At 67.1% G+C, this 56,164-nt stretch carries 53 protein-coding genes (2 of these 53 only partly in view); 32 read left to right on the top strand and 21 right to left on the bottom strand.

All coding sequences use genetic code 11. The features are described 5' to 3' along the window. Nucleotides 1-664, bottom strand: the 5' portion of a protein-coding gene (locus V7082_RS02545; RefSeq protein ID WP_334146047.1) for a hypothetical protein. 161 nt of this gene lie to the left of the window's left edge; only the first 664 of its 825 coding nucleotides appear in the window; the start codon lies at nucleotides 662-664; its stop codon lies off the left edge, out of view. Nucleotides 665-943: 279 nt separating this feature from the next. Here V7082_RS02545 and V7082_RS02550 point away from each other — a divergent pair, with 279 nt between their 5' ends. Beyond that, nucleotides 944-2,227 carry a hypothetical protein gene (locus V7082_RS02550; RefSeq protein WP_334146048.1) on the top strand — a complete coding sequence of 428 codons (1,284 nt, stop codon included), beginning with the start codon at nucleotides 944-946 and terminating at the stop codon, nucleotides 2,225-2,227. Between the two features lie 70 nt (nucleotides 2,228-2,297). Here the strand turns inward: V7082_RS02550 and V7082_RS02555 are convergent, their stop codons facing one another. Beyond that, nucleotides 2,298-2,588, bottom strand: a complete 291-nt coding sequence (locus V7082_RS02555) for a putative quinol monooxygenase (RefSeq protein ID WP_334146049.1) — start codon at nucleotides 2,586-2,588, stop codon at nucleotides 2,298-2,300. A 122-nt stretch (nucleotides 2,589-2,710) separates the two neighbouring features. Between V7082_RS02555 and V7082_RS02560 the strand changes: the two genes are divergently transcribed. Next, nucleotides 2,711-3,355, top strand: a complete 645-nt coding sequence (locus tag V7082_RS02560) for a TetR/AcrR family transcriptional regulator (RefSeq protein WP_334146050.1) — start codon at nucleotides 2,711-2,713, stop codon at nucleotides 3,353-3,355. Nucleotides 3,356-3,411: 56 nt separating this feature from the next. Here V7082_RS02560 and V7082_RS02565 read toward each other — a convergent pair whose 3' ends face one another. The 6 genes from V7082_RS02565 to V7082_RS02590 all read right to left on the bottom strand — a co-directional run bounded on the left by V7082_RS02565 (nucleotide 3,412) and on the right by V7082_RS02590 (nucleotide 9,065). Next, nucleotides 3,412-3,852: a nuclear transport factor 2 family protein gene (locus V7082_RS02565; RefSeq protein ID WP_334146051.1), complete on the bottom strand. Its 441-nt coding sequence runs from the start codon at nucleotides 3,850-3,852 to the stop codon at nucleotides 3,412-3,414. A 144-nt stretch (nucleotides 3,853-3,996) separates the two neighbouring features. Then, nucleotides 3,997-5,835 carry a translational GTPase TypA gene (typA, locus tag V7082_RS02570; protein WP_334146052.1) on the bottom strand — a complete coding sequence of 613 codons (1,839 nt, stop codon included), beginning with the start codon at nucleotides 5,833-5,835 and terminating at the stop codon, nucleotides 3,997-3,999. A 180-nt stretch (nucleotides 5,836-6,015) separates the two neighbouring features. Beyond that, a complete protein-coding gene (locus tag V7082_RS02575) occupies nucleotides 6,016-6,807 on the bottom strand; it encodes a hypothetical protein (RefSeq protein WP_334146053.1) in 792 nt (263 codons plus the stop codon). A gap of 220 nt (nucleotides 6,808-7,027) precedes the next feature. Then, nucleotides 7,028-7,345: a hypothetical protein gene (locus tag V7082_RS02580; protein WP_334146054.1), complete on the bottom strand. Its 318-nt coding sequence runs from the start codon at nucleotides 7,343-7,345 to the stop codon at nucleotides 7,028-7,030. 111 nt (nucleotides 7,346-7,456) lie between these two features. Beyond that, nucleotides 7,457-7,726: a hypothetical protein gene (locus tag V7082_RS02585; RefSeq protein WP_334146055.1), complete on the bottom strand. Its 270-nt coding sequence runs from the start codon at nucleotides 7,724-7,726 to the stop codon at nucleotides 7,457-7,459. Nucleotides 7,727-7,826: 100 nt separating this feature from the next. Further along, nucleotides 7,827-9,065 (bottom strand): argininosuccinate synthase, encoded by a 1,239-nt coding sequence (locus V7082_RS02590; RefSeq protein ID WP_334146056.1) that lies wholly within the window; start codon nucleotides 9,063-9,065, stop codon nucleotides 7,827-7,829. A 373-nt stretch (nucleotides 9,066-9,438) separates the two neighbouring features. Between V7082_RS02590 and V7082_RS02595 the strand changes: the two genes are divergently transcribed. Beyond that, a complete protein-coding gene (locus tag V7082_RS02595; RefSeq protein ID WP_334146057.1) occupies nucleotides 9,439-10,332 on the top strand; it encodes a hypothetical protein in 894 nt (297 codons plus the stop codon). A gap of 32 nt (nucleotides 10,333-10,364) precedes the next feature. Here the strand turns inward: V7082_RS02595 and V7082_RS02600 are convergent, their stop codons facing one another. The 4 genes from V7082_RS02600 to rlmN all read right to left on the bottom strand — a co-directional run bounded on the left by V7082_RS02600 (nucleotide 10,365) and on the right by rlmN (nucleotide 13,231). Then, nucleotides 10,365-10,958: a hypothetical protein gene (locus tag V7082_RS02600; RefSeq protein WP_334146058.1), complete on the bottom strand. Its 594-nt coding sequence runs from the start codon at nucleotides 10,956-10,958 to the stop codon at nucleotides 10,365-10,367. A 120-nt stretch (nucleotides 10,959-11,078) separates the two neighbouring features. Then, nucleotides 11,079-11,501, bottom strand: coding sequence for a hypothetical protein (locus tag V7082_RS02605; RefSeq protein WP_334146059.1), 423 nt, complete (start codon nucleotides 11,499-11,501; stop codon nucleotides 11,079-11,081). 35 nt (nucleotides 11,502-11,536) lie between these two features. Further along, on the bottom strand, nucleotides 11,537-11,959 hold the full coding sequence (locus tag V7082_RS02610; RefSeq protein WP_334146060.1) for a hypothetical protein: 423 nt from the start codon (nucleotides 11,957-11,959) through the stop codon (nucleotides 11,537-11,539). Nucleotides 11,960-12,013: 54 nt separating this feature from the next. Further along, nucleotides 12,014-13,231 carry a 23S rRNA (adenine(2503)-C(2))-methyltransferase RlmN gene (rlmN, locus tag V7082_RS02615; protein ID WP_442909745.1) on the bottom strand — a complete coding sequence of 406 codons (1,218 nt, stop codon included), beginning with the start codon at nucleotides 13,229-13,231 and terminating at the stop codon, nucleotides 12,014-12,016. Nucleotides 13,232-13,643: 412 nt separating this feature from the next. On the opposite strand from rlmN, the gene hisS reads away from it, so the two are divergent. From hisS to V7082_RS02635, 4 genes are all read left to right on the top strand, one after another. Further along, nucleotides 13,644-15,161 carry a histidine--tRNA ligase gene (gene hisS / locus V7082_RS02620; protein ID WP_334146062.1) on the top strand — a complete coding sequence of 506 codons (1,518 nt, stop codon included), beginning with the start codon at nucleotides 13,644-13,646 and terminating at the stop codon, nucleotides 15,159-15,161. 153 nt (nucleotides 15,162-15,314) lie between these two features. Next, nucleotides 15,315-16,499, top strand: a complete 1,185-nt coding sequence (locus tag V7082_RS02625; RefSeq protein WP_334146063.1) for an ATP phosphoribosyltransferase regulatory subunit — start codon at nucleotides 15,315-15,317, stop codon at nucleotides 16,497-16,499. A 183-nt stretch (nucleotides 16,500-16,682) separates the two neighbouring features. Then, entirely contained in the window at nucleotides 16,683-17,381 is a 699-nt protein-coding gene (gene hisG, locus V7082_RS02630; protein ID WP_442909746.1) for an ATP phosphoribosyltransferase, read from the top strand. 271 nt (nucleotides 17,382-17,652) lie between these two features. Next, nucleotides 17,653-17,838: a hypothetical protein gene (locus V7082_RS02635; protein WP_334146064.1), complete on the top strand. Its 186-nt coding sequence runs from the start codon at nucleotides 17,653-17,655 to the stop codon at nucleotides 17,836-17,838. Between the two features lie 139 nt (nucleotides 17,839-17,977). On the opposite strand, the gene V7082_RS02640 is transcribed toward V7082_RS02635, so the two are convergent. From V7082_RS02640 to V7082_RS02655, 4 genes are all read right to left on the bottom strand, one after another. Further along, nucleotides 17,978-18,271: a DUF1150 domain-containing protein gene (locus V7082_RS02640; RefSeq protein WP_334146065.1), complete on the bottom strand. Its 294-nt coding sequence runs from the start codon at nucleotides 18,269-18,271 to the stop codon at nucleotides 17,978-17,980. A 178-nt stretch (nucleotides 18,272-18,449) separates the two neighbouring features. Beyond that, on the bottom strand, nucleotides 18,450-18,878 hold the full coding sequence (locus V7082_RS02645; RefSeq protein ID WP_334146066.1) for an Hsp20 family protein: 429 nt from the start codon (nucleotides 18,876-18,878) through the stop codon (nucleotides 18,450-18,452). Between the two features lie 133 nt (nucleotides 18,879-19,011). Continuing rightward, nucleotides 19,012-19,815, bottom strand: a complete 804-nt coding sequence (locus V7082_RS02650; protein ID WP_334146067.1) for a hypothetical protein — start codon at nucleotides 19,813-19,815, stop codon at nucleotides 19,012-19,014. Between the two features lie 305 nt (nucleotides 19,816-20,120). Next, nucleotides 20,121-20,516 (bottom strand): VOC family protein, encoded by a 396-nt coding sequence (locus V7082_RS02655; RefSeq protein WP_334146068.1) that lies wholly within the window; start codon nucleotides 20,514-20,516, stop codon nucleotides 20,121-20,123. 170 nt (nucleotides 20,517-20,686) lie between these two features. On the opposite strand from V7082_RS02655, the gene V7082_RS02660 reads away from it, so the two are divergent. Beyond that, a complete protein-coding gene (locus tag V7082_RS02660; RefSeq protein WP_334146069.1) occupies nucleotides 20,687-22,219 on the top strand; it encodes an acyl-CoA carboxylase subunit beta in 1,533 nt (510 codons plus the stop codon). Between the two features lie 96 nt (nucleotides 22,220-22,315). Here V7082_RS02660 and V7082_RS02665 read toward each other — a convergent pair whose 3' ends face one another. The 3 genes from V7082_RS02665 to V7082_RS02675 form a co-directional block, all read right to left on the bottom strand. Then, nucleotides 22,316-24,313, bottom strand: coding sequence for an acyltransferase family protein (locus tag V7082_RS02665; RefSeq protein WP_334146070.1), 1,998 nt, complete (start codon nucleotides 24,311-24,313; stop codon nucleotides 22,316-22,318). A 332-nt stretch (nucleotides 24,314-24,645) separates the two neighbouring features. Next, nucleotides 24,646-24,969, bottom strand: coding sequence for a hypothetical protein (locus V7082_RS02670; RefSeq protein WP_334146071.1), 324 nt, complete (start codon nucleotides 24,967-24,969; stop codon nucleotides 24,646-24,648). Nucleotides 24,970-25,172: 203 nt separating this feature from the next. Beyond that, on the bottom strand, nucleotides 25,173-26,180 hold the full coding sequence (locus V7082_RS02675) for an AraC family transcriptional regulator (protein ID WP_334146072.1): 1,008 nt from the start codon (nucleotides 26,178-26,180) through the stop codon (nucleotides 25,173-25,175). 377 nt (nucleotides 26,181-26,557) lie between these two features. Between V7082_RS02675 and V7082_RS02680 the strand changes: the two genes are divergently transcribed. The 13 genes from V7082_RS02680 to V7082_RS02740 all read left to right on the top strand — a co-directional run bounded on the left by V7082_RS02680 (nucleotide 26,558) and on the right by V7082_RS02740 (nucleotide 43,583). Beyond that, the gene (locus tag V7082_RS02680) at nucleotides 26,558-28,957 is read left to right on the top strand and encodes a TonB-dependent receptor (RefSeq protein ID WP_334146073.1); all 2,400 of its coding nucleotides are present in this window, start codon (nucleotides 26,558-26,560) and stop codon (nucleotides 28,955-28,957) included. Nucleotides 28,958-29,165: 208 nt separating this feature from the next. Further along, a complete protein-coding gene (locus V7082_RS02685; RefSeq protein ID WP_334146074.1) occupies nucleotides 29,166-29,954 on the top strand; it encodes a tetratricopeptide repeat protein in 789 nt (262 codons plus the stop codon). Then, nucleotides 29,951-30,604, top strand: a complete 654-nt coding sequence (locus V7082_RS02690) for a PepSY-associated TM helix domain-containing protein (protein ID WP_334146075.1) — start codon at nucleotides 29,951-29,953, stop codon at nucleotides 30,602-30,604. Before V7082_RS02685 ends, V7082_RS02690 begins: the two co-directional genes overlap by 4 nt. Nucleotides 30,605-30,615: 11 nt before the next feature. After that, nucleotides 30,616-31,128: a DUF2271 domain-containing protein gene (locus V7082_RS02695; protein ID WP_334146076.1), complete on the top strand. Its 513-nt coding sequence runs from the start codon at nucleotides 30,616-30,618 to the stop codon at nucleotides 31,126-31,128. Nucleotides 31,129-31,144: 16 nt separating this feature from the next. Then, complete coding sequence (locus V7082_RS02700; RefSeq protein ID WP_334146077.1) at nucleotides 31,145-31,960, top strand: DUF4198 domain-containing protein; 816 nt, start codon at nucleotides 31,145-31,147, stop codon at nucleotides 31,958-31,960. Then, nucleotides 31,957-33,006 carry an FAD:protein FMN transferase gene (locus V7082_RS02705; RefSeq protein WP_334146078.1) on the top strand — a complete coding sequence of 350 codons (1,050 nt, stop codon included), beginning with the start codon at nucleotides 31,957-31,959 and terminating at the stop codon, nucleotides 33,004-33,006. Before V7082_RS02700 ends, V7082_RS02705 begins: the two co-directional genes overlap by 4 nt. Beyond that, a complete protein-coding gene (locus V7082_RS02710) occupies nucleotides 32,999-33,523 on the top strand; it encodes a hypothetical protein (RefSeq protein ID WP_334146079.1) in 525 nt (174 codons plus the stop codon). Before V7082_RS02705 ends, V7082_RS02710 begins: the two co-directional genes overlap by 8 nt. Before the next feature lie 164 nt (nucleotides 33,524-33,687). After that, a complete protein-coding gene (locus V7082_RS02715; RefSeq protein WP_334146080.1) occupies nucleotides 33,688-35,409 on the top strand; it encodes an efflux RND transporter periplasmic adaptor subunit in 1,722 nt (573 codons plus the stop codon). A 60-nt stretch (nucleotides 35,410-35,469) separates the two neighbouring features. Next, nucleotides 35,470-38,622 carry an efflux RND transporter permease subunit gene (locus V7082_RS02720; protein ID WP_334146081.1) on the top strand — a complete coding sequence of 1,051 codons (3,153 nt, stop codon included), beginning with the start codon at nucleotides 35,470-35,472 and terminating at the stop codon, nucleotides 38,620-38,622. Nucleotides 38,623-38,658: 36 nt separating this feature from the next. Next, the gene (locus tag V7082_RS02725) at nucleotides 38,659-39,054 is read left to right on the top strand and encodes a hypothetical protein (RefSeq protein ID WP_334146082.1); all 396 of its coding nucleotides are present in this window, start codon (nucleotides 38,659-38,661) and stop codon (nucleotides 39,052-39,054) included. Nucleotides 39,055-39,418: 364 nt separating this feature from the next. Beyond that, a complete protein-coding gene (locus V7082_RS02730; protein ID WP_334146083.1) occupies nucleotides 39,419-41,290 on the top strand; it encodes an AsmA family protein in 1,872 nt (623 codons plus the stop codon). Nucleotides 41,291-41,459: 169 nt separating this feature from the next. Beyond that, nucleotides 41,460-42,296: a HesA/MoeB/ThiF family protein gene (locus V7082_RS02735; RefSeq protein ID WP_334146084.1), complete on the top strand. Its 837-nt coding sequence runs from the start codon at nucleotides 41,460-41,462 to the stop codon at nucleotides 42,294-42,296. A gap of 96 nt (nucleotides 42,297-42,392) precedes the next feature. Beyond that, entirely contained in the window at nucleotides 42,393-43,583 is a 1,191-nt protein-coding gene (locus tag V7082_RS02740) for a metalloprotease (RefSeq protein WP_334146085.1), read from the top strand. A 114-nt stretch (nucleotides 43,584-43,697) separates the two neighbouring features. Here the strand turns inward: V7082_RS02740 and V7082_RS02745 are convergent, their stop codons facing one another. Beyond that, entirely contained in the window at nucleotides 43,698-44,696 is a 999-nt protein-coding gene (locus V7082_RS02745) for a 2-hydroxyacid dehydrogenase (protein ID WP_334146086.1), read from the bottom strand. Nucleotides 44,697-44,835: 139 nt separating this feature from the next. Between V7082_RS02745 and V7082_RS02750 the strand changes: the two genes are divergently transcribed. After that, nucleotides 44,836-45,420 (top strand): SH3 domain-containing protein, encoded by a 585-nt coding sequence (locus V7082_RS02750; protein WP_334146087.1) that lies wholly within the window; start codon nucleotides 44,836-44,838, stop codon nucleotides 45,418-45,420. Between the two features lie 76 nt (nucleotides 45,421-45,496). Here V7082_RS02750 and irrA read toward each other — a convergent pair whose 3' ends face one another. After that, complete coding sequence (gene irrA / locus V7082_RS02755; RefSeq protein ID WP_334146088.1) at nucleotides 45,497-45,979, bottom strand: iron response transcriptional regulator IrrA; 483 nt, start codon at nucleotides 45,977-45,979, stop codon at nucleotides 45,497-45,499. A 431-nt stretch (nucleotides 45,980-46,410) separates the two neighbouring features. Here irrA and fabA point away from each other — a divergent pair, with 431 nt between their 5' ends. From fabA to recF, 10 genes are all read left to right on the top strand, one after another. Next, entirely contained in the window at nucleotides 46,411-46,947 is a 537-nt protein-coding gene (gene fabA, locus V7082_RS02760) for a 3-hydroxyacyl-[acyl-carrier-protein] dehydratase FabA (RefSeq protein ID WP_334146089.1), read from the top strand. A gap of 62 nt (nucleotides 46,948-47,009) precedes the next feature. Then, nucleotides 47,010-48,242 carry a beta-ketoacyl-ACP synthase I gene (gene fabB / locus V7082_RS02765; RefSeq protein ID WP_334146090.1) on the top strand — a complete coding sequence of 411 codons (1,233 nt, stop codon included), beginning with the start codon at nucleotides 47,010-47,012 and terminating at the stop codon, nucleotides 48,240-48,242. 121 nt (nucleotides 48,243-48,363) lie between these two features. Beyond that, entirely contained in the window at nucleotides 48,364-49,233 is an 870-nt protein-coding gene (locus V7082_RS02770) for an SDR family oxidoreductase (protein WP_334146091.1), read from the top strand. Nucleotides 49,234-49,301: 68 nt separating this feature from the next. Further along, entirely contained in the window at nucleotides 49,302-50,183 is an 882-nt protein-coding gene (locus V7082_RS02775) for a glutamate racemase (RefSeq protein ID WP_334146092.1), read from the top strand. Nucleotides 50,184-50,282: 99 nt separating this feature from the next. Then, nucleotides 50,283-50,837 carry a thioredoxin family protein gene (locus V7082_RS02780; protein WP_334146093.1) on the top strand — a complete coding sequence of 185 codons (555 nt, stop codon included), beginning with the start codon at nucleotides 50,283-50,285 and terminating at the stop codon, nucleotides 50,835-50,837. A gap of 272 nt (nucleotides 50,838-51,109) precedes the next feature. After that, a complete protein-coding gene (gene rpsT / locus V7082_RS02785) occupies nucleotides 51,110-51,373 on the top strand; it encodes a 30S ribosomal protein S20 (protein WP_334146094.1) in 264 nt (87 codons plus the stop codon). A gap of 664 nt (nucleotides 51,374-52,037) precedes the next feature. After that, entirely contained in the window at nucleotides 52,038-52,475 is a 438-nt protein-coding gene (locus V7082_RS02790; RefSeq protein WP_334146095.1) for a rhodanese-like domain-containing protein, read from the top strand. 202 nt (nucleotides 52,476-52,677) lie between these two features. Then, complete coding sequence (gene dnaA, locus V7082_RS02795) at nucleotides 52,678-54,165, top strand: chromosomal replication initiator protein DnaA (RefSeq protein ID WP_334146102.1); 1,488 nt, start codon at nucleotides 52,678-52,680, stop codon at nucleotides 54,163-54,165. A gap of 360 nt (nucleotides 54,166-54,525) precedes the next feature. Further along, nucleotides 54,526-55,644: a DNA polymerase III subunit beta gene (gene dnaN / locus V7082_RS02800; RefSeq protein ID WP_334146096.1), complete on the top strand. Its 1,119-nt coding sequence runs from the start codon at nucleotides 54,526-54,528 to the stop codon at nucleotides 55,642-55,644. Nucleotides 55,645-55,878: 234 nt separating this feature from the next. Beyond that, nucleotides 55,879-56,164: the beginning of a DNA replication/repair protein RecF gene (gene recF / locus V7082_RS02805; protein WP_442909747.1), read on the top strand. Its footprint extends 929 nt past the window's final position; the window shows 286 of its 1,215 coding nt (coding positions 1-286); its start codon is at nucleotides 55,879-55,881; its stop codon lies beyond the right edge, outside the window.

The following is a 56,164-nucleotide window of genomic DNA, read 5'->3' on the forward strand; positions in this document are numbered from 1 at the left end:
GCTCGGCGATCTGCGCCTCGTCGACGAGATCGACCTCGTTCACGCGGCTGCCCTTGATGCCGAAGAACTTGCGGCGGAACGAGCGCCGCACGTTGCCGCGGTCGATCAGCGGCAGGCGCGCGCGGTCGGCGATCTTCTTGGCGATCTCGGGATAGGGGAATGCCGGGTCGACGTTGGCTTCGCTGACGTAGCCGATGGGGATGGACTTTCCGTCCTTGGTGATCAGCCGCGCGCCCTTGAGCAGCACGGGCACGAGCGAGCCGCCGTAGATCTCGCGCCGCGTCTCGACCGTCTGCACCTCGTCGTAGGGAATGTCATAGCTCTTGTAGAACAGCATCGGCGTCGGGCCGCGGCCCGAGGGAAGCGTCATCTTGACCGAGGTCTCGCCGAGCTCCACGCGTGCGCGGAGGGAGAACAGGAGCTCGACCACGACCAGGAACATGAGGATGGCGAACGCGACCGCCATGATGCCGAGGCCGGCGGCATCGAAGAAGAGGCCGTTCTTGACCCGCATGTAGATCATCGCGGGCAAGCTCGCGAAGAACGGCAGCAGGATCAGGAACACGAACGAGAAGAATGTCTTGCGCCCGCCGCTTGCGGCATACACGGTCCGCTCGCGCTTGCTGTCGGGGCTTGCGCCGCTCGCCGTCGCCGACTGCGCCATGCTCGGAACTCCCCCACACCCGTCGTGCCGTCCGATCTTTACCCGACCTCCGCAGCCGAGTCACGTGGGGGCGCGCCTTGCCGGGCGGCGCTTTTTTATCGCGCGCCGGTGGGAAAGCGGCACCCGTCCCCAAGGGGCGATTGGGAAGCGCGCCGGGGCCATGCTAGGGTGCCTCCCTAGGGGAAGTCAGGACTGGAAATGAGCGGCCTCGAGGCCGCGGGAAACGTGCATGCCGATGCCCGGGCAAGGGCCGCGGCATCAGGGGTGGAGCGTTGATCGATGGCAAAGTTTTGGAAGGCGGCGGCTCGTTTCTGCATGCTGTCCTGCGCGGCGCTGGCGCTCGCCGCCGCACCAGCGGGCGCGGCGGGCAAGGACTTCACGTTCAGCGAGAAGGCCAATGACCGGCTGGCGAAGAAGCTCAACATCCCGATCTTCTTCACGCTGCCGAAAAGCACCTGGGCGCCGCTCGCAGGACCATTCGACACCACCGACGTTCTGGTCGACTTCAAGCATCCGGATGCGTTGAAGTCCGGGAGCGATGCCGGGTTGCGCCTCGTCGTGACCCCGCGCGCCGGCATGTCGGCCCGGCTCGCCAAGAGCGGCATCTTCCAGACCGGCGACATCCTGCTCACCTTCCGCTCGGAATGGGGCGGCGCCGGCGCATACCCCAACATCCAGATGGGCATCAGCCATACCGGCGTCGCCTACATCAAGGACGGCAAGCTCCGCAACATCGACAATCCGCTCAACGAGGAATATCTCGGCAAAGGCATGAGCGCCGACCTCACGAGCGAGCACTACCGCACGCTGAGCTTCATCCATGTCATCCGCCCGCGCGGCCTGACGGACGCGGAGCGCGCCAACATCGTGGCCTGGGCAACGCGCCTGAACAGCAGCGCGCCGAAGGTCTATCCGAGCCAGATCAAGTTCAACGACGACTACAACGCGCCCAAGTACAAGCCGAACCACACCCTGAACTTCGTGCAGCATCTGGGTCGGATCGCGCTTGGCCAGAACCCGCCCGGCGTGCTCGACCTCTACTGCTCGGAATTCGCCTGGTCGCTTCTGTCTCTGCGCGGCTGCGATCCCGCGACGACCGCCGGCGACTTCAAGGGCAGCCGGGTACCGTCCTGCATCAAGCCGCCGATGCGGCCACTGGTGGCGACCGGCAACAACGTGCCGAAGGAAGGGCGCTCAACGAGGATCGGCCTCGCCGACGGGCCGCTGACGGTCATCGACGATCTCAAGGTGCCGATGGCGGAGCGCAGGGTCCTCCTTGAGGGGCTGTTCGTCGAGAACCCGGCCGGCCTGAAGAAGATGTCGGAAGGCCACCGCAAGGTGGCCGAGGCCATGCAGCCCAGGTTCGAGAAGCTCAAGGATTATTATCTCGGCATGGCGGGCGGCACCGTTCTCGAGCGCACGCGGGCCGGGATGATCCGCGCGGCCTTCAATATGACGGTTCCGGAGAACTATTCGCCGACGTCATACCTGCTGAACACGTTGTTGCCGCCGGACAACGTCAACCGGACGATGGACTACGTGGCCACCATCGTCATCGAATAGAGAAGCGGCGCGGCGAAGCCTGCCGCCGCCCGCGCTCCGTTGCCGCGTTTCTCCGCAGGCGCGCGCCGTATCACGCCGGGTCGGCCGTCCAGATGTGGACCTCTGCCGGCTTGGCGAGATGGCCCAGGAATTTTTGCAGCACGCCCGTCGACTCGCGCCAGGCCATGTAGGCTTTCTGGTCCGCGGCCGAATCCCATTCCTGGATCAGCAGGAAATCGCCTGCGTCACTCGTATAGGTCTTCGAGAACCGGCAGCCGCGGGCCTTGCGCGTGTCGGGAAGGATCTCGGCGAGAAAGCTCTGGAACGCTTTCGGGTCGGACGGCGTCAGGCGCAGGGTGACGACGATCGGTGACTGTGACATGGAGGATCTCCTTTCGGAAGGCCGGGAAAAGCTATATGTTGACCGAATGGTAATTAGTGACGCTTGTTGGAATGACCAAGTGGTCAGTAAGTCGCATCGCAGCGTCACGGAGAGAAATGCGGATGCAAGATCCGGGATCCAAGCCCTCGCCGGCGAGACGCAAGCGCCTCGACCCGCGGCAACGCGAGCGGGAGATCGTGGACGGCGCCGTCCTCTATTTTTCGGAGGTCGGCTTCGGCGGCGGCATGCGGGACCTCGCCGGACGGCTCGGCATCTCGCATGCGCTCTTGTTTCGCTATTTTCCCACCAAGGACTCGCTGATCGATGCCGTTTACGATCGCATCTTTCTCGCCCGGTGGAACTCGGACTGGGACGCGCTCCTCGACGACCGGACGCTGGACGTGTCCGAGCGCCTGTCGCGCTTCTACGCGCAATATCTGGCAACCGTCGACAATTCGGCGTGGGTGCGCACGTTCGTGTACGCGGGCCTGGCGGGCGTCAATATCAACCGGCGCTACCTGAAGCTGATCGAGCGCAAGGTGATCGCGCCGGTGGCACGCGAGCTTGAGAGCCTGGCCGGCACGCCGAACGCCTCCCCGTCTCAAAAGGCCCTCGACCTATCATGGGGGCTGCATGGCGAGATCTTCTATCTCGCCATCCGCCGCTGGATCTACGGCGCCCGCGTCACGGCCGACACCGAAGGCTTTGCGAGGGCGATGGTGGCGGCGTTCCTCGAAGGCGCGCCGGCGACCCTGCGGAAAGGCTGATGGAACCTGCGGAAAGGCTGATGGAACCCCGCCGACGGCGCGGCCCGCGGTTCCGGCTATTGCGGATCCCCGGCCGTCTCCTCGCTCGCGACCAGACGCCAGAACGCTGCCATCTTCGCGGCGTCGTGGTATTCCTCGATGCGCCAGATCTCGTTGCCGCGATAAGTCACGACCTGACGGTACGAGCCGGCCAGCACATGACCCGTCCGCCGGTGGCGCACGTAGGTGTCGATCTGCGCGCGCGCGATCCTGCCGTCGAACTGGAAGAGATCGATGACGGACCGGCTCTCGGCGACGGAGGAGACGTTGCGCAGGAAGTCCCGAAACGCCGGCTTGCCCACCAGCATGAACGGCGATCCGTCGATGGCGCCTGCATTGCACCAGTAGAGGCAGTCGTCCGCGTAATAGCTGAGCAGGCGGTCGATGTCGCCGTTGCACCATGCGCCGTGCGAGGCGTCGAGCAGGCTGCGGGCTCTGTATGCGTCGAGCTCTCTCAAGGGCGCTTCCCCGTCCGCTACCCTGGCGTGACTTCCGCTCCAATCCGTGCGCGGGGGTGGATTGGATCATGGCACTTTACAGGGCGCCACGTCGGAATTCAATCTAAAGTGGCAGCCGGCCTGCGGGAAGAAGTCCCGTCACGCTCAGGCGACGGCCTCCCGCTCGGCCTCCCGCTTGCGCTCCTGTTTCTTGCGTTCGTTGGGATCGAGCCAGCGCTTGCGCAGCCGGATGGATTTCGGCGTCACCTCGACCAGCTCGTCGTCGGTGATGTAGCTCATGGCCCGCTCGAGCGTGAGCTTGATCGGCGGCGTCAGCAGCACCGCGTCGTCCTTGCCCGAGGCGCGGACGTTGGTCAGCTTCTTGCCCTTGACGACGTTGACCTCAAGGTCGTTGTCGCGCGTGTGCTCGCCGACGATCATGCCGATGTAGACCTTGGTCTGCGGCCCGATGAAGAACGGTCCGCGGTCCTGCAGGTTGAAGATGGCGTAAGCGGCGGCCTCGCCGTCGGAGTTCGAGATCAAGACGCCCGTGTGCCGCCCGGCGATCTCGCCCTTGTAGGGCGCATACGCGTGGAACAGCTTGTTCATGACCGCCGTCCCGCGCGTATCCGAAAGCAGCTCTGCCTGATACCCAAGCAGACTGCGGGTCGGCACGTGGAACACCATGCGCGTGCGTCCGCCGCCCGAGGGCCGCATCTCGAGAAGCTCGCCCTTGCGCTCCGAGAGCTTCTGCACGATGACGCCCGTATGCCCCTCGTCGACGTCGATGATCACCTCTTCGATGGGCTCGAGCCTCTGGCCCGTCGCTTCGTCGGAGATGAACACCACTTTGGGGCGCGAGACCGTGAGCTCGAAGCCCTCGCGCCGCATGTTCTCGAGCAGGATGGCGAGCTGCAGCTCTCCGCGGCCCGCGACGTCGAACGAGTCACCGCCCTCCGTCGAGGCCGTGACACGGATGGCGATGTTGCGCTCGGCTTCCTTGAGAAGACGGTCGCGGATGACGCGGCTCTGCACCTTGTCGCCTTCCTGCCCGGCGAAGGGTCCGTCGTTGATGCGGAACGTCATCGACAGCGTCGGTGGATCGACGGGCTGGGCGGCGATCGGCACTTCGACCGCGGGATCGCAAAGCGTGTCGGCGACGGTCGCCTCGCTCATGCCGGCGAGGGCCACGATCTCGCCGGCCTGCGCCTCGTCGACCGGCACGCGCTCGAGCCCGCGGAAGGCCAGCACCTTGCTGACGCGGAACGTCTCGACCAGCTTGCCGTCGCGGTTGATCGCCTTGAGCTGCTGGTTGGGCTTCAGCGTGCCGGACGAGATGCGTCCGGTGAGGATGCGGCCGAGGAAGTTGTCGGCTTCGAGCGTGGTCGCCAGCATCCGCGTCGGCCCCGGCTCGACGGTAGGCGGGGGCACATGGCGCACGATGAGGTCGAACATCGGCGCGAGGCTCTCGCGCGGCCCGGCCGGATCGAGCGCCATCCAGCCGTTGCGGCCCGAGCCGTAAAGCACCGGGAAATCGAGTTGCTCGTCGGTGGCGTCGAGGTTGGCGAAAAGATCGAAGATCTCGTTCAGCACGTCGAGATGCCGCTCGTCCGGCCGGTCGATCTTGTTGATGGCGACGATCGGGCGGATGCCACGCTTCAGCGCCTTCGAGACCACGAATTTCGTTTGCGGCAGCGGCCCCTCGGAGGCATCGACCAGCACCACCACGCCGTCGACCATGTTGAGGATGCGCTCCACCTCGCCGCCGAAATCGGCATGACCCGGCGTGTCGACGATGTTGATGCGCGTCTCTTTCCAAACCACGCTCGTGCACTTGGCGAGAATGGTGATGCCGCGCTCGCGCTCGAGGTCGTTCGAATCCATCGCCCGCTCGGCGACCTTCTGGTTGTCGCGGAAGGAGCCCGATTGCTTCAGAAGCTCGTCCACCAGGGTCGTTTTGCCGTGGTCGACGTGCGCGATGATCGCGATATTGCGAATATCCATGGATGTCCTGACGAGGGAGCGGTGCAACCTGAAATAGAAGAGTGTGCGCCGCAAAAATCTGGCGCGGAGGTAGCACAACCCGGCCGCCGCCGCCAGTGAGAGGTGTGCCGAAGAGGTTCGCCCGGAAGCCGGCGGCGCAGAAACCGCTTCGGCAGAGCCTCGCGCCGGCGGCCGTCCGCCTCAGCGCCCCCCCGGTGTCGGCCCGTTCTGGCCGTTCTGGGCCGCCTGCTCGGCCTCGGCGAGACGGTTGAGGAACGCGTCCACGTCCGGCCTGGGGGCGCCCCTCCCCTCTTGCCGCGCCCGCTGGCGGTCCTGCCGTGTCCGCGCCCGTCGGGCGGCGCCCGGCTGCTTGAGGCGCCGCCCCGCCGGGATGAGGAGCGGATGCGTCGGCTCGTCGAGGTCCAGTTCCTCGAGCATGGTTTCGCGCAGCGCGGAGAACGACTGCAGGACCGCGTCGCGAGCGAGCGTCTTGTCCTCGGCCGGAATCTCTGCCCGCTTCCGGGGGTCGAGAGACTGCAGCGCGCGGCGCATGTCGTGCAGCGGCGCGTAAGGGTAGAGACCGACGAGGCTCTCCGTCTCGCCGGCGTTCGCATAGACGATCCGCATGTTGTCGATGGTCTCCGAGATGCGGCACAGCGCGGCGAGATAATCGTCGGTCGAGACGTAGGGCTTCTCGCAATAGGTGAAGAGCGCCGATTTCGTGCGCACGATGCCGCGCCACTCCTCCTCGAGGCTTGCGACGAACTTTGAGCGCTTCTGGAACACGTTCGCGAGATAGGCTGCGACCACCGTCACGAACACCAGCGCCATGTCCTTGAGGTAATCATAGAGATCCGCTGCCGCCCGCTCGACGGGCGTGCCGGCGAGGCCGGGGATGCGGCCCGCGAACTTCGCGGCCAGCGACAGGGCGAGCACGAGGCCGAGCCAGAGGTAGGCACGGCGGAGCGTGCGGTCGAGCGAGGCGCGGGTCATCGGGTCTCTACCTGGTCACTCACGTCGTCGGTGGGAGAATAAGATCATTCGACCATAGCACGGGCCAAACACGGATGGCGCGGTGGCGCGTCCGTTTGCCGGGGTGCCGCGAACGGCCCGGAACGAACGGAGCGCGCCGCCCCGGGAGGAGCAGCGCGCTCGAAAACGGGCTCGGTCGCCCGCGGTCTCATGACTGTCCGCTTACGGACAGAACCCCAGTTTACGGGCAGAACCACACGGGTCCGACGATGATGCAGCCGCGGGTCTGCCAGTAGCTCGGGCGCGACGAATAGCGGTGCCAGCCCTTCGGCGCATGCTTGTAGCGATGCCCGGCACGATAGCCGCGCCGCGGCCCGTCATAATTGCGCCGGGGACCGTCGTATCTCCGTCTGTCGTATTTGTCCTTATACTGAACGAGCGTGAGGCCGTCCGCGTGCGCGGCCGCACGGTCAGGAGCCGCCAACGGCGCGGCCGTGGCAGGGGTGAAGCTCGCGAGCGCGAGCATCGCGGCGGAAAGCGTCAGAGCAGAGATCTTCAAGGCAGTCTCCCGTTTTGCGTGCGGCGTGATGGAAAGCAAACGTCGCGCCGCGGCGCGAGGTTCCAATCCCGGCCGTGGATGGGAGACGCACTCGGGAGCCGGCCTCGCCGTCTATCGCTTCTTGCGCTGGCTGCTGTGATACTTGCGCGGGATATCGCCGGCGTCCGCCAGCGCATCGAGACAGCGGCTCGAGATGTTGCCGCCAACCGAGCGCATGCAGGATCGGAGCTGAGGCGTATCGACTTTGTAGGATGGGCAGAACTTGTAGAAGTCGGATTTGCACGCGGACTTGACGCGGCCGCTGTAAGCATGCGCGCTTCCGGCGACGGCGAGCGCACCAACACCGATCACGAGCGCCGCAAATACCTTTGTCCTATGCATGCTCTTCACTCTCCTCCCACGCCCTTGTGCAGCCTGGCTGTTGCCCGCTGCCGGCAGTCCGAGTTTCATCCCGGACTGCCTACTGCCTACTGCCTACTGCCTACTTCTTGCGATTCCGCATCTCGAGCGTCCTCAGCCTCAGCGCGTTGAGCTTGATGAAGCCCTGAGCGTCCGTCTGATCGTAGGCGCCCTTATCGTCCTCGAATGTGACGAGGTTGGGGGCATAGAGCGACGTCGCGCTCTCGCGGCCGACGACGATGACGTTGCCCTTGTAAAGCTCGAGCGTCACCTCGCCCTCGACATGCTCCTGGCTCTTGTCGATGGCCGCCTGCAGCATCTCGCGCTCGGGAGAGAACCAGAAGCCGTAGTAGACGAGCTCCGCATAGCGCGGCATCAACTCGTCCTTGAGGTGCATGGCGCCGCGGTCGAGCGTCAGGCTCTCGATGGCGCGGTGCGCCTGAAGCAGGATGGTGCCGCCCGGCGTCTCGTAGACGCCGCGGCTCTTCATGCCGACGAAGCGGTTCTCGACGAGATCGATGCGCCCGATGCCGTTGTCGCGGCCGAGGTCGTTGAGGGCCTTGAGCAGCGTCGCGGGCGAGAGCCGCTGGCCGTTGAGCGAGACGGCGTCGCCCTTCTCGAATCCGATTTTGATGGTCGTCACTTTGTCGGGTGCCGCCATCGGCGAGATGGTGCGCTGGTAGACGATCTCGGGCGCCTTCTTGGCGGGGTCTTCGAGCACCTTGCCCTCGGACGAGGAGTGCAGCAGGTTCGCATCGACCGAGAACGGCGCCTCGCCTTCCTTGTCCTTCATCACCGGGATCTGATGGTCGCGCGCGAACTTGAGAAGCTCCTCGCGGCCCTTGAACGCCCACTCGCGCCACGGCGCGATGATCTTGATGCCGGGCTCGAGCGCGTAGTAGGCGAGCTCGAAGCGTACCTGGTCGTTGCCCTTGCCGGTCGCCCCGTGGCAGACGGCGTCCGCGCCGGTCTTCCGCGCGATCTCGATCTGCTTCTTGCCGATCAGGGGGCGCGCGATGGAAGTTCCGAGCAGGTAGATGCCCTCGTAGAGGGCGTTGGCGCGGAACATCGGAAACACGTAGTCGCGGACGAACTCCTCGCGCAGGTCCTCGATGAAGATGTTCTCGGGTTTGATGCCGAGCATCAGCGCCTTCTTGCGGGCGGGCTCGAGCTCCTCGCCCTGGCCGAGATCGGCCGTGAAGGTGACGACCTCGCAGCCGTAGGTCTCCTGCAGCCACTTGAGGATGATCGAGGTGTCGAGCCCCCCCGAGTAGGCGAGCACCACCTTCTTGATGTTCGGCTTGCCGTCTTTCGTGCTCATGACCCCGACCTCATCCCTCTCCAGTCCGCGACTGCCTCGCATGGCGGAAGTGCCTTACAATCCCGTTCGATGCGCTGCAAGGCGCACTCCGTCTCAGCGGCCCACAGGTCATGCACCGGAGGCGGCTGCCCTCGGATGGGCACTGTCCGAGCCGTGGAAACCTCGGCCGGTCAAGGTGCTAGCGACCGCGAGCGCCCGCTCGCGCGTCGGCTTTAGGGCATCCGCGGGAAAATCTCCATCGTCCCGCCGTGTTTTTTGACCCTAGAATCATCGTTAGGTTGGGCGGCAAGCCCGAAGCGCGAGCGCGCGAGCCTGCCGAAAGAGCCAAGCGTTCCGAGCGTTGACCGACAATCCGGGGTTGGGGGGAACGACCGTGAGACGAATATCGGCCTTGCTGTGCCATCTGGGGCTCGCGCTGACGGCTGCGCTCGCGGGCGCCGGGCCGTCCGCTGCGCAATCGCCCGCCCCCGCGATCACGGTCGAGACCGTGCCGGCCGCTGGCGAGGCGGACACGGGCAAGGCTCCGGCCGCGAAACCGACCGCCGCCGCACCCGCCAAGAAGAAGGGCGGCGAGGTTCTCCCATGGGCGAATAAGCCGCTGACACCCGTCGCGGCCGCGACGGGGGGCGATCAGGCCGCGGCTGAGGCTGCCGCCGCGCAATGCGGAGGCGTGTTCGAGGCCGCCTGCCGGGATCTCAAGGCGTGTGCCTGGATCGCCGATGTGGCGCTCGAGGACGGGACGACGATTCCCGCCCGCTGCGTGGCGCGTCCGCCGGCCCCGCCGAAGAGCGCCAGGAAGACGTCCAATCCGCCGAAGAAGACGGCCAAGGCCCCCGCTGCCGAAGCGCCCGAGAGTACGGCGACCGCCAAGGCCGTGAACGCATCCCTTACGCGCATCGAGGACGAGAAGCCGGCCGACGCGCCGGAGGCCGCAAAGGCACAGGCTGCCGTTGCGCGCTCCGAGCCCGAAGCACCGGCGCCGGCCCACGAAGCGGCGTCTCATGACGGCGCGGCTCTAGAGGAGGCGGCTCGCCGCCCGCAGGCCGAGGCGCCCGCGCCGGACGCGGAAGCCACACCTCCGGCGGCCGCCAGCAAGCCGCAGGAACACGCGGAAAACGCTGAGGAAACCGTCGAAGCCAAAGCACCGATCGTTGTCAGGCCACCGCCCGAGTCCGAAGCATCTTCGATGCCGTCGTTCAGCGCGGTATCGCCGATCATACCCGGCGCGGACGCGATCGTGGTCACGGTGCCGCCGCCGGGCGAGTAGCAAGGCATGGGGCTTGGACCCGAGACCCTGGCTCAGGGCCGCTTGAACGGGGGCGTGAAGGGCGCGACGAGGAGCGCATCGACCCAGGTCTTGGGTGAAAGAACCTGCGTCGCGGCAAAGCCGCCATCCGTGCGGTAGGCGGAGAACGCGCGGTCGAACGACGCCTTGGCCGCGTCGGCGGCATCCATGGCGGCCAGATTGGCTTCCGCAGCCGGCATGGCCACGGCGCGCGGCACCCCGGCCGACATCATGGTGTAAGCCATCGGCCAGCTCGCGGGAGGGCCTTGCAGCGGAAACAGGCCCCACCAGGCCCGCATCGGCGCGAGCATCGGGGACGCGGCCCAGGCGTTGACCATGCCCGCGAAGTCGATCGACAAAGAGGTGTCGGTGGAGGCGGCGGACGGCACATAGGCGGAGCGGAACGGCTGAGGCCCAGAGACGAGCTGCAGACGCGGCGTGCGGGGTGCCTCGGTCTTCATGCCCGCCCGCGCCGCGTTGCTCCAGAAATCCAGGGTCTGGTCGGCGAGTGCCGCGTAGGCGGCGGAGGCGGCGCGCGCATAGCCGAACGCGGCCGCAGCGCAGCTCTTGGCGAAGCGTTGGGAGAGGTCGCTCTGAAGGGGGTCCATCACGGCGCTCCTTGGATCATGGGTGTGCAAAGCGATTGTGCACTGCAGCAAGATAGGCGTAAAAATACGGCCGTGCAATGCACGCCGAGAAAAATTAACTAAAAGAAATGGGACGATGCCTTAATTTAGATCGCTCAACCGCTTTTTCGGCACTGCCACAAACCGGTACGCCAGACCGGCCGCGAGGCCGGAGACTGCATAGGCGGCGAGCGCGTAGCGGTTGAGAGCGGCCTCCACCCCCGCCGCGCGCACGGACTGGGCGAAGAACCCGGCGACCGCGATGGCGACCCCCGCGATGGCGAAATAGAGCGCTGACCGGATTGTCAGCCGGGCGGCGGCCCAGGCAGCGAGGAGGGCGAACGGCGCCGAGAAGATGGCCGATTGCGCGGCTGCCAGGAGCGCGAGCGCCCCCAGGCGCTCGAGGCGCCCGCCGGAAGTGCCGGCGAAAAGCTCCCCGCCTGCGACGAACGCCACCTGCACCGCCCCGGCCACGAGCGCGGCCGCCGCGAGCCCCAGGACGAATCGGACGAGCGAGAGGAGCATTTGAGCCCGCAGCCTAGGGGAGGCGCCAGGAGCGCTCAAGCGTTGCGGCCGGCGAGCAGCCAGTAGACGAAGCCGCCGGCGAAACCTGCCGTCGCAAACACGTGCCAGAGCGCAGGGAGCGCATACGTCATCGTGCCGGGATCGACGCGCGCGATGATCGGGATGGCCGACAGCGCCACGCCGCCGCCGACGAGATAGTAGAGCCACGACCGGATGCGCGCCACCTCGCCGATGATGACGACGAGCAGCGCCGGGACGATCGTCGCGCCCGAGGCGATGAGCGAGCCCTGCCAGGCCACGTCCAAGGCCGCCGAGATCGCTTCGTCCCCGTCGAGAGAGTGCACCGCGTGCGTGAGCGTCTCAAGCCCGAGCGTGACCAGCACGAGCATCGTCGCCGCGGCCGCGATGAGGAACGCGATCGGAACCCAGATCAGCCGTCCGATGGCCTTGAGCACCATGGCCCCTCCAAGAGTGTTCCCGACAACCGCCAGCTTCGGCGCGCAAGATACCGATCAATCTTTGACGGTATCCGTCAGAGTCCGCTCGCGCGCCCTGAGCCGCACGCTCTCGCTCTTGAGCTGTCCGCAGGCCGCGAGGATGTCGCGGCCGCGCGGCGTGCGCACCGGGCTCGCATAGCCCGCCCTGTTCACGATGTCGGCGAAACGCTCGATGGTCTCCCAGTCCGAGCACTCGTAGCGCGAGCCCGGCCACGGGTTGAACGGGATGAGGTTGATCTTGGCGGGAATGCCGGCGAGCAGGCGAACGAGCGCCTTGGCGTCCGCCGGGCTGTCGTTGACGCCCTTGAGCATCACGTACTCGAACGTGATGCGCTTGGCGTTCGACGCGCCGGGATACGTGCGGCACGCCTCCAGAAGCTCGGACAGCGGATATTTTTTGTTGATCGGCACCAGTTCGTCGCGCAGCTCATCGCGCGTCGCATGCAGCGAGATGGCGAGCATGGTTCCGGCGAGCTCGCCCCACCGTTTGATCTCCGGCACCACACCCGAGGTCGAGAGCGTGATGCGCCGCTTGGAGAGCGACAGCCCCTCCCCGTCCGACGCGATCTCCATCGCCTCGCGCACGTTGTCGAAGTTGTAGAGCGGCTCGCCCATGCCCATCAGCACGACGTTGGTGATCTTGCGGTCTCCCGCAGGCAGCAGCCCGTCGTCGGCCGGCCGCTTGGCGCCCGGCCAGTCCCCGATGCGGTCGCGCGCGAGCAGGATCTGCCCGACGATCTCGGAGGCTTCGAGATTGCGCACGAGGCGCTGGGTGCCGGTGTGGCAGAAGCTGCAGGTGAGCGTGCAGCCGACCTGGGACGAGATGCAGAGCGTGCCGCGGTCGGCCTCGGGGATGTAGACGGTTTCGATTTCGGGCGCCCGAGAGTCGTGCCCGCGCTTCGGCAGCCTGAGCAGCCACTTGCGCGTGCCGTCCACCGACACCTGCTCGGCGACGATCTCCGGCCGGTCGAGCGAGAAGCGCGCTTCGAGCGCCGTGCGCAGCTCCTTGGAGACGTCGGTCATCTGATCGAACGACGTAGCGCCGGTAATGTAGAGCCAGCGCCAGAGCTGGATCACGCGCATGCGGAGCTGCTTTGGGGGCACGCCGGCAGCGGCCAGCGCCTCGCGCAGCCGCTCGCGGCTCATGCCGGCGAGCGTCGGCCGGACGGCCTCAACGTCTGCGCTCCTCGCCTCGCCGCCCTGCGGCTGCCTCTGATCCAGAACTAGTGTCATCGCCTTCATTGTAAAGCTTGATGCCGACCGCACCCTTCACTTCGTCATGCCGGCGTAGGCCGGCATCCAGACACGTTCCACTGGAGGATGGCGCTTAGCCTACCCGAGACGCAACCGGATCCCGGCCTTCGCCGGGATGACGTTGAGGGGAGGCCATCGGCGGGGCCTCTCGTACGGTCCTTCTAGCGACTTTGCCTCGGCTTCGGAAGCCCGCGGGGCTGCGGCCCACTGGTAACCTTTTGCGACTTGAGCCCGATCCGCTATAAGGCGGCACGTTTTCTGTGAGCGACAGGATCAGCCCGTCCGGCACCTCCCGCCGCACCCCGTCCTCGTCACGTCGAAGGTTGGCCTTCGACGTGACGAGGACGGTCTCCAGAAGCGGCTCCGATCTTAGAGCGAGAAGTTCATCCGCATGGCCAAGCCCGACAAAAACGCGCCCTCCCGGCCGGTCGCACGCCTTCCCAAGGGCCTGCGCGACATCGGCGCCGACGAGCTGCGCCAGACCCAGGCCATGATCGAGACGATCCGCGCCGTCTACGAGCGCTACGGCTTCGAGCCGCTCGAGACCCCGGCCTTCGAGTACACCGACGCGCTCGGCAAGTTCCTGCCCGACCAGGACCGCCCGAACGAGGGCGTGTTCTCGTTCCTGGATGTCGCGCCGGAGGCGCGCGACTCAAAGGATCGCGAGCAGTGGCTCTCGCTTCGCTACGACCTGACGGCGCCGCTCGCGCGCTACGTGGCCGAGAACTTCCAGGACCTGCCGAAGCCGTTCCGGCGTTACGCGACGGGCTCCGTGTTCCGCAACGAGAAGCCCGGCCCCGGCCGCTTCCGCCAGTTCACGCAGTTCGACGCCGATACAGTGGGCGCCGAGAGCGTCGCGGCGGATGCCGAGATGTGCATGCTCGCCGCCGACACGATGGAGGCCCTCGGCTTCGCGCGCGGCCAGTACGTCATCAAGGTCAATAATCGCAAAGTGCTCGACGGCCTGCGCGAGGCCGTCAGTCTCCAGGGACGCGAGCACGACGCGCGCTGGCTCATCGTCATGCGGGCGCTGGATAAGTTCGACCGTCTCGGCCTTGACGGCGTCACGGCGCTTTTGGGAGCAGGCCGCAAGGACGAAAGCGGCGACTTCACCAAGGGCGCCGAGCTCGACACGGCCGCGATCGCCGCCGTCACCGCGATCTTTGCCGCAACCGGCGGCATCGACGAAAAGCTCGCGCAGCTCGGGGAGCGCCTGAAGGCAAGTGCGGTCGGCCAGGATGGCCTCGCAGAGCTGCGGACCATTTGGTCGCTCGTTTCGGCGGCAGGCTATGGAGACGGCCGGATCGCCATCGATCCCTCGGTCGTCCGCGGCCTCGAATACTACACCGGCCCCGTGTTTGAAGCCGAGCTCCTGATCCACGCGGCCGACGACAAGGGCAACCCCGTCCGCTTCGGCTCCGTCGGCGGCGGCGGGCGCTACGACGATCTCGTCGCGCGCTTCACCGGCCAGAAGGTCCCCGCCACCGGCTTCTCCATCGGCGTCTCGCGTCTGCAGGCCGCGCTGAACCTCATCGGCCGCGCGTCGAAACCCGCGCCCGGCCCCGTTGTCGTGACGGTGATGGATAAGGATCGCATCGCCGACTACCAGAGGATGGTGCAGGCGCTGCGCGAAGCGGGCATCCGCGCCGAGCTCTATCTCGGCAACCCGAAGAAGTTCGGCCGCCAGCTCGAATATGCCGACAAGCGTGGCGCGCCCGTCGCCGTCATTCAGGGCACGAACGAGCGCGAGGCAGGCGAGGTGATACTGAAAGACCTGATCGAGGGCGCCAGGGCCGCCCAAGCAATCACGGACAACAAGGAATGGAAGGCGACACGCCCGGCGCAGGTGTCCGTGCCGGAAGAAAAGCTGGTCGAAGCGGTTCGGGACATTCTGGCCCGGCATGGCTGACGCTCCCGGCACGCCGTGGCCGCCCTACAACTTGACGATGCCCTTCTAACCCTCTTCGAGATTGACGATTGCCACCGCCCGCGAAATGCGGGACGGCATAAGCGACGCTCACCACCGCCCGCCGGCCCGGCGGCGCGAAGACCCAGGCCCCCGATGCCCGCTGAGACGGCGAGACAATTCGAGGCCCTCGAAGCCTCCGCGCAGACGTTGCTCGGCGTATTCACGCGCGCGGGCTTCGAGGGCGTGTCGCCGGCCATCATCCAGCCGGCCGGCGTCTTCCTCGACGTGGTCGGTGAGAAGCTGCGCGCGCGCACGTACGTCTTCTCCGATCCCGACGGCGACGAGCTCTGCATGCGCCCGGATCTCACCGTGCCGACCTGCCGCCTGCACCTCGAGCGCCATCCGGACGCGAGCGTGCACGCGAAGTACAGCTATAACGGCCCCGCCTTCCGCTTCCAGCCGCAAGGCAGCGGCCGCGCCCACACGCGCGAGTTCCGCCAGACCGGCATCGAATCGTTCGGCGAGGAGGACCGCGAGCACGCCGAAGCCGAGATTGTCGCCACCCTCGTCTCCGGCCTCGAGGCGGCGGGGCTTTCGTCCTACACCATGCGCTTCGGCGATCTTGGCATCCTGCGCGCCATCCTGCGCGCCGTCGACATGCCGTCGCGCTGGCGCCAGCGCCTCATGCATCTCTTCTGGCATCCGCCGGCCTTCAAGGCCGAGCTCAATCGCCTGACGCTGGAGCCGGGCGCGGCCTCGGCGCAGATTCCGAAAGCGCTGCGCGATGCCATCGACCCCGACGATCCCGAAGCGGCCGAGGCGGCGGTGGCGGGCTATCTCGAGGAGAACGGCATCGAGACCGTCGGCTTGCGCACCGTTGCGGAGATCACTGACAACCTGCTGGGCCGCGTCGCGGATGCACGCTCCGAGCCGCTCTCCGCCAAGACGGCGCAACTGATCGCGAGCTACGTGGCCATCGTCGCGCCGGCGCGCGCCTCGGCGCGGCGCATCCGCGAGCTCGCGACGCTGATGGGCGTCAACGTCGAGGAGGCGCTCGGCGCCTGTGAGCGGCGCCTGGAGTTGATGGCACGCTCGGGCGTCGACATCGACCGCGCGGAATTCTCGGCCGACTTCGGCCGCGCGCTCGAGTACTACACGGGCTTCGTCTTCGAGGTCGTGACGCCCGAGCTGGGCCGCAGGAGCCCCGTCGCGGGCGGCGGACGCTACGACAGCCTGCTGAAGGCAGTCGGCGCGCCTCAGAACGTTCCGGCTGTCGGCGCCGCCGTGCACACGAACCGCCTCCTTCCCGCCCTCAACGGCAACGGAGGCGCGTCATGATCCTCGATTGCCGCAGTGCACGCCCTCTTCTCCTCCCCCCTTGTGGGGGAGCCCGGGAGGGGGGGAACCCCAAACGCCAGCGTTCAGGAGGCTCCCCACGTCCGACCTCTTTCCGCGTCGAGTCGAAGACTCGACTTCGGCGAGAGGGGAATGCGGGCGACCGGCCGCGACGGGAGGCCGCCGATGTCTGACAGGCTCGTTCTCGGCGTCCCGTCCAAGGGCCGGCTCATGGAGCAGACGGCGGAAGCCTTCGCGGCTGCCGGCCTGACCCTGCGCAAGATCGGCAACGAGCGCGGCTATCGCGGCGAGATCGCGGAATTGCCCGAGGTCGACGTGGCGTTCGTCTCGGCCTCCGAGATCGCCTGGCACCTGAAGACCGGCCGCGTGCATCTGGGCGTCACCGGCGAGGACCTGATCAACGAGCAGATGTCGGATGCGGCCACCCGCGTCACGTTCCTGAAGAAGCTCGGCTTCGGGAATGCCGACGTCATCGTCGCGGTGCCCGATTGCTGGATCGACGTGCGCACCATGGCCGATCTCGCCGAGATCGCCCTGCCCTTCCGGCGCGCCCACGGCCGTTGGTACCGCGTGGCGACCAAGTACGTGAACCTGACGCGCCGCTTCTTCGCCGCCAACGGGCTTGCGGACTACCGCATCGTCGAAAGCCTGGGCGCGACCGAAGGCACGCCGGCCGCAGGCACCGCGGAACTGATCGTCGACATCACCACCACCGGCACCACGCTCCGGGCCAACGGCTTGAGGATCCTGGACGACGGCCTGATCCTGCGCTCGGAGGCCAACCTGATCGCGTCGAACACCGCCGCCTGGACACCGGCCACCGAAGAGCTCCTGCGGACCATCGCGGCCCGTATGACGGCCTGAGACGCCTGGCACGAGGCGCACGCGCGCGTCCCGGCCGACATGCACGGGCCACATTCACGGGCCACGAAAGGACGCCGGAACAAACGGGAGCGCCGGCTGGCGCCCTGGCAGAGGAGGATCGAGGTCGCCCGTGCCCACGTTGCCAGCGCCCATGTCGCCAGCGTCCGTGTTACCAGTGCCTTTGCCGCGTCTTTCGACACTGGTCTGTCTCCTGGCTCTCGCAGCCGCGCCCTTGCTCGCCTCCCGGGCTGGCGCTGAGACCGGTTGCGAGATGTATGGCAGGCTCGCCCTCCAGCAGCAGCAGGAGAACGTCGCGGAGAAGTGCGGCTTCTCCGGCCCCGCCTGGAGCCCGGATCTCAAGGCGCACATCGCCTGGTGCGGAAGGGTCGGCCCCAATCAGTGGAAAGCCGAGCTCCAGAAGCGCAAGCAGCAGCTCGACGCCTGCACGGCGAAATAGCTGCCCCTTTCCTTATGACACCCTGGCATCGCGACACCGAGGCCGCCCTCGGTGTCGTTTGGGTCCGGCCGCAAAAAAAGAAAAGGGCGAGCCCTTTGCAGAGGACTCGCCCTTCGCGTTCGGTACGGAAACGCAGGGATCAGTGCACGCTCGCGATCTCGAGCTCGCCGTCCATGGCATGGCTGAGCGCCGCCTGGCGCGTATCCGTGAGCGCAATCGGCGTGCCGTCCGCCGCGTGCAGCGCGAAGAGGTTGATGCCGCGCGGCAGATCCTCGATTGCCGGGAACATGGCGAGCGCTTCGTCGGAGGACAGGGTCTTGATATAGGCGATCTGACCGCCGCCGAGCCTCGCAAGCTCGATCTCGCTCATCACCGGAGCGATCGCGGGGCGCGTTTTGCTGCGCCGCTTCGTGGTTTTCGTAGTCTCATTCATGACGCAACTCCTCCTCTCTCGAGGTATTCCAACGTCATGGAAACGGGGCAGGCTTGGGATTTCCTTCGCCACCTTTTTCCATGATCTGACGATTCGACGCGCATGGCTGTAGCGGGCAGGCACCTGAGGGACGAAATATAGCCGCCTTGCGTCCGTGTGTTGGTGCCCAATCGCCGCATCAGTCCGGTCCGGAGCCGATCTCGATCTTTCGTACGAGACGATGGGGCTCGTGCCGGACGAGATCGATGGCCAGAAGCCCGTTCGAAAGCTCTGCCGACTGCACTTCGATCCCGTCCGCCAAGACGAACGTGCGCGTGAACTGGCGTGCCGCGATGCCGCGGTAGAGGTACTCGCGCGCCTTGTCGTCCTGCTGGCGGCCGCGCACGGTGAGCTGGTTGTCCTCGACCGTGATCTCGAGCTGGTCGCGGGTGAAGCCGGCGAGCGCAATCGTGATGCGAAGCTTCTCCTTCGCGTCGTCGCTGGGGCCGATACGCTCGATATTGTAGGGAGGGTAGCCCTCGTTGCCTTTGCCCGTGCGATCGATGAGACGCTCGATCTCCTCGAATCCCAGAAGCAGCGGGTTGGACAGCACGGATAGTCTGCTCATAATGGCGAAAGTCCTTTCAAAAGCGACCTTCTTCTCGTTTGAACGCGGCGGCACCGCTTTGGATCACCGCCGTCCCGGCCCCGTCACGGGCACCGGATCTTATGCACGAGATATGGGATTGGGCGGCCGCCGTTCAAGCGCCGGCGCCGAGGCGCGGCGCGCGCTCGAGCACGGCCTTGAGTAGCGTCGCCTTGCGCTCGAGATGGCGGGTGACGGCATCGAGCTCTCCGACGTCCTTGAGCCGCCCGCTGATGGCGGCGACGAGCACGCCCTTGAGCTCGGTGAGCGAGCCGCGAAGGGCGGCTTGCGTGCGGGCGAGCGTCTCGCCGAGAAGCTCTGACGGCTCCCGGCCGGGAAGCACCGCGCCGCGCGCCGGCCGCGTCCAGCGCACGGGTTTGCCGCCTTTGAGAAAGCGTCCGTAGGCGGCGAGCACGAAGCGCCCGAGCTCGGTGAGCTCGACGGTGGCCCGCAAAGGCCCGGCTGCCGATTGGCGCGCCCCGCCGCCGTACGGCGCGACCAGCCCCGCCTTGCCGAGCGAGAGGGCGGCCCGGCGCCGCGCCGCGCTCACCGAGCGCGACATGCCGGGCTCGGTGACGCACAAGGGGCCGCCGGCCTCCGCCGCAAGCAGGATCTCCCGCTCCCGTTGCCCGAGCCGCAGATGGCGCAGCGAGGCATGCCCCGCCGCAAACGACACCCGACAGTGGGTGCAGGGCGCGAGCCCCGAAAGCCAGGCCCGGGCCTCGTCCTCGGGAGGTGCGAGAGGGCCGAAGAGGCCGGCCAGCGCCGGGCAGGGGCGGCCCGAATGCGGGCACGCCAGGGCGGCTCCCGGCGCGTCGCAGGCGACGGGCGGACGGGCATCGTACGGCGCGGCGGGGCCCGGCACTCCATGGTGCAGGGCGTCCGCAACGCCTGATGCCTTCGGCACGATCTGGTGCATGGCCTCGCCTCCGACGCCCACAAGGGGCACCATCCATTGCGGACCACGGCACGAAATGATGGAGACGCGCTGCATCGACAGGTGCCGGGCACGAAACGGTATATAGAGTCAGAGGCTTAGTGGCATTTGCTGATGCGAAGCTTGCGGTTCTGGCGCGCGCAGGAGAGGGCGTATCTCATGAGAGGTGCCTGGATCCCGGCCGTCCACACCACCTCCTCCGTCACCCCGACGAAGGTCGGGGTCCAGACACGCATGTTGGAGGCGCGAAACTGGGGACCTTGCTGGCTGTGGCTGCTGCCGGTCGCTTATTTGAACCGGCTGCCCTTCTCCAGCACCTCGATCTTGTAGCCGTCCGGATCCTCGATGAAAAAGAACCTCCCGAACGGTTTCCCGTCGTGGGTCATTTGCTTGATATCTTTAGGAGAATACCCGGCCGCCGCGATCTGGTCGCGCGCGCTTTCGAGGTCGTCCACCACGAACGCGACATGCCCGTAGCCGTTGCCGAGGTCATAGGGCTCCGTCCGCCCCTTGTTGACCGTCAGCTCCACCTCGAAGTCCGCTTCGGGGTTGCGCATGTAGATGAGCGTGAAGTCCGGGAAGTCGACACGGTCGGCCACCGCGAGCCCGAACGCCTGGCCGTAGAAGGCGACGCTCTTCGCCTCGTCCAGCACCCGCACCATCATATGGATCGCCTTCGCCATGGCGGCTGCCTCCCTGGACGTATGGAAGGGCCCGCCCCGTCTGCGGCGGCGCCCAACGCGCATCTGCTCCTTTACACGGTCCATTGGCTGCCGGCCAAGGCCCGTGCTATCCCACGGCGCTTGGATCGGGTCATCCGGCGTAAATACGTTAAGAAACGGGGTCGAACGCAATGAAGGAAGTCATCGAGGAGCTTGAGCGTCGGCGCGACAATGCACGTCTGGGCGGCGGCATCGCGCGCATCGAGGCGCAGCACAAGCGCGGTAAGCTGACCGCCCGCGAGCGCATCGAGCTTCTGATGGACGAGAACTCCTTCGAGGAGTTCGACACCTTCGTCGAGCACCGCTGCGCCGACTTCGGAATGGAGAAATCGAAGACCCCCGGCGACGGCGTGGTCACCGGCTGGGGCACCATCAACGGCCGCGTCGTTTACGTCTTTGCCAAGGACTTCACCGTCTTCGGCGGCTCGCTCTCCCAGGCGCATGCCCAGAAGATCATGAAAGTCCAGGATATGGCGCTGAAGAACCGCGCCCCCATCATCGGCCTCTTCGATGCCGGCGGCGCGCGCATCCAGGAAGGCGTCGATGCGCTCGGCGGCTACGGCGAGGTGTTCCAGCGCAACGTCATGGCCTCGGGCGTCATCCCGCAGATCTCCGTCATCATGGGCCCGTGCGCCGGCGGCGATGTCTATTCGCCCGCCATGACCGACTTCATCTTCATGGTGAAGGACACGAGCTACATGTTCGTGACGGGCCCCGACGTCGTGAAGACGGTGACGAACGAGAGCGTCACCGCCGAGGAGCTGGGCGGCGCCAAGGTGCACACCACCAAATCCTCGATCGCCGACCGCGCTTACGAGAATGATGTCGAGGCGCTCTTACAAATGCGCCGGCTGATGGACTTCCTGCCATCCAATAACAAGTCGGGCGTGCCATCGCTGCCGACCGTTGACAGCGCCGATCGCGTCGACCACTCGCTCGACACGCTGATCCCCGACAATCCCAACAAACCCTACGACATCAAGGAGCTGATCCTGAAGGTCGTGGACGAGGGCGATTTCTTCGAAATCCAGGACGCCTACGCGAGGAACATCGTCACCGGCTTTGCGCGTATGGAGGGGCGGACGATCGGGATCGTTGCCAACCAGCCGATGGTGCTGGCCGGCGTGCTCGACTCGGATGCCTCGCGCAAGGCGGCGCGTTTCGTGCGCTTCTGCGACTGCTTCGAGATTCCGATCGTGACCTTCGTCGATGTTCCGGGCTTCCTTCCGGGCACGGCGCAAGAGTACGGCGGCCTCATCAAGCATGGCGCCAAGCTGCTCTTCGCCTACGCCGAGGCGACCGTGCCGAAGGTGACGCTGATCACGCGCAAGGCCTACGGCGGGGCCTACGACGTGATGAGCTCGAAGCACATCCGCGGCGACGTGAACTACGCCTGGCCCTCGGCCGAGATCGCCGTCATGGGCGCCAAGGGCGCAGCCGAGATCCTCTACCGCGCCGACCTCGCCGACCCGGAGAAGATCAAGGCCCGCATCGACGAGTACCAGAAGCGCTTCGCCAACCCGTTCGTCGCCGCCGAGCGCGGCTACATCGACGAGGTGATCCTGCCGCACGGCACGCGCCGGCGCATCTGCCGCGCCCTCAACATGCTGCGCAACAAGACCCTCGAGAACCCCTGGAAGAAACACGACAACATCCCGCTCTGAGGGCGCGTCGCACGCAGGCCCGTCCGGAGGCCGACTGGAATGCAAGGAGGCGAGCCAGGTGGCTCGCCTCCTTTTTTATCCGATTTCATTCTCGGATCATGGCGCAACGGAGGGCAGCGTCGCGTAGCGGGCGAGATAGGCCGCGCCCAGGCCATTGAGATGCCCGCGGTCGCGATAGAGCAGGATGTCGTCCTTGAACGCGCTGCATCGGTCGCGCGTGCAGAGAAGATCCACCATGTCGAGGAAGGTCACGCCGGGATCCGAAGCGGCGATCGCGCGGAACGCGGTCTGTGACGGATCGAGCTCCCGGTCGACCTGCGCGCGCGGGATGGTGCAGTCCATGGCCTCGGTATCGAGGCGGGCGGCGTTGACGAGGCAGCTGAGCGAGAACGTCCGGAAGTGCGGAACCTGCCCGATCACCAGCACCTTGATGCCGCGCCGGCGCAGGGTGTCGATGGTGTGCCTGGCGAAGTCCGCAAACGGGCGCGGCTCGCCGGAAGCCGCCTCGGGAAAAAGCTTGTTTGCGGACGCCTTCGTATAGCTGCTCCACGCCGACGACAGGACGGCGATCTTGAGATTGGGATTGCGATCGAGGAAGTCGAGGATCGTGCGCTGGTAGGCCGTACAGGCGCGCTCCACGTTTTCCGCTCGCATCCGCTTTGCCCCGATCAGCGGGCCGCACATGCTTTGCGTGACCTGACGTCCCGGGAGCTTCGCCCGAGCCGCGAGCTTGGCGATCATCGGCACGAAATGATCGGCATTGGAATCTCCGAACACGGCGATCTCATATCCGGTCTTGCCGAGGGGCGCGCCGAACGTGCAGGCGTCCTGATGGCTGAAGGCGAGATCGTAGCCGTCGCACGAGTGGCGCAGCGGATTGGACGACGTGGCCGCGCGGTAAACGAGTGCTGTGGGTTCATCGAGCCGTTGCGGCCAGCCTTCGCCCGCGAGCCCCGCGAGCCCGAAGACGACAAACGCGCCGCTGGCCGCAAGCGTGCGGCCCATGAGCGAAAGGGGCGAAGCGGTGTAGAGCCCGATGGCCCGCGTGAGCTTCTGCTCCACGAAAAGCCACGAGAGCGCCGCGAGGCCCATCGCGAGGGCCATGAGTGCCGCCGCTTCGGCCGGTTGCGGCGCCCGTCCAAGTGTGTAGGTGGCGAACGCCAGGATCGGCCAGTGATAGAGATAGATCGAATAGCTCATGCGGCCGATGAGCACGACCGGCCCGAGCGACAGGAGCCGCGACACGGGTGTCGGCGCGGTGAGCCCCGGCGCAATGAGCAGGACCGAGCCGGCGATGGCGGGCAAGGCGGCAAAGCCCGGAAAGGGCGTCGCCGCGGAAAGCAGGAAGGCCGAGGCGATGACCAGCGCGAGCCCCGCAGCATCGAGGAGCGCCCGGCCGCGGACCGGCCTCAGATAGGGAAGCGCGAGCGCCAGTCCGCAGCCCGCGAGCAGCTCGAAGGCGCGCGACATCGGCAGATAGAAGGCCATCTCCGGGCGGGTGTGCGCGGCGTGCTCCGAGTGAGCAAGCGACAGGAGGGCGAGAAGCACGATTGCGCCGAGGATCCGCGGACGCGTCCAGCGCCACTTGAAGAGCAGAAGCAGCAACAGCGGCCAGGTGAGATAGAACTGATCCTCGACCGCGAGCGACCACATATGCAAGAGCGGCGCTTCCGCGGCCGGGGCGTCGAAATAGCCGGTGCTCCGAAAGAAGTAGACGTTTCCGATCATCGCCCAGCACGCCACAAGGCTGCGGCTGAAGGCTTCGAACGCATCGGGCATCAGAAGGATGAGCGCCGCGACCGTCACCAGCACCGAGCACACGAACGCCGCCGGGATCAGCCGGCGGGCGCGCCGTCCGAGGAATGCCGCGTAGGAAAACGTGCCGGCTTCCATTTCGCGCGCGATCTGGCTCGTGATGATGAAGCCGGAGATGACGAAGAACACGTCGACGCCGACGAAGCCACCCGGCGCGAGGTGCGGCCAGGCATGGAAAACGACGACGAGCAGCACGGCGAGCGCACGCAATCCGTCCACGTGCGGGAGGTACGGAAGATGCTTTGGATCGGGGGAAGGCGCAGCAGGGAGCAAGCTCATCTTCCACATGGGTCGGACAACGCTAAGGAGAGCATCGGAGCAATCGTATGGCATCTCCATGGCACATGAGCCCGACGTTTTGCCGGCGACGGGATGGAGCGCCCGTCCGTGACGTGCGTCTTGGTTTGATGAGGCTACCTCGGCAGGACGACGGACGGGTCGGTGCGATGCCTGGATTGCTCACGAGCACGTCCGCGCGCTTGATCGTGAGCAATGCCAGCCCTCAGGTGAATAGGCAACCGTGCCTTTGAAAGCGACGGCCCGGGCCCATATATGACATAATAAGGCCAGCAAGCGCGGCAAACGAAATCGTAGACGGATGGCGGATCCAGTCATCCGTAGGCGGTCGGATTATTTATGTGATCCGGAACGCCGCGGAGCCGTAGCAGGTTTTGAGCATCACCGGGGACCAACCAGAGAAAGGAAATCGAGCCATGCGGAAGTTTATTGCCATGGCCTTGCTCGGGGCGAGCGCGGCCTTTTTCGCCGCCAACGCGCCTGCTCAGGCCATGACCGTGGGCAGCGTGGGGGTGGCCAAAGCGGCGGCTCCTGCGGATGTCGGCAACGTGCAGGAGGTCAGGCACCGTCGCTGGCATCGCCATCGTTGGCATCATCGCCATCGGTGGCACCACCGCCATCGCTGGCATCGTCATCATTGGCACCATCCCCGTCGCTGGCACCGCCGGCATTGGCACAGGGGCCCGCGCGTCGGCATCTATTTGATGTTCTGAGGCGTGCGAACGGGTGGTTCTGAAAAGCTGCGGCCGCGGACGATCGTCCGCGGCCGCTTTCATCAATGCTCCATCGAACCATAACGGTCCTCGGCCCGGCGATGGGAGCGGACGCCCAAACCAAACCCTCACGCGCGCGGGCGCCGCGCCTGGAGCCGCGTCTGGCGGATCTCGGACGGGCCGCGCCCGTAATGGCGCCGGCAGAGCGTGGCGAAGCGCCCCGGATTGGCAAATCCCCATTTGCTCGCGATCTCGGCGATCGACACGGTCTCGGGCGCGTGCATCAGATCGGCGTACGCGGCCTCGAGGCGGATTTGCCGTAGATGCTCGAACGGCGAGGTTCCGACGAATTTCCTGAAGCCGTAGTGGAGCGCGCGGACGCTGATATCCGCCGCGGCGGCGATGTCCCGCAGCGTGAGCGGGCGCTCGGCCTCGGCGCGCATGTAGTCGATGGCTTTCTTGACGTGCCTCGGCTTCAGAGCCGGCGTGTCGGTCGAGAGCGCGTCGGAATAGGTATGCCGGAAGCTCTCGAGGAGATGCAGCGCGACGCCCTCGGAGAATTGGGCCGCCGCGAGCGGCGACGTCGAAAGAAACGCGCTGCCGTTGATCGGCGTCAGCGCAATCCGGGCCATGGCGGCAAGCGCCTTGGCCGGCGCCGTTTCGAGATCGATCCGGGGATCGAACGCCGGCGGACCGGCGATCGGCTGGTCGAGCAGATGCGAGAGGGTCCGTGCGAGCTGGTCGTTCGGGACCTTGAAGGCCATATGCCCCCATCGGCCCGGGCAATCCATGGTGTCGCTTTCGTAGAGCGGTCCGAGAAATCCGGACGCCGGCCCGCAGACGATCTCGCGGCCTCGCGTGGTCCAGCATGCGCGCTCGCCGCCGGTCGTGAGCGCGACGATCACGCCGCCGAGATCCTCGGCCTGGCGGAAGCGCGCGCCGGAGGCGACATGCACCTGGACGGCGACCGCCGGCCCGAGCCGGATTGCGCTCGCGGAGACCGCCACGCCGCCGGCCGGAGAGAACGGCGCCACCGTCACTTTCGACACGCATTCGGAGAAATAATCCGAAATCTCGTCGCGATCGCTGCTCTCGATCGTGAGCAGATTTGAAGAGGCTCGGTTCGGACTGTCCATCGCCTGATCTTCCGCGCCGCTTGGGAAGCGAAACTTCGATTCCGTGTCCGTGACGGGTCCCCGTCGGGCAAAACGTGCGTCGAGCGTCGTAAACTTGACGGAAGTACATCAACTTATGTGGAAACGCCACCGGAGAGGCGTGTGTCGGGGCCACAGCACCGGAGGCCGGGCCACGCGCGGGAGAGACGAAAACAGCAATCGCCAGACATTGCGTGCAACAAACTTGACTGTGGGCGTAATAAATTATTGACGCAATCAGTCAACTTACGACCTTCTACGTCAGTGTTTGGGGGTAGGAAAGCCAGGCATCGTCAGCAACGCCAAGCCATTCGAACCTGCACTGACGACAACGCTGATCTTTTCTTGGGGGTTTTTGTATGAGCTTGGGGGATGAAGTCTCCCGCGGATGGGGATCCGCGGGAACCGAGGGCGCGCAGCTTGGCGCGGTCTCGCTGGGATTGGCCTCGGTCGTCTTTGCGACGGGTGCCAGCGCGCAACAGGCCGCAGAGCCGGCCGCGGAGCTGCCACCGCTCGAGGTGACGGCCAAGAAGGCCGCGAAGAAGAATACCGTGGCGAAGAAGTCGCCTCAGCCGGTTTCCTCGCCGACGCCGATGGCCGCGCCGCAGGCCACGCCGGCCCCGGCGGCCGAGAATCCGACGGCCGCCTTCACGCCGTCGACCGGCAACACGTTGCAATCCGGCACCGGCATCGGCCGCCTGCCCGGCACGGTCCAGGACCAGCCGCAGGTCGTCAACGTCATTCCCCAGCAGCAATTGCGCCAGCAGAACACCACCTCGGTGGAGCAGGCGCTGCGCAACGTGCCGGGCGTGACGGTGGCCATCGGCGAGGGCGGCGGCGGTTTCAACGGCGACCAGTTCCGCATCCGCGGCTTCGAGGCCAAGGGCGACCTCTATATGGACGGCCTGCGCGACTTCGGCGTCTACGTCCGCGATAGCTTCACCACCGAGGAGGTCCAGGTCCTGAAGGGTCCGTCCTCGCTGACCTTCGGCGCCGGCACGACCGGCGGCGTCATCAACCTGCGCCAGAAGACGGCCCACCTCGGCGATGCGTCGAGCTTCGACTTCAGCATCGGCACCAACAACCTCTATCGCGGCGTCATTGACGTCAACAAGCAGGTAAACAGCACCACCGCGATGCGGGGCGTGGCCCTCTACCACGACCAGGACATGGCGGACCGCGACCACGTCGAGTCCGAGCGCTGGGGCTTCCTCGGCTCGATCGGCCTCGGCCTCGGGACCGACACCACCTGGACCCTCAACTACATGCACCAGTCCGGCGAGCGCACGCCCGACTATGGCGTGCCCATGATCCTCGGCGCCGGACAGACGCGCGGCCAGCCTGTGACCGAGCTCGGCGTCGATCGGTCGTCCTTCTACGGCCGTATCACCGATCACGACGAGACGGACGTCGACATGATCACGTCCAAGCTGCAGCATCGCGTGAACAGCGGGCTGACGCTCTACAACGACACGCGCCTGGCCTTCTATCAGCGCGACTTCGCAACCACCGTTCCGGGCTGCGACGTCACCTGCTCCAACACCTTCCTGGCCGGCGGCAACCCGAACGTATCCTTCGGTGGCGGCAACCCCACCATCAGGCAGGACAGCTGGGGCCTGCAAAACGTCTCGAGCGCGCTGCTCAATTTCAACACCGGCAGCCTGAAGCATGAGGCCGTGGCGGGCATCGACGTCTTCTATCAGGAGGATGACCGGCCCGGGTACACGCAGGTGGGCAAGGTTGCCAACAGCCCCATCCGCAACCCGGGCATTCGCTATCGCGATGGCTACGACATCGTCCGCAATCCCGCCAACGACCGCGATAGCGACGGCACCGAGATTGGTCTGTTCGCGAGCGACCGCGTCTGGTTCACGCCGGAGGTGTCCGTTCTCGGTGGCATCCGCTGGACGAGCTTCGAATACAACTTCAATTTGAACGGCGGCACGCCCCCTACGCCTCCCGGCGGCGCCGCCGTCACGCCGATCGACGGGACGTCCGAAGGCGACTACTGGAGCCCGAGGGTCAGCGTGATCTGGGAGCCCACTAGCGCCCAGACTTACTATGCCGCCTGGGCCCGGTCGGCTTCGCCCGTCGGCCAGTTCGTGACCAACGCCCTCAATCCGATCACGCTCACGGTCCCGCAGGGCGCCGTCGAGGAGAACGAGAGCTACGAATTGGGCGCCAAGTGGAACGTGCTGGATGGGCGGCTCAGCCTGACCGCCGCGATCTTCCAGGTCGATAAGAACGGCGTTATTGCGCAGGATCCTGCCAATCCGACCGTCGCCATTCAGACCGGTGAGTCCCAGCGTGTCCGCGGCGTCGAGTTCGGCATCGCGGGCCAGGTGACCAATGCCTGGGTGGTGCAGGCGGGCTATACGTATCTCGACGCGGAGATCACGGGGTCCACGACCGCGGCCAATATCGGCCATGACGTCGGCGGTGTGCCGGACAATTCCTTCAGCATCTGGACCACATATAACCTGTCGGAAAGCATCATCTCCGGCCCCGGCAAGTGGACCGTCGGCGGCGGCATCCTCTACCAGGCCGAAATGTTCTCAGCCAACAACAGCGCCAACACGTACGTCGTTCCCGAGCTGTTCAGCCTCGATGCGATGATCGCCTACGAGCTCGACGGGTGGCGGTTCGCGGTCAACGGTTACAACCTGACCGACGAGCTGAACTACGACCAGTCGTTCAACAACCGCGCGACGCCGTCGGCCGGCACGACCGCTATCTTCTCGGTCGGCAAAAAGTTCTGAGGCGCTTTGCTGCGTCTCTTCGATCACCCGGAAGGGCGCGCGTGCGCGCCCTTCCGTCTTTCGAGGGTCTCTGTCCGGGTCCCTTTTACCCCGGGCACGGGACCGTGCCCCGCGGTCGGCGCCGCGCTGACTTCTATCTTGAAAATTGGGGTCAATATTGCTCAATGTCGTCGCGGCCGGCAGCGGTCGCCGGGAGCGCAGCACGGGCATGGGCACGGACATCAGGATCGAGGACGACTTCGAGCTCGCCGTGGCCGAAGGTACGGCGTTCCGCACGCTCTACGTCCGCGTGCTGGAGGAGGGCGCGTGCGATCCCGAAATCCCGGCTGACGAATTGCGCCGCCGCGCCGTCGAAGGCGCGGTCGAGGCCCAGATCGGCTGGGCGCTGAGACTGCTCAACGGCCATGGCGTCGCGCGCGATCCCGAGGCCGCGGTCCGCTGGTTCAGGCTCGCGGCCCGCGACGGAGACGCCGACGCCCTCAACATGCTGGGGCGTTGCTACGAGCTCGGCCAGGGTGTCACGGCCGACCTCGCGGAAGCGGCCGGATGGTATCGCCGGGCGGCCGACAAGGGCCACGCCTGGGGCGAGTTCAACCTCGCCAGCCTCTACGCAAAGGGAAGCGGCGTGCCCTATGACGAGGCGAAGGCTCTGGGCTTGCTCGTGCGGTCGGCCCGCCGCGGCAACCCCAAGGCCATGAACATGCTGGGCCGTTTTCGCGAAGCGTCCGCCGTGCCGCGCCGGAGCCAGCGCTCCGCGGCGCTCTGGTATCGCTGGGCGGCCGAGCGCGGCTGCTTCCGCGGCCAGTTCCACCACGGGCGCTATCTTGTCGCGGCCGGTCGGGTCGGCGACGGAATTCCATGGTTTCGCGCGTCTCTGGCGCACGCGCCTTGCGATTTCCGCCGCGAGGCGCTCGCCATGCTGCGCGCCGATATGCATCCAGAGCTGAGGGAGCTGGCCTCTGAGGCGGAGGCCGGCGAACGGGGATCCGCCACGTGAACGTCAATGTCCGTGATCTTGCGGCAGACCGGGCCGCCAAGGCCAACCGCCGCGCGGAATGGATGCGCCAGCTTCGGCAATGGCATTGGATCAGCGGCGCGATCAGCCTCGTCTCCATGCTGCTGTTCGCGGTGACGGGCATCACGCTCAACCACTCGGCCGCGATCGAGGCCAAGCCCCGTGTCACGACGCGCGAGGGGACGCTGGCCGCCCCCATGATCGAGGCACTGGCCGGCGAGCCGCGCACTGGGCGCGCGGGGCTCACGCCGCGCCTCGCGGAGGCCGTCGGCGCCGCGCTCGGCGTCGAAGTGGCCGGTCGCGAGGCCGAATGGTCGGAGAGCGAGGGCTACATCGCCCTTCCGCGCCCCGGCGGCGACGCCTGGGTCTCCATCGACCGGGAGAGCGGCGCGCTCACCTACGAGAGAACCGACCGGGGTTGGATCTCCTATCTCAACGATCTCCACAAAGGCCGTCACACGGGCGCGGCCTGGAGCCTGTTCATCGACGCGTTCGCGGTAGCGAGCGTCGTCTTCTGCATCACCGGCCTTCTGCTTCTCCAGATGTACGCGCGGAGCCGCACGTCCACCTGGCCACTCGTCGGCGTGGGGCTCGCCGTTCCCGTGCTCCTGGCCCTGTTCTTGATCCACTAACGAGGAAACCCATGCGCATTCTTCTTTCAGTCGGCCTTTCGGGGCTCATGGCGGCGCCGGCCCTGGCGGCCGACATGGAGATCTCGATCGAGATCCCGAAGCTCGACGTCGCCGAGTATCACAAGCCCTATGTCGCGGTGTGGCTCGAGGGGCCGGACAAGAAGGTCGCTGCGAACCTGGCCGTCTGGTACGACGTCGCCAATGCGAAGAAGGAAGGCGACAAGTGGCTCAAGGACCTGCGCCAGTGGTGGCGGCGCACGGGACGCGAGCTCACGGTGCCGGCCGACGGTCTGACGAGCGCGACGCGCGCGCCCGGCACGCATGATCTCAAGCTCGACGCCGGCCACCCTGCTTTGAAGGACCTCGCTGCCGGGCAATACGAGCTGATCGTCGAGGCGGCCCGCGAGGTCGGCGGCCGCGAGGTGCTGCGCATCCCGCTGCAATGGCCCCCCAAGGAAGGAACGTCGCTCAACGCCAAGGGCGAGCATGAGCTTGGCGCCGTCGCTGTCAACGTGAAGCCGTGATCGAAGGAGATCGACCATGAAGCCGTTTGTTCGCACCCTGGCCGCGCTGGCGCTCTCCGCAAGCCTGCCCGTCGCCGCCCACGCCCACAAGGCGTGGCTCTTGCCCTCCTCGACCGTGCTCTCGGGCAAAGAGGATCTCGCCATCACCGTCGATGCCGCAGCGTCCAACGACCTGTTCTATTTCGACCATCGCCCGCTGCGCCTCGAGAGCCTCGCCGTGACCGGCCCGGACGGTGCCGTGGTCAAGGTGGAGAACGCCAGCACCGGCAAGTATCGCTCGAGCTTCGACGTGCCGCTCAAGCAGGCGGGCACCTACCGGATCGCGCTCATCAACGAGGGCGTGTTCGCGCGCTACAAGGAGGACGGTAAGGAGAAGCGCTGGCGCGGCCCCGCCGCGAAGCTTGCCGAGGAGATCCCGCCTTCCGCGACCGACCTCGTGGTGACGGAGAACGTGCGCCGCATCGAGACGTTCGTGACGTCCGGCAGCCCGGGCGGCGCGGCCCTGAAGCCTGTCGGCACCGGCCTCGAGCTGGAGCCGGTCACCCAGCCCAACGACCTCGTGTCGGGGAGCGAGGCGGAGTTCAGACTGCTGCTCGACGGTAAGCCCGCGCCGGGCGTCAAGGTCGAGATCGTGCGCGGTGGCATCCGCTACCGCAACCAGCTCGGCGAGACGACCGTCACCACCGACGACAGCGGCGTCTTCAAGTACACGTGGCCCGAGCCCGGCATGTACTGGCTCGAGGCCAACGTGACCGACGACAAGGCGACCATCAAGGACGCCAAGGAGCGCCGCGCCGGCTACGCGGCGACGCTCGAGGTTCTGCCCGAGTGAGCTGGAGCGCGCCGGCGCGGGCGATGCCGGACGAGCGGCGTGTGCTGATCCCGACGCGGATCACGCCGCCGCCGTTCTTCGGCGCGCTGCGCACGCTCGCCGTGAAAGAGCTCGGCGGCGAGACCATGGGAACCTCCTGGTCGGCCACGCTCGCCGTCGTGCCCGGCACGGACCTTGCGCCGCTGAAACGCGGCATCGAGGTCGTGCTGGCCCGCGTCATCGACGAGATGAGCCCGTGGGAGCCCGGCTCCCACATCACGCGCTTCAACACCGCGCCGCCCGGGACGCGCCACCGGCTTCCGGATGGCTTCTTCGAGGTCCTCTCCGCGGCCCTCGGCTGGGCCGAGCGCACCCGAGGCGCCTACGATCCGACGATCGGCGCCGCGGTGAACCTCTGGGGCTTCGGCCCCGAGCCGCCGCGGGGATGCGTTCCCGATCGGGCCGCGCTCGACCGCGCGCGCGATCTCAGCGGATGGCGCCGCCTTACGCTCGACGCCGAAAGCCGGAGCGTGGTGCAACCGGGCGGCCTGCGGCTCGACCTTTCGTCCATCGCCAAGGGCTTCGCCGTCGATGCGGTCGCCCGCTTCCTGCGCGGAGAGGGCGTGGCGAACCTCTTGGTCGAGATCGGCGGCGAGCTGAGGGGCGAGGGGCTGAAGCCCGACGGAACGCCCTGGTGGGTCGCGCTCGAGCGGCCGCGCGGCGCGCTGTGCGCCGATGCGCTGCCCGAGACCCTCCTGGCGCTCACCGGGCTGTCGGTCGCGACCTCGGGCGATGAGCGGCGCTATTTCGATGCGGCCGGCCGCCGCTATGCGCACACGCTCGATCCCGCCACCGGCGCGCCCGTCACCCACGATCTGGTGTCGGTCACCGTCGTTGCCGAGGCGTGCATGACGGCCGATGCCGCGGCAACCGCCCTGACCGTGCTCGGCCCTGAAGCCGGCCCGGCCTTTGCGGCCGAGCATCGCATCGCGGCCCGCTTCGTGCGCCTCGAGGGAGCCCGGTTGATCGAGCATCTGAGCCCGGAAATGGCGGCCATGCTTGACTGAGCGCCCCGGAACGGCCACGTGTGCGGGCGACAATGCCGCCGCGGCGCGGCTTGACCGGCCGGGGCACTTCGGGTTTTTCTTGCGCATGCGCCAATTGGCTCGCCAGGTTCTGCGGATCGTCGTGGTGGCTCTCGCCCTGAGCGCGAGCGGCCTCAACGGCTATGCGTCGGTGCTGGCGGCGTTCGACGCGCACGCCCATGGGCACGGCCATGGGGCCGTGGCCCATGAGATGACCCATGGGTCGCACGGCCATGCGGCCCACCGCGGTCACGATGTCGACCCCGGGCTGGAGCTTCACGCTGACCGCGCGATGCAGGACGAGGATCCCGCCTCGGGCGACCTGCCGTGCTGCAAGCACGTGCACATGCACTGCTGCAGCATCATCGCCCTGGCCGCCGTTGACATCGGCTTCACCCTTGTCGCCGATGCGCCGACCGTCCTCCCGGTCGCGGCGGCCCACCTCCCGCCGGGAGAGCTCGCCGCGCCGCTCTTCCGTCCTCCACGCGCCGCCGCCTGATCCGGTCCTTCGTCCGCGGTATCGGCGGACGCGAGGCTTCGTATCAGGCAACCGACGGGCGCGATGAGGTTTGCCGCTGGCCGCCGGAACGGCCGCGCAGACCCGAGACCCCTGAGCGCCGGTCGCGTTGCTCGAGATTCCTCAAGGATTCCGAGGCGCACCTCATGATTCGTCTTGCCGTTACGGCGTTCACCGCACTCTCGTTCGGCCTCATTGGCCTCTCCGCCATTAGCGGCGCGCACGAAGGCCATGGCGAGGCGGCAGACCCCGCCGCCGCGATCCCAGCTACGCCACGGCTCGCCGCCGAAGGCGCCGACCTCGCGCTCGTTGCCACGGCGCACGAGCACACGCTCACCCTCTACCTCGACAGGATCGCGACCAACGCACCGGTCGACGGGGCGACCATCGACGTGATGGGCGAGGGCATCCCGCGCCAGACGGCCAAGGAGATCGGCAACGGCACCTACGCGATCGAGGCGGACTGGGTGCACGAGCCCGGCATCCGGGCGCTGACGTTCGTCGTCGCCGCCGACGGCGCGGCCGACCTCCTCGCCGGCGTGCTGACCATACCCGAGGCCGCGGAGGAGCACGGTCCGGCGTCCCCGTGGGCGGCGCTGCTCGCTGAGCCCGTGCTGTGGCTCGTCGCTCTGACCGTAGCGCTTGTCGGGTTTGTCCTGGGGTTTGTGGTCCGGCCCGTGCGCCTACCGCCGGACGACGCGGAGGACGAGGCCGGGGCTCCGTCCGCAACGACGGCGCGCTCCCTCGGGAAGGCCGCGGGGATCGCCGTCGTCGCGCTCACCATTGCGTCCGCCGCGCCCCGCCCCTCTTTCGCGCACGAAGGTCACGACCATGCCGGTGAGGCCGCTCCCGTGCGCCCGGCCGGCGGCGCCCCGCTCAAGCTGCCGAGCGGCGAGGTGTTCCTGCCCAAGGCCTCACAGCGCCTGCTCGAGGTCAGGACCGTCCCCGCCGCCTCGGAGAAAACCCAGGCCGGCGCCGAGCTGGTCGGTACCGTCATTGCCGATCCCTCCCACGAAGGGCGCGTCCAGGCGCCCATGGACGGACAGATCGAGCTCGCCTCGGGCGAAGTGTCGTATGTCGGCAAGGCGGTCGCGGCCGGCGACGTGCTGGCCCTCCTCGCACCCGCCATGCCGGTCTACGAGCGCGGTACGCTCGCCCAGGTCACCGCCGATGTCGAAGGCAAGCTGCGCATTGCCGAGCAGAAGCTGCAGCGGCTGACCCGCATCTCCGGCGACTACATCCCGCAGCGCGAGATCGAGGACACCCGGACCGAGATCGAAAGCCTGCGCGAGCAGAAGCGCGTGCTGGCGCCGAAGAACACGGAGCGCCTGGAGCTCAAGGCGCCCGTCGGCGGCATCATCTCCCTTGCCGACGTGCGCGCCGGGCAGGTCGTCTCCGCGCGCGATACGCTGTTCGAGATCGTCGATCCTGCGCGTCTCTGGATCGAGGCCATCGGCACGCAGGGAACCGACGATCGCAGCGCGGTGGCGACGGCCGTCGCCGTCGACGCCGAGGGGCATCGCATTCCGCTCTCCTTCGTCGGGCGCGCCCCCGCCCTGCGCCAGCAGGCGTTGCCGCTCCTGTTCAAGGTCGACGAGCCCCACGCCTCGCTCGGCATCGGCGCCACCGTCAAGGTGCTGATCCGGCACGGCGCGCCGGTGGACGGCATCGTCGTCCCGGAGGGAGCCGTCGTGCGCGCGCCGAACGGGCTTCCTCAGGTGTGGGTGAAAGTGGCGCCCGAGCGCTTTGCGCCGCGTCCGGTCCGCACGCTTCCGCTCGACGGCGAACGCGTCGTGGTGACGTCCGGTCTCTCCGCGGGCGATCGCGTCGTCGTCGAGGCGGCCGCGCTCATCAACCAGGTTCGCTGAGGCGGCGAAGCGTCCGAGGCCGGGTCTCCGGCGAGGTGCGCGACACAAAGGGAAACACCGATGTTCAATGCCATCGTCCGCGGCAGCCTCGCGAACCGGCTGCTGGTCGTCGTCGCCGCCGTCGCTATGAGCGTCTACGGCCTCGCCACGCTGGCACGCCTGCCGGTCGACGTGTTCCCGGACCTCAACCGCCCGACGGTGACGCTGATGGCGGAAGCGGAGGGCCTCGCCCCCGAGGAGGTCGAGCAGCTCGTGACGTTCCCCATCGAGACGGCGATGAACGGCATGGCCGGCGTTTCGCGCGTGCGCTCGGTGTCGGGCGTCGGCCTCTCGATCGTCTACGTCGAGTTCGACTGGTCGGCCGAGATCTACCGTGCGCGCCAGCAGGTTTCCGAGCGGTTGCAGCTCGTGCGCGAGCACTTGCCGCCGGGCGTCGCCGTGCAGATGGGGCCGATCTCCTCCGTCATGGGCGAGATCATGCTGATCGCCATGTCGACGTCAGAAACGTCGACTTCGGGGCTGTCGGCGTCGGGCGACGGGTCCGATCTCATGCGGCTGCGCGAGATCGCCGACTTCACGGTCCGCCCGCAGCTTTTGACCGTGCCCGGTGTCTCTCAGGTGATCCCCATCGGCGGCGAGGTGCGCCAATATCGTGTCGTGCCCGATCCTCGCCGCATGACCGGCCTCGACATCGGCTTCGAGGCCGTCGAGCAGGCCATCAAATCCTTCGGCGCCAACACCGGCGGCGGCTTCGTCGACCAGAAGACGCGCGAGTTTCTGATCCGCAACATCGGCCGCTCCTCGAGGATCGAGGACCTGCGCAACCTCGTCGTCGCCTACCGCAGCGGCCAGGTCGTGACGCTCTCCCAGGTGGCGGACGTCGATTTCGCGGCCCGCACCAAGCGCGGCGACGCCGGATTGAACGGCAGGCCCGCCGTCATTCTGGCCGTACAGAAGCAGCCGGGCGCCGATACCGTCACCATCACGCGCGAGATCGAGCGCATGCTGCCCGAGCTGCAGCGCGTCATGCCGGAAGGCGTGAAGGTCACGGACGTGCAGTTCCGCCAGGCGACCTTCATCGAAACCTCCATCGGCAACGTCAAGCGCGTGCTGATCGAGGCGCTCGTGGTCGTGGCCGTGGTGCTGTTCCTGTTCCTGCTCAACTGGCAGACGACGTTCATCTCGCTCCTGGCCATTCCGCTGTCTGTGCTGACGACCGTCGTCGTGTTCGAGATCATGGGGCTTTCGATCAACACCATGACGCTCGGCGGCCTCGCCATCGCCATCGGCGCGCTCGTAGACGACGCCGTCGTCGACGTCGAGAACATCTACCGCAGGCTCGGCCTGCATCGGCGGGCGGGAGGTCGCGATCCGCGTCCAACCTTAGAGGTCGTCGCCGCAGCCTCGATCGAGGTCCGCACCGGCATCCTCTATGCGACGGCCATCATCGTGCTCGTGTTCCTTCCGCTGTTCGCGCTGTCGGGCATCGAGGGGCGCTTGTTCGCGCCGCTCGGCGTCGCCTTCATCGTCTCGATCCTGGCGAGCCTCCTCGTCTCGATGACGGTGACGCCGGTGCTCGCCTCCTGGCTGATCCCGCGCATGACGCATCTGGCCGAGCGTGAAAGCCCCATCGTGCGCGTCCTGAAGCGCTGGCAGCGGCGCGGGCTCGCCTGGTGCTTCGAGCACCCGTTGTTCGTCATCGTCATGCCGGTCGCAGCCGTGCTGGCGGCGCTGATCGCAGGCGCCATGCTGCCGCGCGCCTTCCTTCCGCCCTTCAACGAGGGCACGGTCCTCGTCACCGTTTCGCTCGAGCCCGGCATCAGCCTCTCCGAATCCAACCGCATCGGCAGGCTTGCCGAGACGCTCGTCGCCGAGGTTCCGGAGGTGCGTTCGGTCGGCCGCCGCACCGGCCGCGCCGAGCTCGACGAGCACGCCGAGGGCGTGCACGTGAGCGAGCTCGATGTCGATCTCCGCCGCTCCGCGCGCGGTCGCGAGGCGGTGCTGTCCGACATCCGCGGGCGCCTCGCGATGCTGCCCGCCTCGATCACCGTCGGCCAGCCCATCGCCCATCGGCTCGACCACATGCTCTCGGGCGTTCGCGCCCAGATTGCGCTCAAGATCTACGGTGACGATTACGACACCCTGCGCGCCCTGGCCGCCGACATGGAGACGCGGCTGCGGCGCATCCCCGGCGTCGTCGATCTCCAGACCGAGCGGCAGGTGCGCATTCCCGAGCTCCAGGTCCGCGTCGACTACGAGAAGGCCAAACGCTATGGCCTGAACCCGAGCGCGATCACAGCATCACTTGAGGCGCTGTCGAACGGCCGCGTCGTCTCCGAGATCGTCGACCAGCAGAAGCGCTTCGAGGTGGTGCTGCGTCTCTCGGATCGGGACCGCACCACGCGCGCGCTCGGCGACATGCTGATCGAAAGCCCGGCCGGGCGCATCCCGCTCGGGAGCGTCGCGGACGTCATTGAGACCGACGGGCCGAACCAGATCCTGCGCGAGAACGGCCGCCGCCGCATCGCCGTGCTGGCCAACACGGACGGCTCCGACATGGCGCGCATCGTCGGTGCGATCCGCGCTGAGATTGCCGCCGCGCCGCTGCCGCGCGGCTACTTCACGCACCTCGAAGGCCAGTTCCAGGCCCAGGAGGAAGCCTCGCGGCTGATAGCCCTGCTCTCGGCCGTGTCACTCGCGCTCATCTTCGTGGTGCTCTACACGCGCTACCGCTCGACCGCCCTCGCCCTGATCATCATGGGCAACGTGCCGCTCGCGATCATCGGCGGCGTGGCGGCGCTCATGCTTGCCGGGCAGCCGGTCTCGGTCGCAAGCGCCATCGGCTTCATCACGCTCGCCGGCATCGCCACCCGCAACGGCATCCTGAAGATCAGCCACTACATCAACCTGGCTCTGTTCGAAGGCGAGCGCTTCGGACGCGGGCTTGTCATGCGCGGCACGCTCGAGCGCCTCACGCCCGTGCTGATGACGGCGCTCGCCGCCGGCATCGCGCTGGTCCCGCTCATGATCGGGGCCGACGCGCCCGGAAAGGAGATCCTGCATCCGGTCGCCATCACCATCTTCGGCGGCCTCTTCTCTGCAACCGTGCTCGACGCCTTCCTCACGCCCGTCCTGTTCCTGCTCTTCGGAAGGAAGCCGCTTGAGCGCCTCATCGCGGCGCGGACGTCTGCCGTCCCCGCCGAAGCTTTCTGACCTCACGAAACCTGACTTAAAAAAAGGAGACCACCGATGATCAGACGACTTGCGCTTTCGGTCGCGGCTTTCGTGCTCGGGGCGGGCATCGCGCTCGCCGACGACAGCCACGAGCACGTCCACGATCATTCCGCCAAGCACGGCGGCATGATCGAGCACACCACGCACCATCACCTCGAGCTCGTGGCCGAGGGCGCGACGCTGACGGTCTACCTCACGCACGAGGACGGCACGGAGCAGGACGCGAGTGCCGCCAAGGCGTCGGCGACGGTGCTGGCGGACGGCAAGGCCGAGCAGGTGGCGCTCGCGCCCGCGGGCGGCAATGTTCTCAAGGGGTCGGGGCACTTCAACGCCGGCGCGGGGACCACCGTCGTGGTCTCGCTCACCCTGCCGGATCATGCGCCCGCGCAAGTGCGCTTCGAGCTGGAGTGAAGACGCGGCGCGGGAAAGCTAGGGCGAAGCGTGCGTTGCGCTCCGCGCCGTCTTCGTATCGCCCGATTTCCGCCGCAGGATTGTCATCGCGCCGGGCGTGGAGGAGAGTGCTCCGCTCCGGCGCACCTTGCATTTCCGTCGCGTGTGCAACTACGATTTTGGGAGCGATAGGCTATGCGTCTGAACTCGTGAATTCTTTTGCTGGTGCGGTGCGCATGGGACGCGTCATGGCGTGTTGCGCGCGCGGATTGCGTTCAGTAAACAGGAAAACCTGTCGACCCGAGGGATGTCGGCAGTCTCCCATTTTAGCTTTCACGCTTGAAGCCTCCACTCCTGAAGCCTCCATGTGCGGGACAGCAGCCTGATGACCGGCAGAGCTGACAGGCGTCGCCCATTGGTCGTTGCGATCGTGCTGATGGCGGCGATCGGGATCGCCCTCGTCGCCCCCGTCTTGATCGGCGCTCGGAAGGGCGAGCCGATTCCCGGTTCGACCGTGCGCGCCGACTCCCACGAGATGGTCGCCATCACGACGCCTCTGGCGCTGTTCACATCCCCCTCCATCGTGCTCGAGGCGGGAACTGTGGCGCTCGTCGGTCCCGTCTCGGGCGATAGTCACGTCAGCGCCTTGATCCGCACGCTGATGCGCGGCGACGGCGCGGATCTGGTGCTCGATCGCGCGCGTCTCGTCGTGGACCGGCGCGGGGACGCAGGTCCCGCGCTCGCGCCGGCGCAGGGCGGCGCGGGTGTATCCGAGGAGCTTCGCCCCGTTATCTCTTCGCTGTCCGGCTTCAGGTTCCGCAGCCTCACGATCCTCGACACGGTCGTCGCCTTCGAGACGGGCCAGGGGCCGTCCGAGGTGGTGTCGGTCTCCGAGATGGAAATCAAGCCAGGGAGCGACGGGCTCGTGGCGGCGAAGGGCCGGATCGAGGTCCGCGGAGAGCCGCTCGACATCGACGTGACTTTCGAGCGGCAGACGGAAAGCGCGATGGGCGCGCCGTTGCGTGTTCGCGCCACCGCAAAAGGAGACCTTCTCGCGGCCTCGTTCGAGGGCGTCCTGACGACGGGCGAGCACGCGCAGATTTCAGCTCAGAACGCGGAGCTGTCGATTTCCGACCTGCGCCGTTTCGCGGGTTGGCTCGGGGCGTCATGGCCGGGCGGCTCCGGGCTCGGGCCGTTCAAGGCCAACGGGCTTCTGACGCTCGACGAGCGCACGGTGTCGTTCGAGCACGCGGAATTTGCGCTCGACGGCAACCCAGCGACCGGCGCCCTCGCCGTCAGGATGGGGCGCGAGCGCCCGTCGATCGAGGGCACTCTGGCCTTCTCCACCTTCGACATCGCGCCCTACGCGACATCCTTCCGGCGCCATGCGCTCGCGCTGGCATCGGACTGGATCGTCGCGCTGCGCATCCCCCGTTTCGCCTCTCCGTCGTTCCTCCGCGACATGGACGCGGATCTCCGCCTCTCGGCCGCCAGCGTGACGAGCGGGTCGAGCCGGCTGGGGCGCGGTGCGGCAAGCCTCTCGATCAAGAACGGCGTGCTCTACGGCGAGCTCGCCGAGCTCGAGCTCGAGCAGGGCGGGCGCGGCGAAGGCCAGTTCACCGTGGATGCGACCGGGAGAGATCCCCGCTACACGCTGCTGGGAAACCTTCAGGACATCGATCTCGACACCCTTGTCACCCCGCACCTCGGTCCTGCCGCCATCGACGGCGCGGGAGACATCCGCCTCGATCTCGCCGCGGCGGGCGCGACCGAGGACGACATCGTCAAATCCTTGTCCGGCAAGCTGTCGCTGGACATGACCGACGGCGGACGTGTCGGTCTCGATCTCGATGCGCTGCCTGCCGCCGCGGCCGCCGCCACGCCGGTCGCGGGCTGGGGAGCCGTCGGCGCCGGCAAAACGGCAGTGAGCGAGCTTGCCGCGCGCCTGTCGGTGGCGCGAGGCGTTCTGACTGTGGACACCCTCGAGGCAACGGCCGGTGCCCGCACGGTCACTGCGTCGGGAACGGTCGACATCGGTGGACGCGCCCTCGACCTCCTGCTCTCGGTCGCCCCCACGTCCGGCGGCGCGCGGGCGCTGCCGGCCGGCAGTGCGCCGGGCGATGCGTCCGATGATGCATCGAACGCCGCCTCGGGAGCATATAAGCTTCACGGACCCTGGTCCGATCCAACCATCACCCGCGCCGGGTCCGGACGGGCGGCGGGCACCAGCCCCCCGGACGGCAGAGATCCGGGCTGACGGCGGGGGGCGGTAAGGGCGAGACGCCGTGGGCGGCCTGGACCCTGATCGCTTCGGACCCTATCTGTCCGAAACCTCACGGCGTCGGTCTCATCGAAGCGCGCAGCACCGGGTGAGCGCAGCGGATCGACGTGAGTCCCGGGCAAGCGAGACACATGGCACGAAACACATGGCACTGACGCCCGAGGAGATCCAGCGCTACAAGCGCCACCTTGTCCTGCACGACATCGGCGGCCAGGGTCAGGCGAAGCTCAAGGCCGCGCGCGTGCTCGTCATCGGCGCGGGTGGTCTCGGCAGCCCCGTCCTTCTCTATCTCGCCGCGGCCGGCGTCGGGACGCTCGGCGTCATCGACGACGACAGGGTCTCGCTCGACAACCTGCAGCGCCAGATCGTGCACACGACGGAGGCGGTCGGCGTGCCGAAGGTCGAAAGCGCCCGCGCGACGATCGCGCGCCTGAACCCGCACGTCGCGGTCGAAACGTTCGATACGCGCCTCGATGCAGGAAACGCAGCCGACATCATCTCGCGCTTCGACGTCGTCGCCGACGGGTCCGACAACTTCGCCACACGCTACCTGGTCTCCGACGCCTGCTATTTCGCGCGCCGCCCGCTGGTGCACGCCGCCGTCGGTCCCTTCGACGGCTACCTGACGACGCTGAAGCCGTACGCGGCGGGGCCGGACGGGTCTCCCTATCCGAGCTACCGCTGCCTCTTTCCCGAGGCCCCGCCGCCCGGCACGGTGCCCAACTGCTCGGAGGTGGGCGTGCTGGGCTCGGTCGTGGGGGTCGTCGGCGCCCTGCAGGCGACCGAGGTCGTCAAGGAGCTGACGGGCGTCGGCGAGGGCCTGGCCGGCCGTCTCCTGCTCTACGATGCCAGGGAGCCGCGCTTCGAGACCGTCCGCGTGGCATGGGACCCCGAGAACCCGCTGACCGGCCGCGCGCCGAGCATCGTCGACCTGTCGGTGCATGAGCACGCGCGGCCGGGTGTTCCCGCCGGAACAGATTAGGTCGTCGATCCCGGCCATGACGTGAGCGATATGGTCTGCGCCGCGGCGGAAGCCGCGCCGCATGTCTCGAGTCGCAAAAAAATAAAGAACCCGGCAATGACCCTGATCGCCGATCTGCTTTGGAGTCTCTATTTCCTCGCGCAAGGCGTCGTCGATACGATACTGGGCCGCCGCCGCAAGCGTTACGTGACGTCGGTCGATATAGCCGCGCCGCGCGACCTCGTATGGGTGACCTCCTCCGCCCACGAGATCGTCTTCGAAGGCCCGCCGCGCATCGAGATCGCAACCGCGCTTCGCGCCGGCACCCCTGACGTTTACGAGGGAACGGTAAGTGTCGGCGGTACGGTCGTTCCGATGGTCTACCGCGAGGTCGAGAGCCGCCCGCAGGAGGCGTTGATGATTGAGGTGCTGCGCGAGGGAACCGCGCCGAGCATTGCGCCCGGACACGACTATTTCGTCGCGTGCAAGTTCGAGGATCGCCGGGACGCCACGCGCCTCACCATGGTGCACGAGCTGACGCACGACAATTTCATGGGCCGCGTGCTGATCCCGCTCAGCGCACGCCACAACGGCCGGCGGATCCGCCGGCACTGCGAAACCCTCGCTGGTACCGCGACGGCTTCGTCCCGCATCGGCGCAGCGCTCGTGACCGGCGCGCTCACCTACGCGAGCTTCATGTATCTGTTCGACTGGATGTTCGCCGCCGTTCTGCTCGTTCTGCTCCTGGTTCACGAGGCGGGGCACGCGCTCGCCATGCGCTGGGTCGGTCTGCCCGTGCAGGGCATCTATTTCATTCCGTTCCTTGGCGGTGTCGCCGTCTCGGCCGCGCCGCACAAGAACGAGGCCGAGCGCGGTTTCGTGGCGCTGATGGGGCCGGGCTTCAGCCTGCTCACGACCGGTATTTTCGTCGCCGCCGCGTTCGCCACGAACGAGCCGCTGTTCGAGATGCTCGCGCTCGCGAGTGCCATCCTGAACGGCTTCAATCTCGCACCTGTCCTGCCGCTCGACGGCGGCCAGGTGGTCGATGCGGCGCTCTCCCGCTCCGATCCCGAGTTCGTCGCCATCATCAACATGCTGGCGCTGATCGTCGGCATCGGCGTGTCGGTCTATCTCGAGTGGTACCTGCTGACGGGGCTGCTGCTTCTGACGGCGCCCGTGCTGTTGAGGTCAGGCAAGCAGAAGCGGCGCGCAGAGCCGATCTCGAACGCCAGCCGCAACTGGCTGGTCGCCGGCTACCTGGCGACGCTCGCCTTCTACATCGCCGTTGCCACCCATTACCTGGTGTGAGCTCCCACACAACAAACGATAACACCATGGCCGGGCTTGGCCCGGCCATCCAGGGCGGCCTGATTGAACGTTGGCGTTGGATGGCCGGTCAACTCTGGCCGCGTCGAGTGCACGCTAGAACATCGCCGGGTGAACCTTGTCCGGCGGAGAATGCCCGTCGAGGAATGCCTTGATGTTGATGATCACCTTCTCGCCCATGTCGATGCGCCCCTCGATGGTGGCGCTGCTCATATGCGGGAGCGCCACCACGCGCTCGGAGGCGAGCAGCTTGGGGTTGATCGCCGGCTCGTGCTCGTACACGTCGAGGCCTGCGCCCGCGATCGAGCCCGACTCGATGAGGCGCGCGAGCTCGTTCTCGTCGATCACCTCGCCGCGCGCGGTGTTGACGATGTAGGCCGTCGGCTTGAGCAGCTTGAGGCGCCGCGCCGAGAGCAGGTGATAGGTGGCCGGCGTATGCGGGCAGTTGACCGAGACGATGTCCATGCGCGACAGCATCTGGTCGAGGCTTTCCCAGTAGGTCGCCTCCAGCTCCTGCTCGATCGCATTCGAAACGCGCTTGCGGTTGTGATAGTGGATCTGCAGCCCGAACGCCTTGGCGCGCTGCGCAACCGCGCGTCCGATGCGCCCCATGCCGACGATGCCGAGGCGCTTGCCGAAGATGCGGTGGCCCAGCATCCACGTCGGCGACCAGCCGACCCACTTGTTTTTCGGGCCCTTGAGATAGGCCGCCCCCTCGGGCAGGCGGCGCGGCACGGCGAGAATGAGCGCCATCGTCATGTCGGCGGTATCCTCGGTCAGGACACCCGGCGTGTTGGTCACCGTGACGGCGCGGTTGCGCGCCGTATCGAGGTCGATGTTGTCGACGCCGGTTCCGAAGTTGGCGATCAGGCGAAGCTGCGGCCCGGCTTGCGAGATGATGGCGCGGTCGATGCGGTCCGTGACGGTCGGCACCAGCACGTCGGCGATCTTGGCCGCTTCCGCCAGTTGCACCTGCGTCATGGGCGTGTCGTCGGTGTTGAGTCGCGCATCGAACAGCTCGCGCATGCGCGTTTCGACGACGTCGGGCAGCTTGCGCGTGACGATGACGACTGGCTTCTTTTGCGGGTTGGGCATATTTCTCCACCGGGCGGCGTGATCTGTATGGGGTGTGTCTAACAGAAGGTCATGTCCGTGACAAAGTGATGGATTGTCTGGGTAATGGATTGTCTGAGCGTCGGGAAGCGGCGGGGTGAGGGCGGTGCGGGAGCGGGCGATGCGATGGGGGAGCCGGAAGGGCTCCGGGTGGCTGGCGGCGCTGGCCGCTCTCCTTATTGCAACGGCCGCACTCGCCGGTGGAGCCGAGGCGCCCCGGGCGGAGACGCCGGCCGCAGGGCCCGCGGCGTCCGGAACGTCGGCGAGCGGTCTGCCGCTGCCGCGCTTCGTGAGCCTCAAGGCCGATCGCGTCAACCTCCGGTCGGGACCCGGCACCGATTATCCGACGTCATGGGTCTACCGCCAGGCCGGCTTGCCCGTGGAGGTCCTGAGCGAGTTCGAGGGCTGGCGCCAGATCCGCGATTCCGAAGGCGCGACGGGCTGGGTCCTGCAATCGCTGCTGTCGGGCCGGCGCACGGCGCTCGTCACGCCCTGGGACGCCAAGGCGGGGGCGCCGGTGCCCCAGGTCCCGGTGCGCAACAGCGATAGTGAGCGCGCGCGCGCGGTCGCTATCGTCGAGGCCGGCGTCATCGCCAACGTCCACACCTGCGATGGCCGCTGGTGCAGCATCACCATCGATCGCTTTCGGGGGTTCATGCCTCAGAAGCAGCTCTGGGGCGTCTATCCGAACGAGGTCGTGAAGTAGCCGTTCGCAAGGAGGCTGGTCGCGAGACGTCGGCCAACGCGCGCCAACGGCGGCTCCGCCGGATCGAAAGAGAGCCTCAGTCCTCGGGCACCAGCCGCACCACCACGTCGATGTGGCTCACCTTCATGCCGCGCGGCGGCTCGGGCAGGCCGTCGACCCGGATCGAGTCGCCGGGGATGTCCATCAGCTCGCCCGCGCTCTCGATGAAGAAGTGGTTGTGGTTCGACGTGTTGGTGTCGAAATAGGCTTTGCCGCCGTCGATGGCGAGCTCGCGCAAGAGCCCTGCGCCGGTGAACTGGTGCAGCGTATTGTAGACGGTCGCCAGAGAGACGTGCTCGCCGGCCGCCAGCGCTTCGGCATGCAGGATTTCCGCCGAGACGTGCCGGTCCTCGCCGCCGAGCAGAAGCACGCCGAGCGCCACGCGCTGACGCGTCGGACGCAGGCCCGCGCCCCGCAGCCGGGCGGCGATCCGGGAATGCTGCGCACGGTCCGCCGTCGGCACGGGCTCTCCGCAGCAGGGATCGTCCAAGCAAGGATCTTCCAGAATGTCTTCGCTCATGAACGGTCGACTCGATAAGCCTCAACGCCCCGGACACTTGATCAGTCTGGCAGCCGCTGAAGCCGGATTCTTTGATTTCATTAGTATAGGAGCACTTAGGGGTGACCGCAACCCGGTGCCAAGGCGCTGTTTTCGGCGGAAATTCCCCATCTCGCGGCCGCGGGGGCGCCGAAGCCGCATGGGACTCCCCAGCGCGGCGGCCCTCGTTGGACAATACGTCACCTTACGTCACCTTTTCCAAGCCGCGACTTGACGGGTCTCGCGATTATCGTTTGAACGGCGGTCGGATGTGCTAGGACAACGCGGTTTGTGTGTGGTGGAAGGCGTCGTTCTCGGACAATGGACCGGATCGCGCTCCGCGGCATCCGGCGGGCAGCAGGCACGCTGAGCCGTCAAGGGACTGACACCGGTGAGAGGGACGAAGCTGACCGATGGCCGAGCGCCGTTCTAGCTATGATTACGAGGATCTGTTGGCGTGCGGGCGCGGCGAGCTGTTCGGCCCCGGCAACGCGCAACTGCCGCTGCCGCCCATGCTGATGTTCGACCGCATCGCGCTGATCTCCGACACCCAGGGCACGCACGACAAGGGACAGGTCGTGGCCGAGCTTGCCGTCGAGGGCAACAGCCGGCTGGACTGGTTCTTCAAGTGTCATTTCGAAGGCGACCCGGTGATGCCGGGCTGCCTCGGCCTTGATGCCCTGTGGCAGCTCACGGGCTTCTTCCTGGGCTGGCTCGGCGCGCCCGGCCGCGGCCGCGCCTTGGGCGTGGGGGAAGTGAAGTTCACCGGCATGGTGCTCCCTTCGGTCAAGAAGGTCGAGTATGTGGTGGATATGAAGCGCGTGATTCTGCGCCGGCTGAAGCTGGCCATCGCCGATGGCGTGATGAAGGCGGACGGCCAGGTGATCTATACTGCGACCGACCTGCGCGTCGGTCTGTTCGAGGCAGGGGAAGCGCCGGCCGCCGGGTGAGCCGAAAGGCCACGATGCGGCAGTCGGCAAGTCTCCAGGGGCGGGCGAGGAAGGGGTTCTCGATGAGACGTGTGGTCGTCACCGGCATGGGTGTCGTGTCCTCCATCGGGAACACGACCCAGGAGGTGCTCGCCTCCCTCAGAGAGGGCAAGTCCGGCCTCGTGCGCGCCGACAAGTACGCCGAGCTCGGCTTCCGCTGCCAGGTGCACGGCGACCCGCGACTCGATTGGGAATCGCAAGTGCCGCGCAAGCCGAAGCGCTTCATGGAAGCCGGCGTCGGCTGGAACTACATCGCCATGGATCAGGCCATCCGCGACGCGGGGCTCGAGCCGGGCGACGTCGTCAACGAGCGCACCGGCATCGTGATGGGCTCGGGCGGCCCGTCGACGCGCGCCATCGTCTGGGCGGCGGACACCACGCGCCAGAAGGACCCCAAGAAAGTGGGCCCCTTCGAGGTGCCGAAGGCCATGTGCTCGGGCCCCTCGGCAGCCCTCGCGACGAGCTTCCAGATCAAGGGCGTCAATTATTCGATCTCCTCGGCCTGCTCCACGTCCGCCCACTGCATCGGCAATGCGGCGGAGCTGATCCAGTGGGGCAAGCAGGATGTCATCTTCGCCGGCGGCTGCGAGGAATTGGACTGGACGCTGTCGGTCCTGTTCGACGCCATGGGCGCCATGTCCTCGCGCTACAACGACACGCCCGCGACGGCGAGCCGCGCCTACGATAAGAACCGCGACGGCTTCGTGATCGCGGGCGGCGCGGGCGTGCTGGTTCTCGAGGAGCTCGAGCGCGCCAAGGCGCGCGGCGCCAAGATCTACGGCGAGATCGTGGGCTACGGTGCCACGTCCGACGGCCATGACATGGTGGCGCCGTCGGGCGAAGGGGCCGTCCGCTGCATGCGCCTTGCGATGAAGGGCCTCGCCGGCAAGGGCGTGGGGACGATCGACTATATCAATCCCCACGCGACCGCGACCCCCGTGGGCGACCAGAAGGAGATCGAGGCCATCCGCGAGGTGTTCGCGGGCCGGGAGATCCCGAAGATTTCCGCGACCAAGTCCTTGACCGGCCATTCGCTGGGCGCCATCGGCGTGCAGGAGAGCATCTTCTCGCTCCTTATGATGAACAACGGCTTCATCTGCGAAAGCGCCAACATCGAGGAGCTGGATCCTGCGTTCGAGGATATGCCGATCGTGCGGACTCGCATCGACAACGCGAGCCTTAACTGTGTCATGTCGAACAGTTTCGGGTTCGGCGGGACAAATGCCACTTTGATTTTCGAACGATACAACGGCTGATGTTCTGCAAGGTCCCCTCGGAGGTCTTGCCTCCTGAGCGGTGACCGGCATGAAGGTTCATAGAAGCGGACGCGGCTGGTTCGATATCGGCCGCAGGTTTGATGTGAGTGTGAGGTCGCCCATGACCGAATTCGATGTCACGAAACCCGGACCGTTGATGGCGGGCAAGCGCGGCCTGATCATGGGCGTCGCCAACGATCGCTCGATCGCCTGGGGCATCGCGCGCGCACTCCACGGGCAAGGCGCCGAGCTGGCGTTCAGCTACCAGGACGGCGCTTTCGGCCGCCGCGCCGTGCCGCTCGCGAAGTCCATGGGCGCTGAGATCGTCGAGCCCGTCAACGTTCTCGACCTGGCGACCGTCGACAGCATGTTCGCCAGGATCAAGGAGGTCTGGGGCAGCCTGGATTTCGTCGTCCATGCGCTCGCTTTCTCTGATCCGCGCGAGCTCTCCGGCCGCTACGTGAACACCACGCGCGACAACTTCACCAACACCATGGTGATCTCCTGCTTCTCGTTCACCGAGATCGCGCAGCGCGCCCGGGCGCTGATGCCGGACGGCGGCGCGCTCCTGACCCTGACCTACGGCGGCGCCACCCGTTCCGTCCCCTCCTATAACGTCATGGGCGTCGCCAAGGCCGCGCTCGAGGCCTCCATGCGCTATCTCGCAGCCGACCTCGGGCCAGAGAACATCCGCGTCAATGCGCTCTCCGCAGGCCCCATGCGCACGCTCTCCGGGGCCGGTGTGTCGGACGCCCGCGTCATCTTCAATTTCCAGAAGGAGCACGCGCCCCTGCGGCGCACGCCGAGCCTGAACGACGTCGGCGGCTCCGCGCTCTATCTCCTGTCCGATCTTTCGGCGGCGGTGACGGGGGAGGTGCATTTCGTCGATTGCGGCTACAGCACGATTTCGATGCCGAGCCTCGACGCATTGAAGGCCGCCGACCAGGAGGCCGCCACGGCCGGCCGCTCGCCGTCCGAGGCTGCGGAATAGGGGGCGCGCCGGCTCGATCCGTCGCACGCGATCGGTCGGACGGTGCGCGAGGGAAACGAAAAGGCTCCATGATCGGCGTCTTCGATTCCGGGCTCGGGGGGCTCACCGTCCTGAACGCTCTCACCCGGCGCTTTCCCGGGCAATCGTTCGTCTATCTCGGCGATCATGCGCATGTGCCCTACGGCAACCGCTCGTCGGAGGAGATCATCGATCTCACGCGCATCGCGGTGGATCGCCTGTTCGGGCTCGGCTGTGGGCTCGTTCTCCTGGGCTGCAACACCGCGACCGCCGTTGCCGCGCGACGCCTGCAGACGGCCTGGCTGCCGGCAACCCCTTGGAAGGCGCAAGGCCACAACGTCGTCGGCATCGTCGCGCCGACCGTCGAGGCGGCCACGCAGACGCCGTGGGCCGTCACCACGCCGCAGTATCCGCAGAAGTTCCTGACCGACCGCATCGCCGTCTTCGGCACCACGCGCACCGTTGCCTCCAACGTCTATGCCGAGGAGATCAGGAAGCGCTGCCCCAAGGTCACGGTCATCCAGCAGGTCTGCTCGGAGCTCGCCGGCGCCATCGAGGCCGGTGCGGCGGAAGCCGAGCTGGACCGCCTCGTCGAAGCCGGCATCGCAGGCGTGCTGCGTCAGGCCGGCGGCGAGCCGCCCCATCGCGCCATTCTCGGCTGCACCCACTTTCCGCTGGTCGAGCATCTGTTCCGGCGCCACCTGCCGCCGGCGACGCGCATCCTATCCCAGCCCGAGATCGTCGCCGACAGTCTCGAGGACTATCTCGCGCGTCATCCCCGCTACCGGGGAGACCCCGCGTCGCTGCCGCGCCTCGTGCTGCTGACGACGGGTGATCCCGAGGAGGCGAGCGCGCGCGCGCGCGTCTTTGCCGGCGACGCAGCGCGGGGCGGCTGGCGCAACGCCTTGAGTTTTGAGCGGCTCGGCGCTTGACTGGGCGCGCGTGGCCAGCCCGCGTCCGGCACCCGCCAAGGGGAGTCGCAGGGTGGGCGACGGGCGGCCTTGGACACGGAGACTTGGAGAGATCTCGCCATGGCGGAAACCACGCCCCTGTGCGACTTCGGCTGGACGGCGCCGCACTTCCGCCTGCCGGCCACCGACGGCAGAACCTATACGCTGGATGAGCTCAAGGGACCCAACGGGACCCTGGTGATGTTCATCTGCAACCACTGTCCCTACGTGCAGGCGATCCTCGACCGGCTGGTCCGCGACACGAAGGATCTGGCCGCGCTCGGGATCGCGTCGGTCGCGATTTCCTCGAACGATGCATCGGCCTACCCCGAGGACAGCTTCCCGCGCATGAAGGAGGCCGCCGAGGCTCACCGCTTTCCCTTCCCCTACCTCTACGATGAAAGCCAGGAGGTCGCGCACCGCTACGGCGCCGTCTGCACGCCGGACTTCTTCGGCTTTAACCGTGATCTCGCCCTGCAATACCGGGGACGGCTGGACGAGAGCGGCCGCAATCCCGGCCCGGCCGGCGCCCGTCGCGAGCTCGTCGAGGCCATGACGGCCGTGGCCAGGATGGGCCGCGGCCCCGAGCACCAGGTGCCCTCCATGGGCTGCTCGATCAAATGGAAGGACGCCTGACGGCCCGCCCGGGGTGAAACCGGCCAAATCCGTTGACCGCGGGCGGCTCCCGCCGCTATAGACCCGCTCTAGTGCCGCTCGGAACGCCTGTTTCGGGCGGTCGACGCATTGGAGCGTGCGTTCGGAGAGCCGGGATGCGCTGGCCCGCCTTGGGGCGGGGCGAAGCCGGGTCGGATCGCGGGCGCGTCATCGCGGACACGAATGTCAGCACGTCATAACACTGTCATGGCGCCATCCCTTGATCCGGTGGCCCGAAGAGAAGGATAGTTTGGATGGCCAATACGAAGTCGGCAAAGAAAGCCACGCGCCAGATGGTGCGCCGCACGGACGTCAACAAGAACCGCCGTTCGGCCGTGAAGACGCAAGTTCGCAAGGTCGAGGAAGCCATTGCCTCGGGAGACAAGGCCGCTGCCGCTCAGGCACTGAAATCGGCTGAGCCCTCGCTCGTCCGCACCGCCCAGAAGGGTGTCATGCATCGCAAGACGGCCGCCCGCAAGGTGTCGCGCCTCGCGCACCGCATCAAGGCGATGGCCTGAGCCCGACGTTCTCCAACACTCTTTTGAATTTTGAACCGTCAATCACGAGAGTGTGTTCTGTTCGCCACAGGGAAGGCCGCGCGATGGAATCGCGGACCTTCCCTTCGGCTTCCTAAGTGACGGATTCTTGAGGGTGTCCCGATGCCGCCCTCCCTCGCGCCTCCCGCTCGCCCCGAGCCCGCGCCCCCGCACCAAACAAAAAAGTGGCCTTTCCCCGCGCGCCACAGGAAAGCCGCAATTTCAAACCGGCGGCCGGCATCTTTTTGTGAATTGGCTTTGCCCTCAATGAGTTTCCTCACCGCGCTTGTGGAGAGGACTCAAGTTTTCCACGTTGCACCCACCGCTCGTCCCGCTGCCCTTGGGTCCCTTCTCCACCCGTTGCGCCGCTTGATAAAAGGTTACCGACCCGTTAAAAAGATCCCCGTCACCACGGCGGGGGTTGGTCTTGCTGTAATGTTTCAGTAGCACCCCGCCCGGACTCAGGATTGTCAGTGCAGCATCGTCCTGATTTTCTTCAGTATTTCAGTTAAGTAAATATATTCCACAGGGCCTGTGGAATGCGAAACGGTCTTTACTGAGCCAATACTGGTCTTTACTTGCGTTAACTGTGTCGGCTCGGGCCCAGCAACCCGGTCCGATCGGTGGGAAGACGAGGGCTAAAGGGTTGGCCGATCGCGTCAATATCGAGGATGTCCCAGTCGCGGAGACGTGGACGCACCTCAAGGCTGACGCAGGGGCTGTTCTGGTCGATGTGCGGACGCGAGCGGAATGGACCTTTGTCGGACTTCCCGATCTGAGCACGCTCGACAGGCGTGTGGTGACCATCGAGTGGCAGACGTTTCCCGATAACCGGGTCACTCCCGAGTTCGTGGGCACGTTGAGCAGGCTGCTCGAAGGGGCCGGTGTCGCGAAGGATGCTGAGCTGTTCTTCGTGTGCCGGTCGGGGGGACGCAGCCGTGCGGCTGCGGCTGCCATGGCGGGCGCGGGCTATACGCGCTGCCGCAACGTGGCCGATGGCTTCGAGGGACCTCTCGACGCCACCGGAAAAAGGGGGCGGGTCGCGGGCTGGAAAGCAGCCGGATTGCCCTGGCGGCAGGGATAGGCCGTCGCGAAGGGACTGGTCGGGCTCGTTTGGGCGAACGGGCGCGGCTCTGGAAGATCTGCCTTTCCGAAGGCGGATGCAACAAAGTGCGGGGTACAAGATAATGCAAGCCATCTCGAAAGCGGAGCTGTCCTATACGTCACCCGATCGCATCGGGCGGGCGCCGTCGGGCGATTATGCGGTCAACGGCAAGCCGGCCGGCATGGAAGCCGCCGAGGCCAAGGGAGGCGACAGCCGCGTCGCGGACGGGGCGGGCGCCAAGGTGCGCGCGATGCTGCGCTCGCAGCTCGGCGAGGACATCTACGCGAGCTGGTTCAAGGCCCTCGAGTTCGACGAGTTCGACGGCAAGACCGTGAGGGTCTCGGTGCCGGTCGTGTTTCTGCGCAAGTGGATCCAGTCCCACTACATGGATGAGCTGCTGACCTGCTGTCGGGCGGAGTTCAAGTCCGCCGAGGAGGTCGTCGTCTCGGTCCGCCAGCCCGGCGCCGGGGTCGCCCGTCAGATGGCCCGCGACGCGGAGCCCGCAACGAAGTCGCGCGAGGCCGCGGCCGAGCCCAGGGCCCTGGGAGCGCTCGGTGCCGCCGAGCCGGCCCGCAGCCCCGTGATGCGCCCGATCGCCGGTCGCACCAGCATCGGCGGGTTCGAAGGCTCGCCCCTCGACCCGCATCACACCTTCGAAAATTTCGTCGTCGGAACCTCGAACCGCATGGCCCACGCCGGTGCGGTCCAGGTCGCCGAGACGGTCCTGACGGACAGCCCGGCCTTCAATCCGCTCTACCTCTATTCGTCGGTCGGCCTCGGCAAGACGCACCTCCTGCAGGCCATCGCCTGGGAGGTGAAACGGCGCGCCGAGAACGCGCAGGTGCTCTATCTCACGGCCGAGCGCTTTCGCTACCAGTTCGTCGAGGCGCTGCGCGCGCAGGATCCGCTCTCCTTCAAGGAGAAGTTCCGCGGCATCAATATGCTCCTGATCGATGATCTCGAGTTCATGCAGGGCGAGAAGACCGAGCAGGAGTTCGATCACATCATCAACGCGCTCCTCGACGGCGGGCGTCAGGTCGTGGTGGCGTCTGCCCGCCATCCCGCGCAGATCGAGCGGCTCAACGAGCGCATGCGCTCGCGCCTGCAGCGCGGCCTGGTGGCTGAGATCGGCGGGTTCGACCACGAGCTGCGCCACCGCGTGCTCGACCAGCGTCTTGCCGAGAAGCGCGCCGCCGATCCGAGCTTCGATCTCTCGCGCGAGGTGGTCGAGATCCTGGCCAGCCGGCTGACGGAAAGCGGCCGCGAGCTCGAGGGCGCGGTGAACCGCCTCTACCTCACATGGCAGCACATGCGCGCCCCTGTCACGCCCGACATCGCCGAGACCGTCGTGCGCGACCTCTTCCAGGGCGTCGAGCCGCGCCGCATCAAGATCGAGGACATCCTGCGCATCGTCTCGCGCCACTTCGGCGTCTCGAAAGGCGATCTGCTCTCGCAGCGCCGGCATCGCTCGGTGGTCTGGCCGCGCCAGATCGGCATGTACCTCGCCAAGCAGCTGACCCACCGCTCGCTGCCCGAGATCGGCCGCCGCTTCGGCAACCGCGACCACACCACAGTGCTGCACGCGATCCGCAAGATCGAGAACGTCATCGCCGGCGACGCGAACCTGCGAGACGAGATCGACGAATTGAAGAAGCTGATCAGTCATTGAGGGGCAATCGACTGATAGAATTGAGAGTTCGAGCAACGGGCATGGCGTGACGAGGGAGATCGGCGCCATGCCCAAGCGGGGCGGGAGCGGTATCCAGCGATGCCGCTCCCGAAGTCTTTGGGGGTGGAGCTGCGAAAACCGCCGGAGGGAAGGCGCGAAAGCGCCCAAAGACCGCCCCGCCCCCTTGAAATCGGGCGCCCGATCAGGGCAAGTTGTGGCTCGCACGCCAGGACTTCCATCCAATACGAGAGCTGAGTTCTTCATCCCTCCGGCTGTTGGAGGACGGACGGGCCTACCATTTGTTCCATCTGCGGTTTCCCGCTCCGCTCCGGAGCAGGATCGCGAACTTCGAGGCGACCGATGCGGCTTGTGATCGAACGCGGGGAACTTCTGAGGGCGCTCGGACACGTGACGAGCGTCGTCGAGCGCCGGACGACGATTCCCATTCTCTCCAACGTTCTCCTGAAGGCGTCAGGCCAGGCGCTGGAGTTGAAGGCAACCGATCTCGAGCGCGAGGTGATCGAGGAGGTCCGCGCCGAGGTCGCTCAGCCCGGCGCCGTCACCGTGCCCGCTCACATCCTGCACGACATCGTGCGCAAGCTCCCCGACGGCACCCAGGTCGATATTCGCCGCGACGCCGAGAAGGAGCGCCTGACGCTCGCCGCCGGACAGGCGCGCTTCGCGCTGCAGACGCTCGGACCCGAGGACTTTCCCGATCTCAACGCCGGAGACCTCGGCCACACCTTCGAGGTCGCAGCCAAGGACCTGAAGCGCCTGATCGACAAGACGCGCTTTGCCATCTCGACCGAGGAGACGCGCTACTACCTCAACGGCATCTATTTCCACATCGCCGAGACCGGCAAGGCGCCGATGCTGCGCGCCGTCGCGACCGACGGCCATCGCCTCGCGCAAGCCGAGCTACCGCGTCCTCAGGGCGCCGAGGGGATGCCCGGCGTGATCATCCCCAGGAAGACGGTCCACGAGCTCTTTCGTCTGATCGAGGAAAGTGCGGAGGCCGTGAGCGTCGGCGTGTCGACCTCCAAGGTGCGCTTCGCGATCGGGTCGGTGACGCTGACCTCGAAGCTGATCGACGGCACCTTCCCCGATTACGGGCGCGTCATCCCGCAGGCGAACGACAAGGAGATGCGCGTCGCCAACGCCGACTTCATGAGCGCCGTGGACCGCGTGTCGACGATCGCGAGCGAGCGCGGGCGCGCCGTGAAGCTCAACCTCTCGAACGGCAAGCTCGTGCTGTCGGTCAACAACCCCGAAGGCGGCAGCGCCACCGAGGAGATCGCCGTCACCTATGCCGCAAGCCCGCTCGAGATCGGCTTCAACGCCAAGTATCTCCTGGACATCGCCGGTCAGCTCGAAGGTGAGGAGGCCCGCTTCCTCTTGGCCGATCCCGGCTCGCCGACCATGATCCGCGGCGCCGAGGACCAGAGCGCGCTCTACGTCCTGATGCCCATGCGCGTTTAGCGCCGTTGCTTTTGCCCGTCTCGTCCAGGATAGAGCGCTGGGTAAGGCTCTGCCTACCGGAACGCGTTGAGGGATCGCGGGGCGGTGACATCCGGCAAACGTATCTGGGCACCGGCCTCCGCCGGTGTGACGGAGTTTAAGGATCTACCCGTCCGCCAAATAAACGTCATCCCGGCGGAGGCCGGGATCCAGACACGTCTAACGGCGCGGGACGGCATCGGTCGAACGAAAGAGATGCAACGCTTGGCGTCCGCCACCGAACATGACGCGACCTCAGCGCCGCAAGCCGCGCCCCGCCTCTGGGTCGAGCGGCTGACGCTGACGCACTTCCGCAGCTACCCGTCGCTCACCCTCGAGCTTGCGCCCGAGCCGGTCGTGCTGACCGGCCCCAATGGCTCCGGCAAGACCAACGTGCTCGAGGCCGTCTCGCTGCTGGCGCCCGGCCAGGGCCTGCGCCAGGCCCCGCTCGCCGATCTCGCGCACGCCGCGGGAGACGGAAGCTGGTCGGTCTCGGCCCGCG

It is taken from the genome of Hyphomicrobium sp. (genome assembly GCF_036833075.1).
In the GTDB taxonomy this organism is placed as follows: domain Bacteria; phylum Pseudomonadota; class Alphaproteobacteria; order Rhizobiales; family Hyphomicrobiaceae; genus Hyphomicrobium_C.

Excerpts from the sequence above, each read along its gene's own strand:
- V7082_RS02585 (WP_334146055.1), bottom strand. The coding sequence starts at position 7,726 with ATGCATAGGACAAAGGTATTTGCGGCGCTCGTGATCGGTGTTGGTGCG.
- V7082_RS02590 (WP_334146056.1), bottom strand. The coding sequence starts at position 9,065 with ATGAGCACGAAAGACGGCAAGCCGAACATCAAGAAGGTGGTGCTCGCC.
- V7082_RS02700 (WP_334146077.1), top strand. The coding sequence starts at position 31,145 with ATGAAGCCGTTTGTTCGCACCCTGGCCGCGCTGGCGCTCTCCGCAAGC.
- V7082_RS02605 (WP_334146059.1), bottom strand. The coding sequence starts at position 11,501 with ATGCTCCTCTCGCTCGTCCGATTCGTCCTGGGGCTCGCGGCGGCCGCG.
- V7082_RS02770 (WP_334146091.1), top strand. The coding sequence starts at position 48,364 with ATGACCGAATTCGATGTCACGAAACCCGGACCGTTGATGGCGGGCAAG.
- V7082_RS02635 (WP_334146064.1), top strand. The coding sequence starts at position 17,653 with ATGTATGGCAGGCTCGCCCTCCAGCAGCAGCAGGAGAACGTCGCGGAG.
- V7082_RS02625 (WP_334146063.1), top strand. The coding sequence starts at position 15,315 with ATGCCCGCTGAGACGGCGAGACAATTCGAGGCCCTCGAAGCCTCCGCG.
- V7082_RS02660 (WP_334146069.1), top strand. The coding sequence starts at position 20,687 with ATGAAGGAAGTCATCGAGGAGCTTGAGCGTCGGCGCGACAATGCACGT.
- V7082_RS02750 (WP_334146087.1), top strand. The coding sequence starts at position 44,836 with ATGCGATGGGGGAGCCGGAAGGGCTCCGGGTGGCTGGCGGCGCTGGCC.
- V7082_RS02560 (WP_334146050.1), top strand. The coding sequence starts at position 2,711 with ATGCAAGATCCGGGATCCAAGCCCTCGCCGGCGAGACGCAAGCGCCTC.
- V7082_RS02740 (WP_334146085.1), top strand. The coding sequence starts at position 42,393 with ATGACCCTGATCGCCGATCTGCTTTGGAGTCTCTATTTCCTCGCGCAA.
- V7082_RS02745 (WP_334146086.1), bottom strand. The coding sequence starts at position 44,696 with ATGCCCAACCCGCAAAAGAAGCCAGTCGTCATCGTCACGCGCAAGCTG.
- V7082_RS02555 (WP_334146049.1), bottom strand. The coding sequence starts at position 2,588 with ATGTCACAGTCACCGATCGTCGTCACCCTGCGCCTGACGCCGTCCGAC.
- fabA (WP_334146089.1), top strand. The coding sequence starts at position 46,411 with ATGGCCGAGCGCCGTTCTAGCTATGATTACGAGGATCTGTTGGCGTGC.
- dnaA (WP_334146102.1), top strand. The coding sequence starts at position 52,678 with ATGGAAGCCGCCGAGGCCAAGGGAGGCGACAGCCGCGTCGCGGACGGG.
- V7082_RS02575 (WP_334146053.1), bottom strand. The coding sequence starts at position 6,807 with ATGACCCGCGCCTCGCTCGACCGCACGCTCCGCCGTGCCTACCTCTGG.
- dnaN (WP_334146096.1), top strand. The coding sequence starts at position 54,526 with ATGCGGCTTGTGATCGAACGCGGGGAACTTCTGAGGGCGCTCGGACAC.
- V7082_RS02600 (WP_334146058.1), bottom strand. The coding sequence starts at position 10,958 with ATGGACCCCCTTCAGAGCGACCTCTCCCAACGCTTCGCCAAGAGCTGC.
- V7082_RS02650 (WP_334146067.1), bottom strand. The coding sequence starts at position 19,815 with ATGCACCAGATCGTGCCGAAGGCATCAGGCGTTGCGGACGCCCTGCAC.
- hisG (WP_442909746.1), top strand. The coding sequence starts at position 16,683 with ATGTCTGACAGGCTCGTTCTCGGCGTCCCGTCCAAGGGCCGGCTCATG.
- V7082_RS02730 (WP_334146083.1), top strand. The coding sequence starts at position 39,419 with ATGACCGGCAGAGCTGACAGGCGTCGCCCATTGGTCGTTGCGATCGTG.
- V7082_RS02665 (WP_334146070.1), bottom strand. The coding sequence starts at position 24,313 with ATGAGCTTGCTCCCTGCTGCGCCTTCCCCCGATCCAAAGCATCTTCCG.
- V7082_RS02735 (WP_334146084.1), top strand. The coding sequence starts at position 41,460 with ATGGCACTGACGCCCGAGGAGATCCAGCGCTACAAGCGCCACCTTGTC.
- V7082_RS02695 (WP_334146076.1), top strand. The coding sequence starts at position 30,616 with ATGCGCATTCTTCTTTCAGTCGGCCTTTCGGGGCTCATGGCGGCGCCG.
- V7082_RS02645 (WP_334146066.1), bottom strand. The coding sequence starts at position 18,878 with ATGAGCAGACTATCCGTGCTGTCCAACCCGCTGCTTCTGGGATTCGAG.
- hisS (WP_334146062.1), top strand. The coding sequence starts at position 13,644 with ATGGCCAAGCCCGACAAAAACGCGCCCTCCCGGCCGGTCGCACGCCTT.
- V7082_RS02675 (WP_334146072.1), bottom strand. The coding sequence starts at position 26,180 with ATGGACAGTCCGAACCGAGCCTCTTCAAATCTGCTCACGATCGAGAGC.
- V7082_RS02640 (WP_334146065.1), bottom strand. The coding sequence starts at position 18,271 with ATGAATGAGACTACGAAAACCACGAAGCGGCGCAGCAAAACGCGCCCC.
- V7082_RS02725 (WP_334146082.1), top strand. The coding sequence starts at position 38,659 with ATGATCAGACGACTTGCGCTTTCGGTCGCGGCTTTCGTGCTCGGGGCG.
- V7082_RS02720 (WP_334146081.1), top strand. The coding sequence starts at position 35,470 with ATGTTCAATGCCATCGTCCGCGGCAGCCTCGCGAACCGGCTGCTGGTC.
- typA (WP_334146052.1), bottom strand. The coding sequence starts at position 5,835 with ATGGATATTCGCAATATCGCGATCATCGCGCACGTCGACCACGGCAAA.
- V7082_RS02655 (WP_334146068.1), bottom strand. The coding sequence starts at position 20,516 with ATGGCGAAGGCGATCCATATGATGGTGCGGGTGCTGGACGAGGCGAAG.
- V7082_RS02685 (WP_334146074.1), top strand. The coding sequence starts at position 29,166 with ATGGGCACGGACATCAGGATCGAGGACGACTTCGAGCTCGCCGTGGCC.
- V7082_RS02775 (WP_334146092.1), top strand. The coding sequence starts at position 49,302 with ATGATCGGCGTCTTCGATTCCGGGCTCGGGGGGCTCACCGTCCTGAAC.
- fabB (WP_334146090.1), top strand. The coding sequence starts at position 47,010 with ATGAGACGTGTGGTCGTCACCGGCATGGGTGTCGTGTCCTCCATCGGG.
- V7082_RS02610 (WP_334146060.1), bottom strand. The coding sequence starts at position 11,959 with ATGGTGCTCAAGGCCATCGGACGGCTGATCTGGGTTCCGATCGCGTTC.
- V7082_RS02670 (WP_334146071.1), bottom strand. The coding sequence starts at position 24,969 with ATGATGACGATGCCAGCGATGGCGGTGGTGCCACCGATGGCGATGATG.
- V7082_RS02715 (WP_334146080.1), top strand. The coding sequence starts at position 33,688 with ATGATTCGTCTTGCCGTTACGGCGTTCACCGCACTCTCGTTCGGCCTC.
- rlmN (WP_442909745.1), bottom strand. The coding sequence starts at position 13,231 with ATGACACTAGTTCTGGATCAGAGGCAGCCGCAGGGCGGCGAGGCGAGG.
- V7082_RS02550 (WP_334146048.1), top strand. The coding sequence starts at position 944 with ATGGCAAAGTTTTGGAAGGCGGCGGCTCGTTTCTGCATGCTGTCCTGC.
- V7082_RS02780 (WP_334146093.1), top strand. The coding sequence starts at position 50,283 with ATGGCGGAAACCACGCCCCTGTGCGACTTCGGCTGGACGGCGCCGCAC.
- rpsT (WP_334146094.1), top strand. The coding sequence starts at position 51,110 with ATGGCCAATACGAAGTCGGCAAAGAAAGCCACGCGCCAGATGGTGCGC.
- V7082_RS02680 (WP_334146073.1), top strand. The coding sequence starts at position 26,558 with ATGAGCTTGGGGGATGAAGTCTCCCGCGGATGGGGATCCGCGGGAACC.
- irrA (WP_334146088.1), bottom strand. The coding sequence starts at position 45,979 with ATGAGCGAAGACATTCTGGAAGATCCTTGCTTGGACGATCCCTGCTGC.